This is a genomic window from Actinoplanes sp. NBRC 103695, from assembly GCF_030269485.1.
Lineage (GTDB): Bacteria > Actinomycetota > Actinomycetes > Mycobacteriales > Micromonosporaceae > Actinoplanes.
Genome location: NZ_BSTL01000033.1, coordinates 57,672 through 98,219, shown reverse-complemented (window position 1 = coordinate 98,219; position 40,548 = coordinate 57,672). Strand labels below are relative to the sequence as shown.

40 protein-coding genes and 4 pseudogenes (1 of these 44 cut by a window edge) are annotated in these 40,548 nt (G+C 70.6%); 18 read left to right on the top strand and 26 right to left on the bottom strand.

Annotated elements, in window-relative coordinates; translation table 11 throughout:
* Positions 1-121: 121 nt before the first annotated feature.
* The 4 genes from QSK31_RS40640 to QSK31_RS40625 form a co-directional block, all read right to left on the bottom strand.
* Complete coding sequence (locus QSK31_RS40640) at positions 122-670, bottom strand: hypothetical protein (RefSeq protein WP_285690152.1); 549 nt, start codon at positions 668-670, stop codon at positions 122-124.
* Between the two features lie 193 nt (positions 671-863).
* Positions 864-1,058, bottom strand: coding sequence for a hypothetical protein (locus tag QSK31_RS40635; protein WP_285690151.1), 195 nt, complete (start codon positions 1,056-1,058; stop codon positions 864-866).
* Positions 1,059-1,094: 36 nt separating this feature from the next.
* Positions 1,095-1,418 carry a hypothetical protein gene (locus QSK31_RS40630; RefSeq protein ID WP_285690150.1) on the bottom strand — a complete coding sequence of 108 codons (324 nt, stop codon included), beginning with the start codon at positions 1,416-1,418 and terminating at the stop codon, positions 1,095-1,097.
* Positions 1,419-1,514: 96 nt separating this feature from the next.
* The gene (locus QSK31_RS40625; RefSeq protein WP_285690148.1) at positions 1,515-2,123 is read right to left on the bottom strand and encodes a maleylpyruvate isomerase N-terminal domain-containing protein; all 609 of its coding nucleotides are present in this window, start codon (positions 2,121-2,123) and stop codon (positions 1,515-1,517) included.
* Positions 2,124-2,151: 28 nt separating this feature from the next.
* Between QSK31_RS40625 and QSK31_RS40620 the strand changes: the two genes are divergently transcribed.
* The 4 genes from QSK31_RS40620 to QSK31_RS40605 are packed head-to-tail and all read left to right on the top strand — an operon-like array spanning position 2,152 to position 4,964.
* Entirely contained in the window at positions 2,152-2,766 is a 615-nt protein-coding gene (locus QSK31_RS40620; RefSeq protein WP_285690147.1) for a hypothetical protein, read from the top strand.
* Between the two features lie 49 nt (positions 2,767-2,815).
* Positions 2,816-3,109, top strand: coding sequence for an MTH1187 family thiamine-binding protein (locus tag QSK31_RS40615; RefSeq protein WP_285690146.1), 294 nt, complete (start codon positions 2,816-2,818; stop codon positions 3,107-3,109).
* Complete coding sequence (locus tag QSK31_RS40610) at positions 3,109-3,783, top strand: haloacid dehalogenase-like hydrolase (protein WP_285690145.1); 675 nt, start codon at positions 3,109-3,111, stop codon at positions 3,781-3,783. The genes QSK31_RS40615 and QSK31_RS40610 overlap by 1 nt, the downstream gene beginning before the upstream one ends.
* Before the next feature lie 17 nt (positions 3,784-3,800).
* Entirely contained in the window at positions 3,801-4,964 is a 1,164-nt protein-coding gene (locus QSK31_RS40605; protein WP_285690144.1) for a tetratricopeptide repeat protein, read from the top strand.
* A 280-nt stretch (positions 4,965-5,244) separates the two neighbouring features.
* Here the strand turns inward: QSK31_RS40605 and QSK31_RS40600 are convergent, their stop codons facing one another.
* Together QSK31_RS40600 and recO are read right to left on the bottom strand one after the other, a co-directional pair.
* The gene (locus QSK31_RS40600; RefSeq protein ID WP_502873092.1) at positions 5,245-6,027 is read right to left on the bottom strand and encodes an isoprenyl transferase; all 783 of its coding nucleotides are present in this window, start codon (positions 6,025-6,027) and stop codon (positions 5,245-5,247) included.
* A complete protein-coding gene (gene recO / locus QSK31_RS40595) occupies positions 6,024-6,797 on the bottom strand; it encodes a DNA repair protein RecO (protein WP_502873091.1) in 774 nt (257 codons plus the stop codon). The genes QSK31_RS40600 and recO overlap by 4 nt, the downstream gene beginning before the upstream one ends.
* Positions 6,798-6,904: 107 nt before the next feature.
* Between recO and QSK31_RS40590 the strand changes: the two genes are divergently transcribed.
* Together QSK31_RS40590 and QSK31_RS40585 are read left to right on the top strand one after the other, a co-directional pair.
* Complete coding sequence (locus tag QSK31_RS40590; RefSeq protein WP_285690141.1) at positions 6,905-7,798, top strand: DUF4097 family beta strand repeat-containing protein; 894 nt, start codon at positions 6,905-6,907, stop codon at positions 7,796-7,798.
* A gap of 7 nt (positions 7,799-7,805) precedes the next feature.
* Positions 7,806-8,561 (top strand): thioesterase family protein, encoded by a 756-nt coding sequence (locus QSK31_RS40585; protein WP_285690140.1) that lies wholly within the window; start codon positions 7,806-7,808, stop codon positions 8,559-8,561.
* Here the strand turns inward: QSK31_RS40585 and QSK31_RS40580 are convergent.
* The 10 genes and pseudogenes from QSK31_RS40580 to QSK31_RS40535 form a co-directional block, all read right to left on the bottom strand.
* Positions 8,530-9,675, bottom strand: a complete 1,146-nt coding sequence (locus QSK31_RS40580; protein WP_285690138.1) for an acyltransferase family protein — start codon at positions 9,673-9,675, stop codon at positions 8,530-8,532. The genes QSK31_RS40585 and QSK31_RS40580 overlap by 32 nt on opposite strands.
* An 80-nt stretch (positions 9,676-9,755) precedes the next feature.
* Positions 9,756-10,640 carry a GTPase Era gene (gene era, locus QSK31_RS40575; protein ID WP_502873094.1) on the bottom strand — a complete coding sequence of 295 codons (885 nt, stop codon included), beginning with the start codon at positions 10,638-10,640 and terminating at the stop codon, positions 9,756-9,758.
* Between the two features lie 107 nt (positions 10,641-10,747).
* The gene (locus tag QSK31_RS40570; RefSeq protein WP_285690136.1) at positions 10,748-11,107 is read right to left on the bottom strand and encodes a cytidine deaminase-like protein; all 360 of its coding nucleotides are present in this window, start codon (positions 11,105-11,107) and stop codon (positions 10,748-10,750) included.
* Positions 11,100-12,434 (bottom strand): hemolysin family protein, encoded by a 1,335-nt coding sequence (locus QSK31_RS40565; protein ID WP_285690135.1) that lies wholly within the window; start codon positions 12,432-12,434, stop codon positions 11,100-11,102. Before QSK31_RS40565 ends, QSK31_RS40570 begins: the two co-directional genes overlap by 8 nt.
* A gap of 5 nt (positions 12,435-12,439) precedes the next feature.
* Positions 12,440-12,910 carry an rRNA maturation RNase YbeY gene (ybeY, locus tag QSK31_RS40560; protein WP_285690134.1) on the bottom strand — a complete coding sequence of 157 codons (471 nt, stop codon included), beginning with the start codon at positions 12,908-12,910 and terminating at the stop codon, positions 12,440-12,442.
* Between the two features lie 22 nt (positions 12,911-12,932).
* Positions 12,933-13,295: pseudogene (locus QSK31_RS40555) on the bottom strand (PhoH family protein); the annotation flags it as partial.
* Positions 13,296-13,568: 273 nt separating this feature from the next.
* A pseudogene (locus tag QSK31_RS40550) lies at positions 13,569-13,973 on the bottom strand (LAGLIDADG family homing endonuclease); the annotation flags it as partial.
* 363 nt (positions 13,974-14,336) lie between these two features.
* Positions 14,337-15,044, bottom strand: a pseudogene (locus QSK31_RS40545) (PhoH family protein); the annotation flags it as partial.
* Between the two features lie 96 nt (positions 15,045-15,140).
* Complete coding sequence (locus QSK31_RS40540; RefSeq protein ID WP_285690133.1) at positions 15,141-16,526, bottom strand: serine hydrolase domain-containing protein; 1,386 nt, start codon at positions 16,524-16,526, stop codon at positions 15,141-15,143.
* Positions 16,523-16,876 carry an HIT domain-containing protein gene (locus QSK31_RS40535; RefSeq protein ID WP_285690132.1) on the bottom strand — a complete coding sequence of 118 codons (354 nt, stop codon included), beginning with the start codon at positions 16,874-16,876 and terminating at the stop codon, positions 16,523-16,525. The genes QSK31_RS40540 and QSK31_RS40535 overlap by 4 nt, the downstream gene beginning before the upstream one ends.
* A gap of 23 nt (positions 16,877-16,899) precedes the next feature.
* On the opposite strand from QSK31_RS40535, the gene QSK31_RS40530 reads away from it, so the two are divergent.
* The 6 genes from QSK31_RS40530 to QSK31_RS40505 all read left to right on the top strand — a co-directional run bounded on the left by QSK31_RS40530 (position 16,900) and on the right by QSK31_RS40505 (position 22,797).
* Positions 16,900-17,658, top strand: a complete 759-nt coding sequence (locus tag QSK31_RS40530) for an SDR family NAD(P)-dependent oxidoreductase (RefSeq protein WP_285690131.1) — start codon at positions 16,900-16,902, stop codon at positions 17,656-17,658.
* 1,205 nt (positions 17,659-18,863) lie between these two features.
* The gene (locus QSK31_RS40525; RefSeq protein ID WP_285690130.1) at positions 18,864-21,236 is read left to right on the top strand and encodes a beta-glucosidase family protein; all 2,373 of its coding nucleotides are present in this window, start codon (positions 18,864-18,866) and stop codon (positions 21,234-21,236) included.
* A complete protein-coding gene (locus tag QSK31_RS40520) occupies positions 21,237-21,536 on the top strand; it encodes an ArsR/SmtB family transcription factor (protein WP_502873093.1) in 300 nt (99 codons plus the stop codon).
* Positions 21,536-21,922: a VOC family protein gene (locus QSK31_RS40515; protein WP_285690157.1), complete on the top strand. Its 387-nt coding sequence runs from the start codon at positions 21,536-21,538 to the stop codon at positions 21,920-21,922. The genes QSK31_RS40520 and QSK31_RS40515 overlap by 1 nt, the downstream gene beginning before the upstream one ends.
* A complete protein-coding gene (locus tag QSK31_RS40510; RefSeq protein ID WP_285690128.1) occupies positions 21,922-22,506 on the top strand; it encodes a hypothetical protein in 585 nt (194 codons plus the stop codon). Before QSK31_RS40515 ends, QSK31_RS40510 begins: the two co-directional genes overlap by 1 nt.
* A gap of 123 nt (positions 22,507-22,629) precedes the next feature.
* The gene (locus QSK31_RS40505) at positions 22,630-22,797 is read left to right on the top strand and encodes a hypothetical protein (protein WP_285690127.1); all 168 of its coding nucleotides are present in this window, start codon (positions 22,630-22,632) and stop codon (positions 22,795-22,797) included.
* Positions 22,798-22,981: 184 nt separating this feature from the next.
* On the opposite strand, the gene QSK31_RS40500 is transcribed toward QSK31_RS40505, so the two are convergent.
* From QSK31_RS40500 to hrcA, 3 genes are read right to left on the bottom strand one after another with little or no spacing between them, the layout of a single operon-like run.
* Positions 22,982-23,716, bottom strand: a complete 735-nt coding sequence (locus tag QSK31_RS40500) for a 16S rRNA (uracil(1498)-N(3))-methyltransferase (protein WP_285690125.1) — start codon at positions 23,714-23,716, stop codon at positions 22,982-22,984.
* Positions 23,716-24,855, bottom strand: a complete 1,140-nt coding sequence (gene dnaJ / locus QSK31_RS40495; protein ID WP_285690122.1) for a molecular chaperone DnaJ — start codon at positions 24,853-24,855, stop codon at positions 23,716-23,718. The genes QSK31_RS40500 and dnaJ overlap by 1 nt, the downstream gene beginning before the upstream one ends.
* Positions 24,856-24,889: 34 nt before the next feature.
* Entirely contained in the window at positions 24,890-25,912 is a 1,023-nt protein-coding gene (gene hrcA, locus QSK31_RS40490; RefSeq protein ID WP_285690120.1) for a heat-inducible transcriptional repressor HrcA, read from the bottom strand.
* Between the two features lie 178 nt (positions 25,913-26,090).
* Here hrcA and QSK31_RS40485 point away from each other — a divergent pair, with 178 nt between their 5' ends.
* Positions 26,091-26,810, top strand: a complete 720-nt coding sequence (locus QSK31_RS40485) for a DUF4870 domain-containing protein (protein WP_285690119.1) — start codon at positions 26,091-26,093, stop codon at positions 26,808-26,810.
* Here QSK31_RS40485 and hemW read toward each other — a convergent pair.
* Positions 26,803-27,996, bottom strand: a complete 1,194-nt coding sequence (hemW, locus tag QSK31_RS40480) for a radical SAM family heme chaperone HemW (RefSeq protein ID WP_285690117.1) — start codon at positions 27,994-27,996, stop codon at positions 26,803-26,805. The two genes, QSK31_RS40485 and hemW, sit on opposite strands and share 8 nt — an antisense overlap.
* A 36-nt stretch (positions 27,997-28,032) precedes the next feature.
* Here hemW and QSK31_RS40475 point away from each other — a divergent pair, with 36 nt between their 5' ends.
* The 3 genes from QSK31_RS40475 to QSK31_RS40465 all read left to right on the top strand — a co-directional run bounded on the left by QSK31_RS40475 (position 28,033) and on the right by QSK31_RS40465 (position 31,482).
* Positions 28,033-28,803, top strand: coding sequence for an enoyl-CoA hydratase family protein (locus QSK31_RS40475; protein ID WP_285690116.1), 771 nt, complete (start codon positions 28,033-28,035; stop codon positions 28,801-28,803).
* Between the two features lie 51 nt (positions 28,804-28,854).
* A complete protein-coding gene (locus tag QSK31_RS40470) occupies positions 28,855-29,730 on the top strand; it encodes a hypothetical protein (protein ID WP_502873090.1) in 876 nt (291 codons plus the stop codon).
* 114 nt (positions 29,731-29,844) lie between these two features.
* Positions 29,845-31,482, top strand: coding sequence for a PAS domain-containing protein (locus tag QSK31_RS40465; RefSeq protein ID WP_285690115.1), 1,638 nt, complete (start codon positions 29,845-29,847; stop codon positions 31,480-31,482).
* A 539-nt stretch (positions 31,483-32,021) separates the two neighbouring features.
* Here QSK31_RS40465 and QSK31_RS40460 read toward each other — a convergent pair.
* From QSK31_RS40460 to QSK31_RS40450, 3 genes are all read right to left on the bottom strand, one after another.
* A complete protein-coding gene (locus tag QSK31_RS40460; protein WP_285690113.1) occupies positions 32,022-32,306 on the bottom strand; it encodes a GlsB/YeaQ/YmgE family stress response membrane protein in 285 nt (94 codons plus the stop codon).
* 125 nt (positions 32,307-32,431) lie between these two features.
* The gene (gene lepA, locus QSK31_RS40455; protein ID WP_285690111.1) at positions 32,432-34,288 is read right to left on the bottom strand and encodes a translation elongation factor 4; all 1,857 of its coding nucleotides are present in this window, start codon (positions 34,286-34,288) and stop codon (positions 32,432-32,434) included.
* An 82-nt stretch (positions 34,289-34,370) separates the two neighbouring features.
* Complete coding sequence (locus QSK31_RS40450; protein ID WP_285690109.1) at positions 34,371-34,904, bottom strand: DUF4240 domain-containing protein; 534 nt, start codon at positions 34,902-34,904, stop codon at positions 34,371-34,373.
* Positions 34,905-34,958: 54 nt separating this feature from the next.
* Between QSK31_RS40450 and QSK31_RS40445 the strand changes: the two genes are divergently transcribed.
* Together QSK31_RS40445 and rpsT are read left to right on the top strand one after the other, a co-directional pair.
* Entirely contained in the window at positions 34,959-35,909 is a 951-nt protein-coding gene (locus QSK31_RS40445; protein ID WP_285690107.1) for a phosphotransferase, read from the top strand.
* A gap of 140 nt (positions 35,910-36,049) precedes the next feature.
* Entirely contained in the window at positions 36,050-36,316 is a 267-nt protein-coding gene (gene rpsT / locus QSK31_RS40440; RefSeq protein ID WP_285690105.1) for a 30S ribosomal protein S20, read from the top strand.
* A 2,073-nt stretch (positions 36,317-38,389) separates the two neighbouring features.
* On the opposite strand, the pseudogene QSK31_RS40435 reads toward rpsT, so the two are convergent.
* The 3 genes and pseudogenes from QSK31_RS40435 to QSK31_RS40425 all read right to left on the bottom strand — a co-directional run.
* Positions 38,390-38,644: pseudogene (locus QSK31_RS40435) on the bottom strand (hypothetical protein); the annotation flags it as partial.
* Entirely contained in the window at positions 38,641-39,621 is a 981-nt protein-coding gene (holA, locus tag QSK31_RS40430; RefSeq protein ID WP_285690103.1) for a DNA polymerase III subunit delta, read from the bottom strand. The gene holA and the pseudogene QSK31_RS40435, both read right to left, overlap by 4 nt.
* Before the next feature lie 282 nt (positions 39,622-39,903).
* Positions 39,904-40,548, bottom strand: the 3' end of a protein-coding gene (locus tag QSK31_RS40425) for a ComEC/Rec2 family competence protein (protein WP_285690101.1). Its footprint extends 1,617 nt past the window's final position; the window shows 645 of its 2,262 coding nt (coding positions 1,618-2,262); its start codon lies off the right edge, out of view — the gene reads right to left on this strand; the stop codon is at positions 39,904-39,906.

The following is a 40,548-nucleotide window of genomic DNA, read 5'->3' as shown; positions in this document are numbered from 1 at the left end:
ACCCTGCAAGTGCCTTCCGTGACAGGAAACTTGGACCCTCAGCAAGTCCTATTTTCCCTGATCAGAAGGCACTTCTTCGTTTCTGCCCAGTCCTTGGACACCCCTTAACGAAGGGTCGAGGCTAGATCGTGAAGATGACCGTGCCGTAGTCGAGGAACCCGACATTGACCTCGAGCTGCAGATCTTTCTGGTTGGGCACTCCGTAGCCCATCCACCAGGTCACCGACTTCCCCGGCAGAACCTTGTTGTCCGGGGCGTCCAATCCTTCCTGGAAGATCGATTCCCCTTCTTCTCCGCCGGCCGACACCGCCGCCGTGGTCAGAGCCGGGTCGAAGACCTCGTCGGTGTTGTTCTTGAAGGTCGCCTTGAATTTCAGGTGGACCGCCTTCTTCTCGCCACCGACGGCGAATTCGGCCCGCTTGAACTTCGCCGGCTTGCCGACGGTGAGCGTACTTCCGTCGCGGAATTTGACAGTCTGCCCGAATTTGTAGACGCCCTCGGGACCACCGGCCTTCGACGGCGCGTCCGCCGCCACGGCGGCATCGCCCTTGGCCGTCTCACCGGTGTCGGTGTTCCCGCTGCTGCAGGCGAGAACCATCGCCGCCGCGAGCAGCGCCCCAGAGATGATCACACCCTTGCGACGCCAACCGGAATTGATGATTTCGGCCATGATGAAAGCCTCCGATCGCTCCGCTGAATTCACATTGGACGCTCATTCAACGTCTCCGTGAAGTCGCCCGATATACGTCGGACGTGCCGCGCATTCGAGCGTTCAGCGGGCGATGCGGTCCGTTCGTCGGCGGAACGGCGTAAAGGGCCGACTTCATCCAGGTGGCGGCATCGTCAGCTCAGTGTTCGCATGATCAGTTCGGTGTTCGCATGCCGGGGACCTCGTCGAAACCGCCGAACGGCCGGAGCCTCAACGGGCGATCGCGCTGAGTGAGATAAAGGAGGTGCGGCTCGGCCTGGACGTCACCGTAGAAATCATCCGGCACGTCGAGTATCCAGTGATCCGGTTCGTCGTTGTCATCGGGCAGAGATGCGTATGGATCGGACACATCCGGCACCGTATCGCGAACGCGAAGGTTTGTATGTCACTCGGGGGATTGACCGGTGTCGTCGGCCCCGAGGAGCTCGTCCGGCTTGGCCGGGGCCGGCACCGGCATCGTGCCGAGACCGATCCGGTCGAACGCGTGCTGCATGTTGCCGCGTAGCTCGCCGGCCGCGTCCCGGCGACCCTGCGCGTAGGCCAGTTGCGCCGCGACCCCGCCCGCCGCGTCGGCCGTCTCGTATCCGCCCCAGACCTCTTCCCAGTCGTGGCCTCCGCCGGACGGGTCGATGCGGATCACCCAGAAGACACCGTCACGCTCGTGAACCGTCCAATACGTACCGTTCGCGGTGTAGTTACGGTAGGCCATGGGACGGACCGTAGTGGTGATCTCACCCCCGGCACATCCACCGAACGATGTGTGCACATTTATCCTGGCGGTGACCGTCCTCACAGGACGGTCGGATCAGCCGAAGGTGAGTCCGGGCGCCGCACCTCGCCCGCTGGCCAGACGCAGCAGGGCCAGCTTCGGCGACGTGTCCGGGAAGAGCAGCCGCACCAGGTGGTCGGTGGCGGCCGCGGTGATCCAGGGCGGCCGGCCGGCGGCATCGGCGATGTCCAGCCCGTGCAGGGCGAGTTCGACGACGCGGGTGGTGAGGAAGTCGGTCAGCAACATGGCGTCACCGTGCCGGGTACGGACGATCCGGCCGGCCGGCTGACCTGCACACCCCTCGATGGCCTCCCGGCACGCACCGGCCAGTTCCTCGGTCAGCGCGCCCGGCGAAGCCGAGGCCGCCCGGCCCCGCGCCGACTCGACACGTTCGGCGTCGGAGTCCGGGCCGAAGCGTTCGTCGGCCCGGTAGTAGCCGGCCGCCGTGGTGTCCGCCCGCGACGGCGTCTCCCCCGCCACCATCCCCGGCAGGCGCGACACCGTGGTGACGAGATGCCCGACGACATCGCGCACCAGCCACGGCGTGCAGCGGGTGGGCCGCTCCCAGGCGTCCGCCGGCAGGTCAGCGAGCGCGCGGACCAACGCGTCCGCCTCGCCCCGCACCACATCGAGAACAGTGAGCATGTTGTCATGATCCCATCACTATGGGTTCGTGCGTACTACCGCGACCAAGACGACGCCGCACCGTAAGCTCCGGATCATGCTCTGGTCGGTGGCCGGTTCCAGTTGTTCCGGCAAGACGACCGCGGCACGTGCCTGCGCCGAGCTTCCCGGCGTGGTGGTGCACGACTTCGACGAGATCGGCGTACCCGACGGCGCCGACCTGGTCTGGCGGCAACGCAGCCTGGAAACCTGGCTGCGACGGGCGCTGTCCTGTCAGGCCGACGGCGTCGACGTGATCCTGCTGAGCCAGTCCCCGATCGGCGAGGTCCTGGCCGCACCGAGCGCGCCCCTGTTGAACGGCCTGGCCGCCTGCCTGCTGGACGTGGCCGACGACGAACGCCTCCGCCGCCTCGACCGTCGCGACCCCGGCAAGTGGTCCCCCGGGCAGCGTCAGGCCTTCCTCAACTGGGCGGCGTGGCATCGCGGCCACGCCGCCGACCCCGGACACCACCCCGAGGTCCTGACCAGGGGCGCCTGGCCCGAGATGGTCTGGAGCCGCTGGCCACCGTCCTGGTCGGTGACGACGATCGACACCACGGGCCGTACCCCCGCCGAGTCCGCCGCCGCCCTCCGCACCTGGATCCAGAGCCACGATCGACACTGACGCCACCATCCGTACGCCGAAGAGGGTGTTGGTGGGGGAGCATGGGTGGATGTTGGTTGCGTTTTCTGTGACGCCTCTGGGCGTGGGCGAATCGGTCGGGGACGCCGTGGCTGAGGCGGTGCGGGTGGTGCGGGAGTCGGGGCTGCCCAACCGTACGGATGCGATGTTCACCACGATCGAAGGTGAGTGGGACGAGGTCATGGCCGTGGTCAAGCGGGCCGTCGACGTCGTGGCCGAGGTGGCGCCCCGGGTCAGTGTGGTGATCAAGGCGGACATCCGGCCGGGTGTCACCGGCGCGCTCGACGCCAAGGTCGCGCACATCGAGCGGAGGCTGGCCGAGTAGTGCGCACGCTCGTCATGTGGGACATCGACCGGACGCTCCTGCGCGGCGGCGGGGTGACGACCATGGCGTGGAAGGCCGCCTTCGTCGCGATCACGGGGCTGCGCTGGCGGGAGACGCCGAACTTCGGCGGGCGTACCGATCTGGACATCTGCGCCGAGGTGTTCCGGGTGCACGGGGTCACCGACTGCACGCCGGAGCTGTTCTTCGAGCACTACGTCCGCGAGGTGGATCTGGTCCGGCACCTCTTCGCCGAGCAGGGACACCTCATGCCGGGCGTACGGGAGGTGCTCGGCAAACTGGCCGCCGACCCGGCGGTCGTGCAGACGCTGGTCACCGGCAATCTCGCGCCGGTCGCCCGGGCCAAGGTGGACGCGTTCGGGCTGGGCGACGTCTTCGACGCGGAGGTGGGTGGCTACGGCGGCGACCACGCCGTGCGGGCCACCCTGGTGCGGCGCAGCCTGGAGCGGGCGCACGCCAAGTACGCCGAACCGTTCCGCGCCGTCGTCGTGGGCGACACCGTCCACGACGTGGCCGCCGCGCTCGCCAACGACGTGGCGGTGATCGGGGTGGCCACCGGCGACACGAGTGCCGAGGAACTGCGGGAGGCCGGCGCACACACCGTGCTGGCCGATATGTCCGACGTGGAGCGGGCGGTACACGCGATCACCGGCTGACCGGAGATAATCCGGCAATGCCGCTAGCCGCACCCGCCACCGATGACCTCGCGGAGATCGCCGAACTGATCGTCACCTGGTCGGGGGTGGTCCTGGGCGGGTTCGCTCTGCTCATGACGATCCTGACCGTGCTGTTCGTGGGCGCCGGCTTCTTCGGGATCCGGGAATTACGGTCGATCCGCAAGACCGGCGCGGACGCCCGGCGCGAGCTGGACGCGCAGAAGGCGCTCGCCCGCGACGTGATGTCCGACACCGACCGGGCGGTGCAAGCCGCCGAGGATCTGTCGTCGGAGGCGACGTCCCTGTTGGACCGTGCACGCACGGCGGTGGACATGACCGAGACCCAGACGGAGCAGGTACGTCAGCTCAGCGCTCGCCTGCAGGTCCAGATCCAGGACCTGGACCAGCGGATGAACACCATGGTCGAGGTGTCCTACCTGTTCAATCAGGGCGAGGAGGCCTACACCGAGGGCCAGTACGACAAGGCCGTCGAGTTCCTGCACCGGGCGCTGCAGCTGCAGCCGAGGAACGCCCGGGTCCGCTACCGGCTGGGCCGCGCGCTGACCAACCTGGGCCGCGAGGAGGAGGCGGAACGGGAGCTGTCCACCGCCATGGCCGACGGGCACGGCCCGGAACACGGCGAACGCGGGCTGGCGTGGCTCTTCCGCCACTCGGATCCGGCGCGCGCCGACGAGCACGCCGAGCGGGCCGTCTCGGCGGCGCCCCGCAACGCGGCGAACTGGAACTGTGTCGGCCTGCTGCGCCGCGACCAGGAGGATTTCGAGGGGGCGCGCAAGGCACACCAGAAGGCGCACGACCTGGAGCCGAACGCCATCACCACGCCGTTCTACCTGGCCCTGCTCGCCGCCCGGGCCGGCCAGCTGCCCCGCGCGTTGCAGTGGTCGGAGGAGGCGATCACGCTGCTGGACGGCGAGCGCCGCGCCCGGATCACGAACATCTGGGCGACCGTGATCCGGTGGAGCGACCTGGTCCTGCGGGACGAGCTGGACGACGCCGACCGGTACGCCACCGAGCTGGCCGAGACCTGCCCGTCACGCCGGCGCGCCCGGGAGGTCGGCGAGCACATGCGTTTCCTGCTGCAGGGTCTCGGCCACGCCGACCTCGAGGAGCGTTACCTGCAGGCCATCGACGCGAAATGGCGCCTCCGCAAGAGGCGCTAGGCAGCGCCGCCGAGCGCGGAGCGCGGAGCCGCCGAGCCGCCGAGCCGCCGAGCCGCGGAGCGCGGAGCCGCCGAGCCGCCGAGCCGCGGAGCGCGGAGCCGCCGAGCCGCGGAGCGCGGAGCCGCCGAGCCGCGGAGCGCGAAGCCGCCGAGCCGCGGAGCGCGAAGCCGCCGAGCCGCGGAGCGCGAAGCCGCCGAGCCGCCGAGCCGCGGAGGACCGGAGGACCGGAGGACCGGAGGACCAGAGGACCAGAGGACCAGAGGACCAGAGGACCGGACGTCTAGGCCGGCGCCACCGGGTTGGGGACGGCGCCGCCGAAGCGGCGGTCGCGGCTGGCGTAGAGCTCGCACGCGTACCAGAGGTGGCGGCGGTCGAAGTCGGGCCAGAGGGTGTCGAGGAAGACCAGCTCGGCGTACGCGGACTGCCAGAGCAGGAAGTTCGACGTCCGCTGCTCCCCCGACGGCCGCAGGAACAGGTCCACGTCGGGCACCTCGGGGTGGTACAGGTACTTCGCGATGGTCTTCTCGGTGATCTTGTCGGCCTTGAGCTTGCCGGCCACCACGTCGCGGGCGATCGCGGCGGTCGCGTCGGCGATCTCCGCTTGGCCGCCGTAGTTGACGCAGAACTGCAGGGTCAGCGTGGAATTGCCCCGGGACATCTGCTCGGCGGTCTGCAGCTCGTCGATGACGCTTTTCCACAACCGGCCGCGGCGGCCCGACCAGACCACCCGGACGCCGAGGTCGACGAGCTGGTCTCGGCGCCGCCGGATGACGTCGCGGTTGAAGCCCATCAGGAAGCGGACCTCGTCGGGCGACCGTTTCCAGTTCTCGGTCGAGAACGCGTACGCCGACAGGTAGGGGATGCCTAGCTCGATGGCGCCCTCGATGGCGTCGAACAGTGAGTGCTCGCCCTGCTCGTGCCCCTTGGTGCGAGACAGCCCCCGGTCCTTGGCCCAGCGGCCGTTGCCGTCCATGACCATCGCGACGTGCTTGGGCAGCACCTCACGCGGGATCTCCGGCGGCGTGGCGCCGGAGATGTGCGGGGTGGGCGGACGTGGGCTCACGGACTCTCCCGTCGATCGACCAGCGGCAACGAGCGCAGCGCACGCTCCATGTGCCATTGCAGGTGTGCGGCCACCAGCCCGCTGCACTCGCGGCGGATCGGCGACTCGGTGGCGTCGGCGACCTGCCAGTCGCCGGCGGTCAGGGCGGCCATCAGGCCGATCGTGGCGGGCGCCGGATGCGCGGCGCCGGGCGGCCGGCAGTCGGGGCAGACCGCGCCGCCGGCCGGCACGGAGAAGGCGCCGTGGCTGCCGGGTAGGCCGCACACCGCGCACTCGGTCAGGGCGGGCGCCCAGCCGGCGGTGGACATGGCCCGCAGCAGGTAGGCGTCGAGCACCAGCGGACCGGCGTGCTCGCGGGCGGCCAGGGCTTTGAGCGCGCCCAGGGTGAGCTGGAAGAGGCGCAGCGACGGCTCGCGCTCGATCGGGGTGAGCCGCTCGGCCGTCTCGGCGATCGCGCTGGCCGTCGTGTAGCGCGGGTAGTCGCTGAGGAACTCCTTGCCGTACAGCGCGACGGCCTCGACCTGGCTCACCGAGTGCAGCGTGCTGCCGACGCCCTCGGGCGAGCCGGCCAGCTGCAGGTCGATGTGGCCGAAGGGCTCCAGCCGGGCGCCGAACCGCGACATGGTGCGGCGGACCCCGCGGGCCACCGCCCGCAACCGGCCGTGATGGCGGGTGAGAAGGGTGATGATGCGGTCGCTCTCGCCGAGTTTCTGCACGCGCAGGACCACCGCGTCGTCGCGGTAGAGATGGCGTCGGTATCCGGCGGGCACGGAGAACATTGTGCCCGCCCGGTACGACAACCCTGATGTGACATCAGGGTCGGGTCAGTGATGAAACTGATGGCGCCCCCGTGCGGGCACGTCATAGCGTCGGGACCATGACCTCGAGCTTGTCCCGCCACCCCGGATTTCGCCGTGCAGGAGCCGCCGCTCTGGTCGCGGCGGCCGCCACGACCGTTCTCACCGGCTGTGGCGGGGTCGGCGCCAAACTGACCTTCAGCGACGTGGAGAAGGCCAAGGTCACCGACATCGTGATCACCGGTGGCAGCGGCGATGTGATGATCCGCACCGCGGCGATCACCGAAACCCGGATCAACCGCATCATCCACCGCAACTCGGACCCGGGCAGCTCGTACCGGGTCGAGGGGCCGATCCTGACCATCGACACCGACTGCGGCCCGAACTGCTCGGTCTCCTACGACATCACCGCGCCGCAGGGCGTCAAGGTGCGCGGCTCGCTCGGCTCCGGCGACATCGGGCTGACCGAGGTCGGCGCCGTCGACGTGTCGCTGACCTCGGGTCAGATAATGATCAACCAGGTGAAAGGTGATGTGACGGCCAAGGCGACCTCGGGTGACGTCATCCTGAACGAGATCACCGGCAGGGTCATCGCCACGGTGCAGTCCGGCGACGTCCGGGCGATGCGCCTCGGCGGCGGGCCGGTGGATGTGCGCGCCACGTCCGGCGACGTGGAGGTGGACGTCGTCAAGCCGATGTCGGTGACCGCGCAGACCACCAGCGGCGACGTCAGGGCCCACATCCCGGCCGGTCGTTACGACATCCGGACCACCGCGCGGTCCGGCGAGGTACGCCTGGACGGTCTCGGCCTCGATGACGACGCCACGTCGCCGAACAAACTGAACATCTCGGCCACCAGCGGCGACGTCGACGTCACCACCTCGCCGGGGGTACCCGAGCCGGGCGTGCACGAGGTGCCGCTGGAACCGGACGCGCCGGAGTCACCGGAACCGCTGCCGAGCCGCACGGCATGATCGGTGCATGACCGCGTTCTACCTCCCGCTCGGTGACGATCGTTACGAGCCGACCGAGTTCACCGAGAGCCCGTGGGATCCGAGGATGCAGCACGGCGGCCCGCCGGCCGCCCTGCTCGCGCACGCCATGGCGCCGGGCGGCGACCAGCGGCTGACCCGGATCTCGGTGGACTTCCTCGGCCCGATCCCCCGCCGCCCGCTGTCGGTCGAGGTCACCACGGTCAAGCCGGGCCGCCTGACCGCGCTGGTCGAGGCGCGGATGATCGTCGACGGCAAGGTCGCGGTGGTGGCCCGCGGCTGGCACATCGCGTCCGGCCCGACACCGCCGGTGGTCACGCCGGACGAGCCGGCGCCGGACATCCCGGCCGAGACGGACACCGGCATGCACTGGTTCGGGTACGGCAGGGCGACCGACTGGCGCAGCCTGAGCGGCGGCTTCGAGGCCTTCCAGGGGCACGCCGACGTCTGGACCCGGGTGGAGCAGCCGCTGATCGCCGGGGTGGAGCTGACCGGGGTGGCCCGGACCCTGATCGTCGCGGACGCGGCCAACGGGCTGTCGTCGAATTTCGACCTCAGGGACTGGCTGAGCATCCCGCCCGGCATGGCGACCACGTTCCTGCGCCCGCCGGAGGGCGAGTGGGTGCGGCTGGCCTGCCGTTCCGACGTCGCCGACGACGGGATCGGCCTGTGCACCGGCGACCTTTCCGACCGTCGCGGCCGGGCCGCCCAGGTCACCCAGCCGCTGCTCGTGCGGAAGCGCTGACCTCCTGAGGCCGATCCTCCTGCCGGTCGGCGGGGTGACCGCCCAGATGCGCGACGCGGCGGGAGTGTTGCCGGACCCGAGTGCGGAGTACGTGCGACGGACCCGCGCCGGCGTGGACATCAGGCCGGTCACCCTGGCCCTTGGGTACCACATTCGCCGGGACCAGCACCGCACGCCGCCCGGCGGCCAGATCCTCGACCCAGCCGACCGCCAGAGTCACGAGCGCCAGCAGCGACACCACCACGACCAGCCGCCACGCGTCGCCGGTCAGGCCGCGGATCGGCCAGCCCGCGTTCTCGCCGGCGTGGGTCATCGCCACGATGATCGGCACATGCCACAGGTAGATCGTCAGCGCCCGCGCGTTCAGGACCGTCACCGGACGCCAGGCCGGGATCGACGGCGAGATGCGCAGCAGCAGCAGGATGAGCGCCAGCGACCAGAAAGCGTTGCCCAGCGGGATGTCGTTCAGGTCGTACCCCCGGGGGCCTGGATGGGTGACCACCCACAGGGCCGCCGCCAGCGCGACCGCCCCTGCCACCCAGAGCAGCCGGCGGTCGCGCAGCTTGCCGTCGTGGTGGGCGAAGCCGATCAGCCAGGCGCCGCCGTAGAGCGCCATGTCGCGCAGCAGCGGCGACTGCGGGGTCACACCGGCCACGGTGGTCACGACCAGCGCGACGTACGGCGTGGCGATCGTGATCAGCGGGAATCGGCGGTAGATCGGCAGCAGAACCGGCGACAGCAGGACGAACCACAGGAAATCACGCAGGTACCACATCGCGCTGAGCGCCTCGAGCCACGGCCCACCGGCCGGCGGGTCCTGCAGCGGGAAGAACCACATCAGCAGTCGCCAGTCCCACGCCAGCCCGTCGATCATCATGGCCGGGACGGCGATCGCCGAGATCACCCAGAGCGACGGCAGTAACCGGCGCAGCCGGCGCTCCACCGCGAACGGGCCGGTCCGGTCGAGCGAGGCGGCCATCATCGAACCGCCGAGCGCGAACATCACCGACATCGCCGGGAACGCGATGGTGAGCGCGGGCAGCCCCGTCACGTGGTAGAGCACCACCCGGACCACCGCGACGGCACGGAGCAGATCCAGGTACCGATTGCGCATGACCAACAGGCTTACCCGGAAATCACGATCATCATCAAACCAGGGTGAGAAAACCCACAAATCCCATAAACGGAGTTTAATTAAAAGCCAAGTTTGCGCAGTTGCTTAGGGTCACGTTGCCACTCTTTCGCAACGCGCACGTGAAGATCCAGATACACCCGGCGGCCGATCAGAGTCTCGATCTCACCGCGCGCCCGGGTGCCGACATCCTTCAAACGAGCCCCACGCGTCCCGATGACGATGGATTTCTGACTGTCCCGTTCCACATAGACGTCAGCAAATATCCTGACCAGATTGCCCTCGTCCTGCATCTCCTCGACCAGCACCGCGATGGAATGCGGCAGCTCGTCCCGCACACCCTCCAGCGCCGCCTCGCGGATCAGCTCGGCGATCAGCACCTGTTCCGGCTCGTCGGTCAGCACATCGTCCGGATAGAGCTGCGGCGACTCCGGCAGATGCCGGACGATCACGTCGACCAGCGTCTCCACCTGGTGCCCCGACACCGCGCTCACCGGCACGATCTCGGCGAACTGGTACAGCTCGTTCACCTCGAGCAGATGCTTCGCCAGGGTCACCTGGTCGACCAGGTCGACCTTCGTCACCACGGCGATCACGGTGGCCTTCAGCTCCGCGATCTCCGCCGAGATGAACCGGTCGCCGCGCCCGATCGGCTCGTCCGCCGGCAGGCAGACACCGATCACGTCGACCTGGCTCCAGGCCTCCTTGACCAGGTCGTTCAGGCGCTCACCGAGCAGCGTCCGGGGCCGATGCAGACCCGGCGTGTCGACCAGCACGAGCTGCGAGCCGGGCCGGTGCAGAATGCCGCGAATGACGTGCCGCGTAGTTTGCGGCTTACTCGACGTGATGGCGATCTTCTGTCCGATAATCGCGTTCGTCAGGGTGGATTTGCCCGCATTCGGCCGCCCGACGAAACAGGCGAAACCGGCACGATAAACGTCATCCACGACTTCCTGCCGCGACACCGGATTGTGCCGGTGCTGCTTACCGGGCTGGTCCGCGGTGCCGCCCGACTTACGATGCCGCGGCTTGCGCGCCGGCTTCCCCGGAGACGTCACGCGGTGACCGAACCCAGCAGCGAGCCGTCCGGCGCGGCGACATGGATCGGAGCATCCGCCGACAGGTCACGCACCGCGGCGTGGCCGCCGCCGTCCAGCGTCGACGCCTCCGTCACCACGGCCGCCGCCTCCAGCTTCGTCGCGCCCGCCGCAGCGGCCGACGCCACCGCCAGCTGCAACGCGGTCACCGCCAGGCTGGGCAGAGCCACGCTCGCCGCGGCGTACGTGCGACCGTCCTGATCGCGTACCGCGGCACCCTCCACCGCACCCACCCGCGCGCGTGAGCTGCGCGCCAGGGTGACCAGCTTCTGGTCCTCCGCGGTCAATTCCGCGGCGGCGGGGAAAATCTCAGGCATCAGCGTGTTGCCTCTCCTCGGTCGGCGAGTTGTCGTCCTGGCCGGTCGGACCCGCCGGAACAACCCGGGCGACCAGCACCGAGTCGATCCGGTTACGCCGGCCGGTCGTACCCTCGGCCACCAGGTGCAGCCCGTTCATGTCCACCTCGGCGCCCGGGATCGGCACCCGGCCCAGCACCTGCGCCAGCAGGCCACCGACCGTCTCCACGTCGTCCGCGGGCAGCTCCACCCCGAAGATCTCACCGAGATCCTCGATCGGCAGCCGCGCGGTCACCCGCACCGAGCCGTCCTCCAGCGTCTCCACCGGCGGACGCTCCACGTCATATTCATCGGTGATCTCGCCGACGATCTCCTCGAGGATGTCCTCGATGGTGACCAGGCCGGCTGTGCCACCGTACTCGTCGACCACGATCACCAGGTGAGTGCGTGCCGCCTGCATCTCGGACAGCAGGTCGTCGACCGGTTTCGACTCCGGCACGAACGTCGCCGGGCGCATCAGCTCCGCCACCACGCTCGCCGACGCGGCCGGGTCGCCGTTCTGCGTACGCCGCACCACGTCCTTCAGATAAAGCACGCCCAGCACGTCGTCGACGCTCTCGCCGATCACCGGGATGCGCGAGAAACCCGAACGCAGGAACAGATAGAGCGCCTGCTGCAACGTCTTGGTGGTCTCGATCCACACCATCTCGGTCCGCGGCACCATCACCTCGCGGACGATCGTGTCACCCAGCGCGAACACCGAGTGGATCATCTCGCGCTCGCCGTGCTCGACCACGCCACGCTGCTCGGCCAGGTCGACCAGCTCCCGCAGCTCCACCTGGGTGCCGAACGGCCCCTCCGGGAAACCCTTGCCCGGCGTCACGGCGTTACCGATCAGGATCAGCAGGGACGCCAGCGGGTTGAGCACCCGGCCGATCCAGCGCACCAGCGGCGCCGCGGCCTTACCCACCGCGTACGCGTGCTGCCGGCCCAGCGTCCGAGGCGCGACCCCGACCACCACGAACGAGACCACCGTCATCGCGCCCGCGGTGACCAGCGCGGCCCGCCACCCGGCGCCGTACGTGTCCACACAGACCAGCGCGACCAGCGTCGTCGCGGTCAGCTCGCAGAGCAGCCGCAGCAGAAGCAGGAGATTGAGGTGCCGCACCACGTCGCCGGCCACCGCGGCCAGCGCCGCCGCGCCACGCTGACCCTCACGGGCCATCTCGCCCGCCCGGGCCGGGGACACCGTCGCCAGGGCGGCATCGGTCATCGAGGCGAGCCCGGCCAGGAAGACCAGGACAACCGCGTAGATCAGCAGTTGCAGGTCGGGTAGTCCGCCATCCATCGGTCTCAGCCGGTCTGCCGTGCGGACCGCCAGGACTGCAGCAGCCTGGCCTGCAACGCGAACATCTCGCGCTCCTCCTCGGGCTCGGCGTGGTCGTAGCCGAGCAGATGCAGCACCCCGTGCACGGTGAGCAGATGCAGCTCGTCGGCGGGTGTGTGCCCCGCGGCGGCCGCCTGCTTGGACGCCACCTCCGGGGACAACACGATGTCGCCGAGCAGCGCGGGCTCCCCGGCGCCGGCCTCACCGGGCCCGTGGTCGACGCTGCCCTCGTCCATCGGGAAGGCGAGCACGTCGGTCGGCCCGTCGCTGCCCATCCAGCGATGGTTGAGCTCGGTCATGTAGTCGATGTCGACAAGCAGGATCGACAGCTCGGCGAGCGGGTTGACACCCATCTCGTCCAGCGCGTGCCGGGCCACCGCCAGAATCGCGTCGGTGTCGACCTCGACTCCGGACTCGTTGGCGATCTCGATGGACATAGTGGTGCTTCTCATCCCTTGATTAACGTCGGCGCCCGGCACGGCCACCACCGGCGGCACGGCCCGGCACGGCGCGAACGGACTGTGCGCTTTCCTGTTCCTGCTCCACGTCGAAGCGCGCGTACGCGTCCACGATCTCGGCGACCAGCCTATGGCGCACCACATCGGAGCTGGACAGCTCGGCGAAGTGCACGTCCTCGACGTCGCGCAGAATCTGCCGGACGATCCGCAGCCCGCTGGTCGTGCCACCCGGCAGGTCCACCTGCGTGACGTCGCCGGTGACCACGATCTTGGCCCCGAACCCGAGCCGCGTCAGAAACATCTTCATCTGCTTGGGCGTCGTGTTCTGCGCCTCGTCCAGAATGATGAACGCGTCGTTGAGCGTGTTGTGGGTGACGATCAGATCGTCGGTCACGTAGAGCGAGTCCTGTGCCGCGACCTGGATGCAGACCGTCTCCTCCGCACCGACCGGCTCGATGTCGTGGACGAACCGCATCGGGCGTCCGCCGCCGGTGGCGTTGTAGAGAGCGCGCTTGCGCTCGAGCCGGAACGGCTCGATCCCGGCCGGCAGCCGGATGTCCATCACGAACGCGTCGTGACGCTGGTGCACCGCACGACCGCGAGCCGGACCTGGCTGCCGGCCCGGAGCAACACGACGGCGCACATATGCGACCCCGCCGAGCGACCGCACCAGGAACAGGACATCGTCGCGCAGGCGCTCGGAGGAGGTGCTGTATTGCACCCGGCAGCCGCGGTCCTGCTGGGAGACCGGTCCACCGTCGCTGTCGAACAGACCTTGCAGCAGCGCGAGGCGCACCGCCGCGCTGTTGACCTTGTAGATCTCCGGGACGAACGTCGTGCTCGCATCCGTCTCCGCCAGGTCCAGCTCATGCAGGACAGCAGTGATGGGATGTGTTGTGAGCACACCGCCGACCTCGTTCTTGCGAGTCACCGTGATGCCCGGCAGGGCCGCGTCCAGCGCCTCCGCCAACTCGGGATCGGCCGTGGTGAACGACGGCGTGGTCGCGGTGGTCAGGCAGCCGTCGCCGAGCAGGAGACCCATCGCGTACGGGTCCATCGGCACGTCCTGCCCGACGAACTCGACCGGCTCGACCAGCGGCAATTCATACCGGTGGACGTACCCCCGGCGGAGGTTGCCGATCATCTCCTGGGTCTCGAGCGTCCGCGCCGGGCGGCCGTGGCTCCGGTCGTCCGGCGTACGCACGGTCCAGAGATGCTCGCCACAGGCGACCGTCGAGGCTCCGTCCTGGGTGGTGACCCGGTAGACCTGCTTGCGGCCCTGCGGGTAGACGCCCAGCACCGGCGTCGGCAGCCCGTCCGAGCCGGTGACGAGGTCACCGACCGCCAGGTCGCCGATCGCCCGCCAGCCATCGGGCGTCAGCACCTTGGCCGTCAGCGGCTGCGCGCGGCCCCGCATGTAGGCCAACGGGGCGACCTCGATCGTGCCGTTCTGCATCAGGCGCGGGATCGACTCCGGGTCGAGCATGTCGTGCAGGGCGTCGTACAGAGGACGCAGGTAAGGGTCGATCTTCTCGTTCAGCGTGCCGGGCAGGAAGCCCAGCCGCTCGCCCGCCTCGACCGCCGGCCGGGTCAGGATGATGCGGCTGACCTGCTTGGCCTGCAACGCCTGGACGGCCTTGGCCATCGCCAGGTAGGTCTTGCCGGTGCCGGCGGGGCCGATGCCGAAGACGATGGTGTTCTCGTCGATCGAGTCGACGTATCGTTTCTGGCCCAGCGTCTTGGGCCGGATGGTGCGGCCGCGCCGGGAGAGGATGTTGAGCGTGAGCACCTCGGCCGGCCGCTCGGAGGTGTTCTGCTCCAGCATGGCGACGGTGCGCCGGACCGCGTCGACGGTCAGCGTCTCACCCTTCTCGATGAGCTCGATGAGCTCGGAGAAGAGGCGCTCCGCCGTCGCGTTGTCGGCCGGTGAGCCGGTCACGGTGATCTCGTTGCCGCGGACATGCACGTCACTGGCGAGTGTGCGCTCGATCAGGCGCAGGATCTCATCCTTGGCGCCCAGCAGGTTCACCATGATCTTCGGGTCGGCGACCGAGATCTTGGTCTGCACCCGAGCAGCGCCGGACGCGCTCGAAGTGTGGTCGGTGCTGGTCATAGGGGCGGCCCCGAGGACCTACGCCACCTGCTTTCTCCTCTTGCGCCGTAAGGACCGCCCCATCGTATCCGTTCCGCGCCCGCACCGCCGACACCATTAGGGGCGTTCGCCGTGGGTGGCCGGCACCCCGTCGAAGGCCTCCTGCTCGCGAGTGAGGCGATAGGTAGCCCAGTGCATCCGGAGGATGACTCCGCGTTCATCGCGGGTGATCCGGAGCAGCTCGCCGGCCTCCCGCCCGGAGACCGTCCGGAGCACGTCCGGCGTCCCGGGCAGCGGCTGGAACACGGCCGGCGGGCGGTCGTTCGGCGAGTCCGCCCCGCGGGCCTGCAGGGTGCCGTCGTGCCAGGAGAAGTCGTACGGGAAACCCTCGCCCCACCACCGGCCCAGCACCTGCCGGTACTCGTCAGGCGCCGGCTCGCCGATCGCCCACGGCGTGATCTCCGCCGGGTCCAGCTCGGCGGCCAGGCGCAGCAGGTCGTGCGGCAGGTCGGCGATCTCCATGGCGGTGCCGGACGACGCGAGCACCGCGCAGCCGAGGGCGCCGGGGTTGCCCTCGCCGCCGCGGCGGCCGTAGACCGCGGACAGGAAGCCGGGCATCGCTCCGTCGTGGCCGATGTGCACCACCCGCTTGCCGGCCGGTTGCAGGATCAGCCCGAGCCCGAAGCCGGCCGTCCAGAGCTGCTCGTCGATCGTGGTGAGCGGCCAGCGCATCTCGTCGAGGGTGGCCGCGGGCAGCACCTTGCCGTCCGGGTCGACGATCTCGGGGCTGACCAGGAAGGCGGCCCAGGTCGCCATGTCCGCGGCGGTGCTCCACAGCTGGGCGGCGGGCGCGGCGCCGGCCATGTCGGTGGGCGGTTCCGGGCGGGCGGCGTCGGAGTACGTGTCGACCAGGTAGCCGACCACCGCCTCCGGGCCCGGGTGGTAGCTGGTCGAGTACAACCCGAGCGGCGTCAGCACCCGGTCGGCGAGCACCTCGAACCAGCTCCCGCCGCGCATCCGGGCGACCACCTGGCCGAGCACGCCGAGGGCGAGGTTGGAGTAGTGGTAGCGGCGCGCGTTGGGCAGTACCCGCTCGGCCCGCTCGAGTTCGGCGAGCATCCGGTCGGGCGACGGCATCTCCAGCATGTCCCAGACGTCGCCGTGCGGCTCACGCTGGAAGCCGGCGGTGTGCGAGAGCAGCCGGCGGATCGTGGCGTCGCCGTGCGCCGGGAGGTCGAGGTGCTTGCCGACCGGGTCGTCCAGGTCGAGCAGCCCGTCGTTGCGAGCCTGCATCACGAGCACCGCGGTGAACGTCTTGGTGACCGAGCCGATCCGGAACCGGGAGTCGGCGTCCAGCGGCCGCTCCGGGTTGCCGGAGTCTCCGATCGTGCAGGTCCAGAGGCTGCGGTCGGCGCGATGCACGGCCACCGCCAGGGCCGGAACCCGGGCCGTCGACTGGATCTTGCGGGCCTCGCGCTCGTAGCGCTGCTCGGCCGCGCTCACGCGATGCTCAGCATGGGTCCGAGCGGCGAGCCGCCGACGACGTGCCCGTGGACGTGGAAGACCTCCTGGCCACCGAATCGCCCGGTGTTGAAGATCAGCCGGTACCCGTCGGCGCTCAGCCCCTCGGCCTCGGCCACCGCACCGGCCGCGGCCAGCACGTCGGCGGCGAGCGCGGGGTCGGCGGCGGCGAGCGCGGCCACGTCGGCGTGATGGGCTCTCGGGATCACCAGGATGTGCACGGGCGCCTTCGGGTCGATGTCCCGGAAGGCGAGCGTGGTCTCGGTCTCGTACACCACCGTGGCCGGGATCTCCCCCGCGACGATGCGGCAGAACAGGCAGTCGTTGTCCACCTGGATGATCCTAAGCTCCTCGAATGACATCAAGAGCGGTGTTGGTCACCGGTGCGTCGCGAGGTTTGGGCAGAGCGGTCGCGAAGCGGTTCGCGGCAGGCGGGGATCGGGTGGCGGTGCACCACCGCGACACGGCGGCGCTGGCCGCCCAGCTCGTCGAGGAGCTGCCGGGCGACGGGCACGTCGTGGTCCGGGCGGACATGGCGGACCCGCCGGCGGTCCGGGCGATGGTCGACGCCGCCGCGGACGGCCTCGGCGGGCTGGACGTGCTGGTCAACAACGCCGGGATCTACGGTTCGCCGCCGGCCGTGCCGGTGCTGGAGGCGGGTTACGAACAGTGGCGGGAGATGTGGAGGCACACCTTCGACGTGAACCTCTTCGGCGCGGCCAACGCCTGCTGGGCAGCGGTCCAGCACATGCGCGCCGGCGGCGGCCGCATCATCAACGTGTCGTCCCGGGGCGCCTTCCGGGGCGAGCCGGAGCAGCCCGCCTACGGCGCGTCGAAGGCCGCGATGAACGCGATGGCCCAGTCCTTGGCGGTGGCGCTGGCCCCCTTGGGCATCGCGGTGGCGTCGGTGGCGCCCGGTTTCATCGAGACCGACATGACCAACGAGCACCTCAAGGCCGAGCGGGGCGCCGCGATCCGGGCCCAGAGCCCCTACAACCGGGTGGCCCAGCCCGACGAGGTGGCCGCGGCCGTGCATTGGCTGGCCACCCCCGAGGCGGAGTGGGCGACCGGCGCGATCATCGACATGAACGGCGCCTCCTACCTGCGCACCTGACGGCCTATCCAAGATCAAATTCAAGGGCTTGATGTCGTAGCCGGGTGGGTGGTGCTGACCGCAACTCCCGTCGGGGCCGGGCCCACGGCTCCAAGGCCGCGGGGCGGCCAGAACAGAGCCGCGCACCCTTCATTCCGCGTGCGTGCCCACTCTCTGGGCGCTCCGCGCCCAACCCCGCCCGGGCGCTCAGGTTGATGGTCTGTTGAGCTCGCATGGCCGGGCTTTCTGGCGCATACCCCTATTTCCGCCATTTGCGCCAGGACACGGGTCGGGCCGGGTTGCCAGGTGGCCGGGGCGCCTGCTCGCGGTGGAAGCCGCCACTCCCGGTGGTAGCCGAGCGCGCGAGTGGTAGCCGAGCGCGCGAGTGGTAGCCGAGCGCAAGAGTGGTAGCCGGGCGCAAGAGTGGTAGACCAAAGCGCCATCTCAGGCGAACGGCCCACCACGACGATCTCGGCCTACCACTGCCACGGACGGTGGTAGGACCAAGCGCTATCCGGGCTAGATTTGCCGCTCTGACCTACCACCCTCGCGGGCCGTGGTAGCCCAGAGCGGTGTATCGAGCCGGATGCCGCCCGGTCACACCACTCCCGCCGGGCTCTACCATTGCGCGCCCGGCCAGCGCCGCGAGCGGCGGCAGCGACGGTGAGCAGGCACGCCGGCCGCCTGGCAACCCGGCCCGACCCCGCGCCCAGAGAAGACGGCGGCAACCACCGCGAGCAGGCACCCCGACCGCCTGGCAACCCGGCCCCACCCCACGCCCAGAAAAAACGGCGGCAACCACCGCGAACAGACACCCCGACCACCTGGCAACCCGGCCCCACCCCACGCCCAGAAAAAACGGCGGCAACCACCGCGAACAGACACCCCGACCGCGGGGGGAGAGACACGGCCCGGGTACCAAGTCGATCCCGATTCCGCTGCCTGCTCCCAGTCCGCGCGGATCTCACGGATGTCGGTCATCATCGCGCAGTAGCGGAGAGTGGGTGCCTCGCTGGATCGGCGCGTAGCGCCGGAGGGTGACCACGCACGCGGAATGAAGGGTGCGCGGCTCTGTTCTGGCCGCCCCGCGGCCTTGGAGCCGTGGGCCCGGCCCCGACGGGAGTTGCGGTCAGCACCACCCACCCAGCTACGACATCCTGAATTTGATCTTGATTTGATGAGTCTGATCAATAACACGACCCAGATCCACCTGACATGATCTGGCCGTGGATGAGTTGATCAGTGCGTTGTCCCTCGAGGAGAAGGTTTCGTTGCTCGGCGGGCAGGACTTCTGGTCACTGCCGGCCATTCCGCGGATCGGGCTGCGCTCGCTGGTGATGTCGGACGGGCCGGTCGGCGTGCGCGGGACGGGGTGGGCGCCCGAGGATCCGTCGGTGGCGTTGCCGAGTCCGACCGCGCTGGCCGCCACCTGGGATCCGGAGCTGGCCGCGCGGGCCGGGCGGCTGCTCGGGCAGGAGGCACGGCGCAAGGGCGTGCATCTGCTGCTCGCGCCCACCGTCAACCTGCACCGGACGCCGCTGAACGGGCGGCACTTCGAGTGCTTCTCCGAGGATCCGCTGCTCACGGGAGAGATCGCGGCGGCGTTCGTGGGCGGTGTGCAGGAGCAGGGCGTCGGCACCACGGTGAAGCATCTGGTGGGTAACGACTTCGAGACCGAGCGGATGACCGTGGACGTGCGGATCTCCGAGCGGGCGCTGCGCGAGGTGTACCTGCCGCCGTTCGAGCGGGTGGTGCGCGCCGGCGGCTGGGGCGTGATGAGCGCCTACAACGGCGTGAACGGGTCGCCGATGTCGTCGCACGGGGAGCTTCAGCAGCGCGTACTCAAGGACGAATGGGGTTTTGACGGGATCGTCGTGTCGGACTGGCGTGCGGCGCGGGACACCGTCGGCGCGGCGCTGGGCGGGCTGGACATCGCGATGCCCGCGATGCAGAACCCCTGGGGTGCGGCGCTGGTCGAGGCGGTGCGGGACGGGTCGGTCCCGGAGGCGGAGATCGATGACAAGGTACGCCGGGTGCTACGTCTCGCCGCCCGCGTCGGTGCGCTGGGTGACGTCCCGCCCGGGCTGCCCGAACTGGACGGGTCCGCGGTCGCGCACGAGGTCGCGGCACGCAGCTACGTGCTGGTGCGCAACGAGGACTTCACGCTGCCGCTGGAGCCGGCGGCGCTCACCCGGGTGGCGCTGATCGGGGCGCTGGCCATGGACGCCCGGGTGCTCGGCGGGGGCAGCGCCACGGTCACCCCGCCGCACGTGGTCTCGCCGCTGGAGGGGCTGGGGCGGGCCCTGCCGGGGGTGGACGTCGCCTACGCGACGGGCGCCGACCCGCGGCCCTTCCTGCCGCCGGCACGGGGTCCGGAGTGGACGGATCTGGGCGTCGACCTGGCCGGTAAGCACGCGTTCGGGGTGGCCGAGGCGGCGCTGCGCTGGATCGGGGACCTGCCGGGGCGGCTGCGGCCGGAGGACGTGGACCGGCTCACGATCAGGGGGACGTTCACGCCTGCCGTGGACGGGGAGCACACGTTCAGCGTGTCCGGGTTCGGCACCTTCCGGCTCACCGTGGGTGATCAGGTGCTGTATGACGGGTCGTTGCACGCCGACGGCACGGAGCGTGGTGAGCTGCTGCTGTCGCCTCGGGAGCATCGGGCCGGCGTGACGCTGGCGGCAGGCGTACCCGTGGAAGTGATTTTGGCGCAGACCATCACCGACGGGCTGGCGCACACCGTCTCGACCACCCTGGGCCACCGGCCGCCGGGGCCCGGGCCGGCCGAGATGATCGACGAGGCCGCGGTCCTGGCCGCCGAGTCGGACGTGGCGATCGTCGTGGTGGGCACCACCGAGCAGGTCGAGTCGGAGGGCTTCGACCGCACGTCGCTGGCCCTGCCCGGCACCCAGGACGAGCTGGTCAGCCGGGTGGCGGCGGCCAACCCGCGGACGATCGTGGTGGTGAACGCGGGCGCGCCGGTGCTGCTGCCGTGGGCGGACGAGGTGGCGGCGGTGGTGCTGACCTGGTTCCCGGGGCAGGAGGCGGGGGCGGCGCTGGCCGATGTGCTGCTCGGCGTCCTCGAGCCGGGTGGCCGCCTGCCGACGACGTGGCCGCGGCGCGAGCAGGACTGCCCGGTTCTCGACGTCACGGTCGACGACGGCGTGCTGTCCTACGACGAGGGCGTCTTCATCGGTTACCGGGCGTGGCAGCGGGCCGGGGTTCAGCCGCACTACGCGTTCGGGCATGGGCTCGGCTACACCACCTGGAGTTACTCCGAGTTGCGCATCGTCGACGACACCGCCGAGGTCACGCTGACCAACACCGGCGGGCGTGAGGGGCGCGAGGTGGTCCAGGTGTACGTGCGGCCGGCGGTGCCCGATCCGGAGCGGCCGGCGATGTGGCTGGCCGGCTTCGCGCCGGTGACCGCCCACCCGGGCGAGACGGTGACCGTGCGGGTGCCGTTGCCGTCGCGCACCTTCCAGACGTGGACGCCGGACGGCTGGCGGACGGTTGCGGGCGCCTACGAGATCGCCGCCGCGCATGCTCTCGACGATCCGCGCCTCACCCTTGACATGCAAGTGGCCACTTGCCTATAACTGGTGTCCGTGGACGCTGACCTCTTCCGGGCCATCGGCGACCCGACCAGGCGCATCATCTTGGACGAGCTGACCGAGAGGGACGGTCAGACACTGTTCGAGATCTGCGGCCGGCTGACCACGAAGCACGGCCTGGCGTCCTCACGCCAGGCCATCTCGCAGCATCTGGCCGTGCTCGAACAGGCGGGGCTGGTGCACACCCGGCGGCAGGGCCGGTACAAGTTCCACCACCTCGACACGCGCCCGTTGCGCTCGATCGTCGAGCGGTGGCCCATCGACCGAGAGGACCCCGACCCATGATCAAGATCAACATCACCAGCGTGTACGTCGACGACCAGGCCAAGGCACTCGCGTTCTACACCGACAAGCTGGGGTTCATCAAGAAGACCGACGTGCCGGCCGGCGAGTTCCGCTGGCTCACCGTGGCCTCCCCCGCCGAGCCGGACGGTGTCGAGCTGCTGCTGGAGCCGAGCGAGCACCCGGCGGCGGGCACGTTCAAGAACGCCCTGGTCGCCGACGGCATCCCGTTCACCCAGTTCGCCGTCGACGACGTGTACGCCGAGGTCGAGCGGCTCAAGGGGCTGGGCGTCACGTTCACCCAGGAGGCGACCGACATGGGCCCGGTGGTCACCGCCGTCCTCGACGACACCTGCGGCAACCTGATCCAGCTGGCGGCCATGAAGTAATGCTCTTCCGTCAGGACGCGCTGGACCGGATCCGGGACGGCCGGATCTCGGTGGTGTTCCGGCGCTGGGAGCGGGCACGGGTCCGGGCCGGCACCCGGCTGCGGACCATGATCGGCGTGGTCGAGGTCCTCGCGGTGGCGCCGGTCAAACGGATCTCGGCCGCCGACGCGCGGGCGGCCGGCTACCCCAGCGCCACGGCGGCCACGGCCGACCTGCCGGACAAGGCCGGGGACGTCTACCGGATCGAGGTCGCGTACGCCGGCGACGACCCGCGCGTGGCGCTGCGCGCGGCGGCCGACCTGCCGGACTTCCCGGCCCTGGTCGCACGGCTCGACCGGATGGACGCCACCGGCGTACGCGGGCCGTGGACACGCCGGGTGCTGGCGATGATCGCCGCGCGCCCGGCGGTCCGGGCCGGTGACCTGTGGGCCGGGCTCGGCTACCCGGACATGCTGACCTTCAAGCGGGACGTGCGCCGCCTCAAGGAGCTCGGCCTGACCGAGAGCCTGCCGGTCGGCTACCGGCTGTCCCCGCGCGGCGAGGCGGCCTGGGCTCGTCTCAATCCGCCCGGCGCAACACCGTGAAGGTCGCCACGTCGAGCGGGCTCGGGCCGGCCGGCGACGTGCACGCGCCGCTGACGCCGAGCCTCGACGTCGCGTGGCCGCAGCCGTTCCCCGACGAGGGCCCTGGAGACCAGCGTCGCCTCGGTGAACAGCAGCCTGCAACGCGCCCGGGCCACCCTGCGGACCGCCGGCCTGGTGTTCGAGGAACTGCGCGTGTTCGAGGTGGCGGACGGGTTGATCCGGCGGACCGTGACCTTCGTCGACCCGGCGCTGTTCGCCCTCTTCGGGCTGCCACCCGTCCTGCGCGGTTGAGCACGGCCCTGTTCGCGATCTTCGGGCTCTCGCCCGTCACGCGGAGTTGAGCTCGGCCCTGCGCGTAACCACGACGTCTCGCGCAAGGCGCGTGCACGGCGTGGAGTTTCGCCTGGTCGCGCGTGTGCCACGCCGGACCGGTGGTGCGGTTGGGGAAGGGCGTCGCGCGTACCCCTGAACGGTCTTACCAGCGACCCAGACGCGCCGAGAGCACGGCAATCGCGGCGACCCCCGCCGTGCTCGTGCGCAGGACCGCGTCGCCCAGCCTGACCGGCCGGGCGCCCGCCGCGACGAAGGCGTCGATCTCCGCGTCGGCGATGCCGCCCTCCGGGCCCACCACCAGCGCGATCTCGCCCGCCGACGGCAGATCGGCCGACGAGAGCGGCACCGTCGCGTCCTCGTGCAGCACGAACGCCGCCGCGGCGCCGGCGAGACGCGCGGCCACCTGCTTCGTGCTCAGATCGGGCGCGCCGGAGACCAGCGGAAGCCAGGACCGGCGGGACTGCTTGGCCGCCTCGCGCGCCGTCGAAGCCCACTTGGCCTGGGACTTCGCGCCGCGCTCGCCACGCCACTGGGTGACGCAGCGAGTCGCCGCCCACGGGATGATCTCGTCGACGCCGACCTCGGTCATCGCCTGCACGGCCAGCTCGCCGCGCTCGCCCTTGGGGATCCCCTGGACCACCGTCAGTGACGGGCTCGGCCGCGGGGCCGACGAGCGCTCGAGAAGCGCGAGGCGCACGCTGCCCTTCGCCACCTCGGTGACCGAGGCCACAACCGTGCCGCCGCGGCCGTCAGCGAGCACGACACGCTCACCCGGCCGGACCCGCTGGACGTCGGCGGCGTGATGACCCTCGGGCCCGTCGAGCGTGGCGGTGTCACCCGCCGGCAGCTCACCGACCAGGAAGAGCGGAGCCGACATCAGTGGCCGTTGAAGGCGTCCCGCATCCGGGAGAAGAAGCCGCCCTGCTTGCTGAGCTCGGCCACGTCCTCGCCGCGGGTCTTGGCGAAATCGCGGAGCATGCGTTCCTGCTCCGTGGTCAGCTTCGTCGGCGTCCGCACATCCAGGTGTACGAACAGGTCGCCGCGGCCCTGACCGCGCAGGTGCGGCACACCCTTACCGCGGATGCGCAGCGTGCTGGCCGGCTGGGTGCCCTGCTTGACCTCGATCGCTTCCTCGCTGTCCAGCGTCTTGATGGTCAGCCTGGTGCCCAGCGCCGCCGCGGTCATCGGCAACGTGACCCGGCAGTGCAGGTCGTCGCCCTTGCGGCTGTAGACGTCATGGGCGCGCTCGTGGATCTCCACGTAGAGGTCGCCGGCCGTGCCGCCACCGGGACCGACCTCGCCCTGCTGGGCGAGGCGGATCCGCATGCCGTCCTCGACACCGGCGGGGATCTTCACGGTCAGGCTGCGACGCGTACGGATACGGCCGTCGCCCGCGCACGTCGGGCAGGGCGACGGGATGACCGTGCCGTGACCCTGGCAGACCTGGCACGGGCGGGACGACACGACCTGCCCGAGGAAGGTGCGCTGCACGCTCTGCACCTCACCCCGGCCGGCGCACGTCTCACAGGTGGCCAGGTGGGTGCCGGGCGCGGTGCCGGCGCCGGAGCACTGGGTGCACAGCACCGCGGTGTCGACCGTTATCGGCGCCTCCACCCCGAACGCGGTCTCCACCAGGTCGAGCTCGAGGCGCAGGATCGCGTCGGCGCCCGGGCGGGTACGCGGGCGGGGACCACGAGACCCGCCTCCGGCCGCCTGGCCGAAGAACGCGTCCATGATGTCCTGGAAGCCCACGAAAGGACCGCCGGGACCGCCCGGACCGGCGCCACCGCCGCCACCGGGCGCCAAGGGGTCACCACCGAGGTCGACGATCTGCCGCTTCTGGTCGTCGGAGAGGACCTCGTACGCGGCGTTGATGTCCTTGAACTTCTCGTGCGCCTCCGGATCGGGATTCACATCCGGGTGGTACTGGCGAGCCAGCTTGCGGTAGGCGCGCTTGATCTCGTCGTCGGTGGCTTCCCGGCTGATGCCGAGAATTCCGTAGTAGTCCTTCGCCACGGGCTTTGGAGTCCTCAATGTTCGCGCAGATCCATCAGTTCTGGGCCAGCAAGTCGCCAAGGTACCTTGCCACTGCACGAACCGTGGCGATGTTGCCGGGGTAGTCCATGCGGGTCGGCCCGAGCACGCCGAGCCCGCCGACGATGGTCGCACCGGGGCCGTAGCTGGCGCTCACCACCGACGTCGACCGCAGGTTGTCGATCTCGTTCTCGTCGCCGATCCGCACGCGGGTGGTGCTGGGCTCCACCTCGCCGATCAGTTTGAGGAGGATGACCTCCTCCTCCAGAGCCTCCAGCACCGGCCGGAGCGACCCTTGGAAGTCGAGCACGCCGCCGCGGGTGAGGTTGGCCGTGCCGGCCAGCATCAGGCGCTCCTCGGAACGCTCGACGAGCGTCTCGAGCAGGACCGTCGCCAGGCACGCCATGGTGCCGCGGCGCTCCGGCGAGCAGTCGTCGACCAGCGCCTGCACCAGCGGCGGCGTGTCGGCGAGCCGCTGACCGGCGAGTTTCTCGTTGACCTTGCGCCGGAGCTCGGTGACGTCCGCCGGGGCGATCGGGCCGGGCATCTCGACCAGGCGCTGCTCGACCCGGCCGGTGTCGGCGATCATCACCAGCATGATGCGGGTGGTGGAGATCGGCACCAGCTCGAGGTGGCGCACCGAGGACCGGGCCAGGCTCGGGTATTGCACGACCGCCACCTGGCGGGTGAGCTGGGCGAGCAGCCGGACCGTGCGGTGCACCACGTCGTCCAGGTCGACCGGGTCGGCCAGGAAACGCTCGATGGCCCGGCGCTCGGCGGGGCTCAGTGGCTTGACCCGGGACAGCCGGTCGACGAAGAGGCGGTAACCGGCGTTGGTGGGCACCCGGCCGGCGCTGGTGTGCGGCTGCCGGATGTAGCCCTCCTCCTCGAGCACCGCCATGTCGTTGCGCACGGTGGCGGAGGAGACGCCGAGCTGGTGACGCTCGACCAGAGCCTTGCTGCCGACCGGCTCCTGCGTGGCGACGTAGTCCTCGACGATGGCGCGAAGGACCTCGAGTTTGCGGTCATCGAGACTCATCTGACCCCTCCCCCGCTCGTTGGCACTCCTGATCGGCGAGTGCCAGTCTACGTCGCCGCCCGCCGCGGCGCGATGATCGTGCCGGGGGCTGAATCCGGCCGACGCCGAATCTTGGTCCGTCAAGGTTGTCAGCATGTTGCTCTCGACCGTATTGAGCTGCGGTCCTACCGTGTCAGCCATGACTGAACCGCCTCGTCCGCCGGGTGACGGTAATCCGCACGACCCGACGGCGCCGTTGAACCCATATCCGGGTAATGATCCGACCTCCGGATCCGCCCCGCCGCCGCCCGCGTACGGTTCGCCGCAGCCGCCCACGTACGGCTCACCTCCGCCGACCCCTCCGACCTACGGCTCGCCGCCGCCGTCCTCCGGCGCTGGTGGTTACGGCCCGCCGCCCTCGTCGGGCGCCGGTGGTTACGGCCCGCCGCCGTCGTCCGGCGCCGGTGGCTACGGCCCGCCGCCCGGCTCGGGTGCGGGTGGTTACGGCCCGCCTCCCGGGTACGGCCAGCAGCAGCCCGGCTACGGCGCGCCCGGGTACGGCGCTCCGGGCGGCCCCGCTCCGGTCGGCTACGCCAACAACGACGAGAAGACCTGGGCGCTGATCGCCCACTTCGGTGGCATCGTCGTGGGCTTCCTCGCCCCGCTGGTGGCGATGCTGGCCAAGGGCAACGAGTCGCCGACGGTCCGCGCGCACGCGGTCGAGGCCCTGAACTTCCAGATCACCTGGGGCGTCGCCACGATCATCGCGTCGATCCTGGCCGGCTGCACGGCGGGCATCCTGTTCTTCCTGCCGCTGATCACCTGGGTCGTGATCGTCGTCTTCTCGATCATCGCGGGCATGAAGGCCAACGAGGGTCAGCTCTACCATTACCCGGCCACGGTCAGGCTGGTCAAGTAAGCAGATCGCGCACGACGGCGTCGGCCAGCAGCCTCCCGCGCAGGGTGAGCTCCAGCCGGCCGGCGCCGTAGGCGGAGGCCTCCAGCAGCCCCGTGGAGAGCATCCGGGCGGTGATCGCCGGGTCGAGCCCGGTCAGCGGCAGGCCGTCGCGCAGCCGCACGCGCAGCATCACGTCCTCGACGTGTTTGTCCTCGTCGGTGAGGACCTCCCGGCCGTGTCCGGGCGAGTCGCCGCCGGCGAGCCTCCGGGCGTACGCGGACGGGTGTTTGACGTTCCACCAGCGGACCCCGCCGACGTGGCTGTGGGCACCGGGACCGATCCCCCACCAGTCGCCGCCGGTCCAATAGAGCATGTTGTGGGCGCAGCGGGCCGCCGGGCCGGACGCCCAGTTGGACACCTCGTACCACTCCAGCCCCGCCGCCGTGAGCCGCTCGTCGGCGGCCAGGTAGCGGTCGGCGGCCACGTCGTCGTCGGGGAAGGGCAGGTCGCCGCGACGCATCCGGCCGGCCATCCGGGTGCCGTCCTCGACGATCAGGGCGTACGCGCTGACATGGTCGACGCCCGCCGCGACCACCGTGTCCAGCGAGGTGGCGAAGTCGGCCGCGGTCTCCCCCGGCGTCCCGTAGATCAGGTCCAGGTTGACGTGCTCGAACCCGGCCTCGCGCGCCTCCGTGGCGGCCTGCGGCGCGCGCCCGGCGGTGTGCCGGCGGTCGAGCACGGCCAGCACGTGCGGCGCGGCCGACTGCATGCCCAGCGAGATCCGGGTGAAGCCGGCCCGGCGCAGCGCCCGCAGCGAGTCCGGCGTGACCGACTCCGGGTTGGCCTCGGTGGTGATCTCCGCGCCCGGCGCGAGACCCCAGGTGGCGTCGATCGCGTCCAGCACCCGGGCCAGGTCGCCCGGGTCGAGCAGGGTCGGCGTGCCGCCGCCGACGAAGACCGTGTCCACCCGCTCGGGACTGATCACCTTGCCGGCCAGCCGCAGTTCGGCCAGCACCGCGTCGAGGTAGCCCTCCTGACCGGCCTCGTCCGCGGTGTAGGTGTTGAAGTCGCAGTAGCCGCAGCGGCTGGCGCAGAACGGCACGTGGACATAGACCCCGAATCCGTTTCGGCCGGCTCGGTCGGCGGCGTCGCCGGGCAGGGAGCCGTCGGCGGGCACGGGATCACCCTCGGGGAGCGGACCAGGCATCCGTCAAGTGTGCACCGCCGCCGATAGGGTCTTCGCATGGAGCTGGTCCACACCTCGACGGCCGCCGGGATCACCACGCTGACGCTGGACAGCCCGGCCAACCGCAACGCGCTGTCCAGCACGCTGATGACCCAGCTGCTCGACGGGCTCGCCACCGCGCTCACCGACGCGAGCGTCCGCGCCGTGGTGATCACCCACACCGGCTCGGTCTTCTGCGCCGGCGCCGACCTCAAGGAGACGCAGCAGGTCACCTCCGGCAACGGCAAGCTGCCCGCCGAGATGATGGCCGACCTGCTCGCCGCGATCTGGGAGTTCCCCAAGCCGGTCGTGGCCCGGGTGGGTGGTCCCGCCCGGGCGGGCGGGCTCGGCCTGATCGCCGCGGCGGACATCGCTGTGTGTACGCGGGACGCGACGTTCGCCTTCACCGAGGTGCGTCTCGGGGTGATCCCGGCGGTGATCAGCGCGACCGTGCTGCCCCGGCTGGCGCCTCGTGCCGCGGCCGAGCTCTACCTCACCGGCGACGTCTTCGACGGGGCCCGCGCGGCGGAGATCGGCCTGGTCACGGCCGCCGTTCCGGCCGACGAGCTGGACGCCGCGGTGGCTCGTTTCTGCGACTCGCTGGTCCGTGGCGGCCCGCTCGCGCTGGCCGGGACCAAACAGATTCTCCGGCGTACGCCCGGCGAGACGGTCCGTGCCGATCTCGCCGATCTGGCCGCCCGGTCCGCCGGATACTTCAAATCCGACGAGGGCCGCGAGGGCGTGGCGGCGTACCGGGAGAAGCGTCCCGCCTCGTGGATCCCGCAGTGACGCCTCGGACGTGCGGTCGTTGATTACGCTTGGCGTCCGACAGCGTGAGGGGTGAGGGTGAGCAAGAAGCCGATCGCAGTGCTCGGGGTGATCGGGATCGCCGCCGTCGCCGGCGTGATCGCGCTGGTCAACTCGATGGGCAGCTCGATCAGCTCCTTCACCCTGCCCAAGATCGGCCCCGCCTGCGTCGTCCGTGCCGACGGGGACGGCGGGGAGGTCGCCCTCGACACCGTGCAGATGGCCAACGCCGCGACCATCGCCGCGGTCGGCATCAACCGCAAGATGCCCGAGCGGGCCATCGTGGTCGCGCTGGCGACCGCCCTGCAGGAGTCCAAGCTGGAGAACATCGAGTACGGCGACCGCGACTCGCTCGGCCTCTTCCAGCAACGCCCCAGCAAGGGCTGGGGCAAGCCGGCGCAGCTCCTGGACCCGCGCTACTCGTCGCGCAAGTTCTACTCCTCGCTCAAGAAGGTCAAGGGCTGGGAGAAGATGCGGGTCACCGACGCCGCCCAGCGGGTGCAGCGCTCGGCGTACCCGGAGGCGTACCAGAAGTGGGCCGAGGAGGCCGAGGTGCTGGCCAAGGCCCTCACCGGCCGGGCGACCAGCGCGGTCGCCTGCACCCTCACCGGCGAGCCGACGATGCGCGGTGCGGCCGCGGCGCAGAAACTGACCGCCGGCCTCAAGCTGGACTGGGGAAAGGCCAAGGTCAAACCGATCTCCCCGGCGGCCGGGCTGACGCTCACGGTGTCGAACAACGACGCCGGCTGGCGGTACGCGCACTGGCTCGTCGCGCACGCCCGGGACACCGGTCTCGAACGGGTACGTTTCGCTGACCTCGAATGGTCTGCCCCCAGCGGCAAGTGGCAGCCGGTAACCGGCGACCGGAAAGTCGGGAACGCCCGCGTAGTGGCCGAAGTCTTCAGCTGACCGTCCGCGCAAGACATTCACGTTGCTCTCGGTGACGTCGGCCCGTTCCGCAGGCCATAGCGCTGCGTATACACCGCCGTGGACAGATAGCGACCACGCTGGTAGTAGTTAGTGGTGCTGAGCGCCCTCGAATGGATCTTGCTGGGAGCCGGCAGCGCCGCCGCCATCGTTTTCGGGATTCGCCGTCACCGGCCCGCCCGGATCGGCCCCTGGCTGTTGCTCGCCGGCTCCATCGTGATGCTCGCCATCGGCGACGCCGCCCTGGCGCTGGGCCACGGACCGGTCGCCGAGATCTGCTACTACGGGATGTTCGTGCTGGTCGCGGGCGGCCTGATCCAGTTCACCCGCAACGGCGCCGCCCTGGTCGACCGGGCCCGCCTGATCGATCTGCTCGCCTTCACCTGCTCCACGCTGCTGGTGGTGTGGGTGTTCGTGATCGGCGACACCGGCCGGTTCGGCCAGATCTCGGCCGCCGACGTGATCGGCGACGTCCTGCTGATCGCCGTGTCCCTGCGGCTGCTGATGGCCAGCGGCCGCAACGTCGCCGGGATCCTGCTGCTGATCGGCGCCGTCGGCATGCTCGGCTCGGACATCGCCTGGGGAATATCCGAGACGTGGCTGACCGAAACCGGCTACCGCGTGCTCTACCTGGCCTGGGGCGCCTCCGCGCTGCACCCGTCGATGACCCGGCTGACCGCGCCGATGCCGGTCCGCCCGTCGCCGTGGCGCGGGCACTGGGCGGCGCTGCTCTGCCTCTCCGTCGCCACGCCGCCGGTGGTGCTGCTGATCGAGGCGGTCGGCAACGAGGTCAAGGACGGCGTGGTCATCGCCGTGGCCTCCGCTCTCACGCTGACCCTGGCCATCACCCGCCTCGCCGACTCCGTCGCGCAGCACAGCCGGGCCCTGACCCGCGAGAGGGCCCTCCGGGAGGCCAGCGCCGCCCTGGTCGCGGCGGCCGACCCCGACGACGTGGACGAGGCGGTCCGTGCGGCGGTCCGCGGGCTGGTGCCGGCCGCCGCCCTGCACAAGGTGATCTTCGCGATGGACGACCGCCACCTCACCCTGGAGGCGAAACCACCGGCCGGCACCGACCCGCGCGGCCGCAGCTGGTGGGTGTCCGAGTCGGACAACGACGCGGCCACGCTGGTCTGTCCGCTGTGGCTGGAGCCGCTCGCCGTGGCCCGCCCGAACGGTGGCGCCCTGATCGTCGCCGGTCGCCGCGAGGACCTGATCGCCACCCAGGACTCGCTCGAGGTGCTGGCCGGGCAGGCCACCCTCGCCCTGGACCGGATCTCCCTGGTCGACGCGGTCGGCCGCCGGGACAGCGACCTCTACCTGCGGGCGGTGATCCGCAACACCGCGGACATCATGATGGTGATCGACGAGGACCAGCGCATCCGGTACGCGAGCCCCGCGCTCCGCGACCTGATCGGCGGCGGCGACCTCCCGCCGCTGGCGACGCTCTCCGAACTCGTCCATCCCGACGACCGCATCCAGGTCCGCCAGGCCCTCCAGGACGACGGCGACGGCGTGCTCTTCTGCAGCCTGCAGCGGTCCGACGACCGCCAGGTCCTGGTCGAGGCGACGTATCGCGACCTGCGCGACGACCGGCTGGTCCAGGGCTACGTGGTGACGATGCGCCACGTGCCGACGGGCCACCAGCCCGACGAGCGCCTCCCGCACACCGAGCACGTCGACGGGCTGCCCGCCTGGGTCAACCGCCGCAGCGCCCAGCACAAGTTCCGCTACTGACGCTGCGCACAAGTTCCGCCACTGACGCTGCGCACAAGTTCCGCCACTGACGCTGCGCACAAGTTCCGCCACTGACGCTGCCACCGCACGCCCCTGCGGGAGCTGCACGAGGGCTCGGTGCTGGTGCTGCCGAACGCCTGGGACGCCCAACAACCCCGTGCGCCCGTCATACCCGGGACCACCCGCCCGCGCGCGCCTCCCCCCGCCTAGCGTTTTGCCTGCCCCTCGCCTCACGAGGCGCGCCAACGACGTCTCGCGCCAGGCGCGTTCACGGCCTGAAGTCTTCGCTCGATCGCGCGTGCGCCACGGAGGTTCGGTGCTTGCGGTTGGGAACTGAGTCGCGCGTACCCTTCGACGGTTTTCCCCGCGCACCACCTCCCCGCGCGCACCACCTCCCCGCGCGCACCACCTCCCCGCGCGCACCACCTCCCCGCGCGCACCACCTCCCGCGCGCGAAAGCGCCGGGCCGCGGGGGAAGCGGTCCGGCGCTTTCTGATAAGACGTTGCGTGTCCTGCGAGCCCTTGTCGGGCTCGGGGGGTCAGCGGGTCAGGCGACGACGGCGCGAGCCGGCGCCGGCGACCAGGGCGACACCGATGGCCGCGAGCACGACCTGGAAGGCGAGCTCCGCCCAGTTGATGAAGCCACCCGAGTTGGTGTTGACGCCGAAGGCGCGGGCCAGCACGGTGCCCAGCAGCGCGGCGACGACACCGACCAGCATGGTCAGCCAGACCGGGATGTTCTGCTTGCCGGGCACGACCAGGCGACCGAGCGCGCCGATGACCAGGCCGATGATCAGAGCCATGATGATGCCGGTAACAGTCATTGGGGGATCCCTCCTCAGGGGTGGAACAAGGCGTTGCGTCCGTCGACCCGAGGAATTCCCGACCCATCCAGAACCCAAACCGCCCGATCGGAATCTCGTTCCGATCGGGCGGTTATGGCCTGAAATTATTTCTTGTTCGTCCCTTTTGCGTCACCGGAGTCCGAGGTGGACAAGGCAGCGATGAAGGCCTCCTGGGGCACTTCCACGCGCCCCACCATCTTCATCCGCTTCTTGCCTTCCTTCTGCTTCTCGAGCAGCTTCCGTTTCCGGCTGATGTCACCGCCGTAGCACTTCGCCAGCACGTCCTTGCGGATCGCGCGGATCGTCTCGCGGGCGATGATGCGGCTGCCGATCGCCGCCTGGATCGGCACCTCGAACTGCTGCCGCGGGATCAGCTTCTGCAGCTTCGCCGCGATCCCCGTGCCGTACCCGTAGGCCTTGTCCTTGTGCACGATCGCGCTGAACGCGTCCACCGGCTCGCCGTGCAGCAGGATGTCCACCTTCACCAGGTCGGCCACCTGCTCGCCGGACGGCTCGTAGTCCAGTGAGGCGTACCCCTTGGTCTTGCTCTTGAGCTGGTCGAAGAAGTCGAAGATGATCTCGGCCAGCGGCAGGGTGTAGCGCAGCTCGACCCGCTCGGTGGAGATGTACTCCATGCCGAGCAGCTGGCCGCGGCGGCCCTGGCACAGCTCCATGACCGCGCCGACGAACTCGTTGGGCACCAGGACCGTCGCGCGCACCACCGGCTCGTGGATCTCGGCGATCTTGCCCTCGGGGAACTCGCTCGGGTTGGTGACGACCGTCTCCTGCAGGTCCTCGGTGATCACCTGGTAGACCACGTTGGGCGCGGTGGAGATCAGGTCGAGGTTGAACTCGCGTTCCAGCCGCTCGCCGATGATCTCCAGGTGCAGCAGGCCGAGGAAGCCGCACCGGAAGCCGAAGCCCAGCGCCAGCGACGTCTCCGGCTCGTAGGTGAGCGCGGCGTCGTTGAGCTTGAGCTTGTCCAGGGCGTCGCGCAGCGCCGGGTAGTCGGAGCCGTCGATCGGGTAGAGGCCCGAGTAGACCATCGGTTTCGGGTCCTTGTAGCCGCCGAGCGCCTCCTTGGCCGGCCGCAGGTTGCCGGTCACGGTGTCACCGACGCGGGACTGGCGCACGTCCTTCACGCCGGTGATCAGGTAGCCGACCTCGCCGACGCCGAGGGCGCCCGCCTTTTCCATCTCGGGCGAGACGACGCCGATCTCCAGCAGCTCGTGCACCGCGCCGGTGGACATCATCTTGATCTTGTCGCGGGCCTCGATGCGGCCGTCGATGACCCGGACGTAGGTGACCACGCCGCGGTACACGTCGTACACCGAGTCGAAGATCATCGCCCGGGCCGGCGCGGTCGCGTCGCCCACCGGCGGGATGAAATTACGGACGATCTCGTCCAGGAGATGCTCGACGCCGACGCCGGTCTTGCCGGACACCCGCAGCACGTCCTCGGGCTCGCAGCCGATCAGCTTGGCGAGCTCCTCGCCGTACTTCTCGGGCTGGGCGGCGGGCAGGTCGATCTTGTTGAGCACCGGGATGATGCGCAGGTCGTTCTCCATCGCGAGGTACAGGTTCGCGAGGGTCTGCGCCTCGATGCCCTGCGCCGCGTCGACCAGCAGCACGGCACCCTCGCAGGCGGCCAGGCTCCGCGAGACCTCGTAGGTGAAGTCGACGTGCCCCGGGGTGTCGATCATGTTGAGCACGGCCGTATCGCCCTTTTTGTCGCCCTGACGGACGATCCACGGCATGCGTACGGCCTGGGATTTGATCGTGATGCCGCGCTCGCGCTCGATGTCCATCCGGTCGAGGTACTGCGCACGCATCTGACGCGGGTCGACCACCCCGGTGATCTGCAGCATGCGGTCGGCCAGCGTGGACTTGCCATGGTCGATGTGCGCGATGATGCAGAAGTTGCGGATGCGACCCGGGTCGGTCGCTCCGATTACGTTCACGGCGGGGTCGGGCAACGTACGTCCGTTCTCATAGGTCTCAGGGTCCGGCCGCTCCCATCGTCCCACGCCGGGCCGCATGGTTTTACTCCGGCGGCTCCAGGAACAGCGCGGACAGCCTCGGCAGCCGCTTGCCCATCTCCTCCTCGTCGTCGAAGTCCCACAGCTCGGCCGGGTCGGGGCGGGTCCTGGCGACCTCCGACGGAGGCAGCTCGTCACCGGTGGCCTGCCGGTAGGCCGACGCCGCGATGGACAGCACCTCCTCGGCCTCGAAGACCGCCCCGCTCGCCGCCGCGGACCGCACCGCGGGCATCTCGGCCAGCGCATCGGGCTCACGCACCGACCGCGCCACCACCTCCCGCCCGTGCGCGATCAGCCAGCCGCGGAACGAGTCGAAGCCATCCTCCGAGGCGCCGCCGTTGATCAGGTAGGCGGCCGCCCACAGGTCCTCGGTGCCGGACGCGGCCATCACCTTGTCGAGGTGGCGCCCCCACGCCACGATCTCCTGCGGGTCACGCTTGCTCAGCTCGTCGACGGCACGCTCGGCCACCACGGCGGGCGAGCCCGGCCGGTCGGCGGTCGAGCGGTCGATGACCGCCCAGAAGTCGTCGGTTCTCATGCCGAGATGGTGCCATTCGGGTACGACAAAACTTCGGACGGCAGGATGTGGGTCATGCGCCCGGTGTCGTTGCCCGAGATTCCGTACTCGGCGACGGCCGTACGCCCGGCATGGGGTGACCTGCCCGCTGCCGTCCGCTCCGCGGTGTCCCTCCGCCTCGGCGCGCCGGTCACGGCGGCGACCACCGCGACCAGCGGTTTCACGACGGCTTTCGCCGGTCTGCTCACGTCGGGGTCCGGCGAGCGCGTCTTCGTCAAGGCCGCACCCTTCGGCAACACCTCCTTCGCGTACGCCAGGGAGGCGCGCATCACAGCCGGACTTCCCATCGGGGTACGCGCCGCGCGCCCGCTCTGGACCCTGGAGGCGGACGGGTACTACGTGCTGTGCCTCACCGCGATCGACGGCCGCATCCCCGCGCATCCCTGGCGACCCGCCGAGCTCGACGCGACGCTGACGGCCTGGCGCTCGGCCGCCGAAGCGCTGGCCGCCCCGCCGGCGGCGTTGCTGGAAGCAGGTTTGCCGAGCCTGCCCGACCTGGTCCGCGACGAGCTGTCCTGGTTCAGCAACCAGGTCCCACCCCACCTCCCGGCATGGGCACAGTCACACCTGACCGAGCTCGCCGACCTGGAGCGCGGCCTTCCCGCCCTGGTAGCCGGCTCCGGGGTGGTCCACGGCGACCTCCGCATCGACAACGTCCTGATCGACCGGGACGCAGAGGCCTGGCTCTGCGACTGGACCTGGCCGTGCCTGGGCGCACCCTGGTTCGACACGGTGACGCTGCTGGTCAGCGCCTGGGCGACCGGGCTGAACACGGACGCCCTGCTGGATGCCTGGGACGCCCCACCCGCCGGCGTGGACGGCGCCCTGGCGGCGATGGGCGGCTACTGGCTGGCCCGGGCCGCGGGCTCGACCGGCACGGCAGCGGCGACGGCCCGCCAGCACCACCTGTACAGCGGCACTCAGGCCCTGGCGTGGCTCGCCGCCCGCCGGGGCTGGGCCGACTAGGGCCCGTTTTGGTGGGTCCGAGTGGGGCTGGTAATGTGGTCCTTCGCGTTGTGGTGACGCGCCGCTGCTTGCTGGTGTGGCCACGACTGAAGACATCATCCGCTCGGACTCTTCCGAACTAGTCAGGACAAGGCTGTCGCGTGGCGAACATCAAGTCCCAGATCAAGCGCAACCGGCAGAACGAGAAGGCCCGGCTGCGCAACAAGTCGGTCAAGTCGTCGCTGAAGACGGTCATCCGCAAGCTCAACGAGGCGAGCGAATCGGGCGACTCCGCGACGGCGACGACCCTGCTGCGCGACGCTTCGCGCCAGCTCGACAAGGCCGTGAGCAAGGGCGTCATCCACAAGAACCAGGCGGCGAACCGCAAGTCGGCCATCGCCAAGCGCGTCAGCGCTCTCTCGGCCTGATCTTGCACGGCCGCGCCTAGTCCGCGGCTGGCACTTCGGCTTACCGGGCATCGCCGGACCTCTTTTTGAGGTTCCGCCGCGGTGCCCGTTTGTCGTGCCCTCCCCCCGGCGTTCCCGCGCCACCCCGCCATGGCCGCGCCCGCACTGGCCGCGCCCGCCACGGCCGTGCCCGGGCCACCCTCCCTGGCTGCGCCCGCCCTGGCCTTCCCGCCCCGCTCTGGCCGCGCCCGCCCTTAAGGCGCCCGCCTTGGTCGGCTACGGGTCGCAGCGAGTGCGGTCCATGTCCGTACGCAAGAGTGGGTCAGTGCGGGCGGGAACGACCACCTAAGGTGAGGCCGTGGTGAAAGTCGGTCGGCTGCACCGTGAGGTTTCGATCACGGTGAGTGCGTCGACCGCCGAGGCGATGCTGACGATCGTGCGGGCGCGCCGGAGGCGGGTACGGCGAGCCGCAGGTACTTGGGTGTGGGGTGGCTCGCCTACCTGCTAAGGCGGGGACGGACGGGCGACTTCGCCGCCGGGGCCGACGAGTTGAAGCGCGCACTCACCCAACTCGTGCCACCAGCGCCCCGCAAGCGGTCACGCCGTTCCGCGCGCGGCTGAGCAGGAGCAGCCCAGGAGCCGACTCGCCTGCTGGGTCGTCTCACGGTTCGCCGCGCGATGTCGCCTCGGGAGCGGGCCGGCCACCGCGGGAGACAGTGACCGGCCCCAGGGGGAGGAAGGACTACCTTTGCTCGCGTTCCAACAGTGCGCGGGCACCGCGACGGTAGGACTGGACCGCAGCTCACAGCCGCCGGGAAAGCCAAGTTTGAAGTGGTTCTAAGGCGCGCTTCACTCGTAGCGGCGTGCGGCGGACTGCCGAGCCCGCTGCCGAACGGTCTCGGGGTCATCGGCCCAGACGTGTGCGGGCCCGTTCAGCGGACCGCCGTCCGCGGCCGTCGCGACGTGACCGCCACCGGACCACTCGCCGTCATCCGGAACTCCACCGGACCGCGCCCGCTCCACCGGCACCTCACCTGAGCCCCGTCGCTCCCCCGGCAACTCACCGAGACCGCGCCACTCCCCCCGGTCGCCATGAACACCCGGCGTCCGACCCAGACCGTCGCGCTCGTCCGGCAGGCCGCTGAGGCCGTCGCGCTCGGCCACCAGGCCGCTGAGACCGTCGCGCTCGCCCGGCAGGCCGCTCAGACCGTGCCGGTCACCCGTGAGCCGATCCTGGCCCTCGCACTCCCGGTGCCGCTGATTCTGGTCGTCGCGCTCGTGCGCTGCTTGACCGGTGCGTTCGCTCATCAGCCGACCCGAGACGTCAGGCTCACCCTGCGCCTGGCCGAACGCGTCGTCCTCGGCAGCCGCGCCACCCAGCCAGCCACCGTCACCCGGCGCGACCCACTGTCGGCCGCGTCCGCCAGCTTGTTCGACTGATCCCCCGGACCAGCCACGGTCGTCGAGCACCTCGTAGGGACGGCGCAGTTCGTCGTCCGCACCTGGCAACCGCGAGCGTCCGCCCGCCGCGCGACCGAAGCTGGCGGCCGAAATGCCGTATCGGTCAGCTTCGTCGAACAGCGAGCCGGACCAGCCGTCCCTGCCTGGCTCGGCACACGATCCGCCGGAGTAGACCCCGTCCCCGCGCCAGCCAAGATCCGGCGCGGCATCGCGACCACGATCAACGCCAGTGTCAAGGCCGAGGTCAGTCCCACGAGCAAGGTCAGCCCCGCGAGCAAGGCCAGCCCCGCGAGCAAGGCCAGCCCCGCGAGCAAGGCCAGCCCCGCGAGCAAAGTCAGCCCCGCGAGCAAGGTCAGCACCTTGGTCGAGGTCAGCGCGAGCAAAGTCAGCGCGACTGGCGAAATCAGCGCCACTGGCGAAGTCGGCGTGAGCCGAATCGGCGTCGTCGGTGAGGTCGGCGGCCATGCGAGCGCCGACCGCGCTGCTCAGGTCGACCGTGCGTGCGCGGGAGAGCGACAAGTCGTCCATCCCGAACTCGGACCGGCCCGGAGCGGGCGCCGACGCCGCCACCGCGGCGGGGCGCACCAGCGGGCGACGGCCGGCCGTCGCGCCGGAGGTCGTCGCCGTGGCTGTCGCGGGGCGGCTCAGCGCGCCGGCGATCATGTCGTTGAGCTTGACCATGCCGGCCACCGTCAGCGGCAGCACCAGGACGCCCCACCAGCTGACCAGTTCGGCCAGCGCGAGCAGGACGCCGAGGGCAACGGTGCCCTCGAGGAACACGAAGCACAGGAAGCCGCTCGGGGTGAGCTGGCGGAGGCCGAGCAGGCGTGCGTACAGCGGAAGGTCCTGCTCGGGGGCGGCGCGGCGCGACCTGATCATGCGGCTCATCGGCCGGACCCCCGGCGGGCCGCGGCGACCGCGAACACGGCCTGCTCCAGCGCCCAGCCGCGGTCCTCGGCGCCGCCCTTGACGGCCGCGTTGCAGTCGGCCGCGGCCTGCATGGCGTCGACCAGGCCCTCGGGGCTCCAGCCTCGGGCCCGCTCCTGGGCGCGCTGGATCTTCCACGCCGGCATGCCCAGGGTGCTGGCCATCTGGTACGGGTTGCCGCGCCCGGCCGAGGCCACCCGGGCGACCGTCCGCACGCCGTCGGCGATGGCGTCGGCGATCGGGACCGGGTCGACGCCGACGTGCAGCGCCCAGCGCAACGCCTCCAGCGCGCCGGGCACGTCGCCGACCATCGCCGCGTCGGCGACCGTGAAACCGCTCGCCTCGGCGCGGCCTCGGTAGTAGCGCGCGACGACGGCCGGCGTGATCTTGCCGTCGGTGTCGGCGAGGAGCTGCGAGCAGGCGGCCGCGATCTCCCGCAGGTCGGTGCCGACCGCCTGGATCAGCGCGGACGCCGACGCCTCGTCGCACTTGCCGCCGTGGCGCCGGAACTCGTCGCGCACGAACGCCACCCGCTCGCGGTCGCCCTTGAGCTTGGCCGCGGCCACGACGGTCGCGCCGGCCGACCTGAGCCCGTCGGCGAAGGCCTTGCCTTTCGCCCCACCCAGGTGGGTGACGATCAGGGTGACGTCGGGGTCCGGGTTTTTCGCGTACGCCAGAAGCGCGGTCACCAGGTCCTTGCGTGCGTCCTGACCACTGCGGACGACCAGCACCCGCCGCCCGCCGAACAGCGACGGGCTGAGCATCTCGGCGACCTCGCCGGCGGTGAGCTGCCCCGCCTCGTACTCCCGGACGTCGGCACCCGGCTCAGCCTCGCGGGCCGACGCGACGGCCGTCTCCACGGCGCGTGCGGCCAGCAGCTCCTCGTCACCTTGGACGAGCAGCAACGGGGCGGGGGGTGCGTCGGTCACGCTCGACATCGTCGCACGGGGGTGTGACAGTTCGACCGGCCACACCCCTGCCTGGTCACACTCGCCACGTGGTACAAATACGGACATATGCCCGCCAGGCGAGGGCCCGGTAACGGCAAATCCCCTCGATCAGGCTGAATGTCTCCGTGATGCCGCACGAACGGGTTCCATGACATCGAACCCGTTCGTGCGATCCGGAGTGATCCTGACGACTTAACCCGGCCGTGTCGCGGCGTCGATCCGGGCGCCCACGCCGGGCGATCACACCCGCGCCCCGGGTGGTCCCGATAATCAAATCCCCCTCGCCACGACGGACAGATCACGGCCGGTCGCTACCGCGGCCACGTCACCCGATTCATCCGTACGCAGGACACGCGCGCCGCCGCGGCGCAGCCGGTCGAGCAGTGGCCCGTTCGGGTGGCCGTAGTCGTTGTCGCGGCCGACACTCACCAGCGCCACCGCCGGATCGACCGCGTCCACAAAGGCCGGCTCCTGATACGCGCTGCCATGGTGCGCGACTTTCAAAATGTCCGCCTTGACATCCTTCTGAAGCAGCTCGTGTTGCTCCTCGGTCTCGGCGTCGCCGGGAAGCAGCACGGTCTTGCCATTCACCGCGGCCCGGATGACGAGCGAATTGTTGTTGGCGTCGGACGATGTGCCGCTCAAAAGCTCCGCCGGGCCGATGACGGTGAGCCGGATCCCGCCTGTCGCGTATGTCCATCCTGGACCGACATCGGTGATCCTTGCCAGCTCGGCGACGGCTCGCCGACCGGCCGGGGGCTCCGCGAAGTCCGGGGCGATCACGGCGCCGACCTCGCGGTGGCGGAAGACCCCGGCCACGCCGCCGATGTGATCCACGTGGAAGTGGCTGACCACGAACAGAACCACGTGATGGATCCCCAGCCGCCGGAGGCAACCGTCGACCGCCGTCGGTTC

Coding starts and splice junctions, on each gene's coding strand:
- QSK31_RS40625 (WP_285690148.1), bottom strand. CDS start 2,123: ATGCTCACTGTTCTCGATGTGGTGCGGGGCGAGGCGGACGCGTTGGTC.
- QSK31_RS40580 (WP_285690138.1), bottom strand. CDS start 9,675: ATGCGCAATCGGTACCTGGATCTGCTCCGTGCCGTCGCGGTGGTCCGG.
- QSK31_RS40475 (WP_285690116.1), top strand. CDS start 28,033: ATGGAGCTGGTCCACACCTCGACGGCCGCCGGGATCACCACGCTGACG.
- hemW (WP_285690117.1), bottom strand. CDS start 27,996: ATGCCTGGTCCGCTCCCCGAGGGTGATCCCGTGCCCGCCGACGGCTCC.
- QSK31_RS40530 (WP_285690131.1), top strand. CDS start 16,900: ATGACATCAAGAGCGGTGTTGGTCACCGGTGCGTCGCGAGGTTTGGGC.
- QSK31_RS40500 (WP_285690125.1), bottom strand. CDS start 23,716: ATGTCGGCTCCGCTCTTCCTGGTCGGTGAGCTGCCGGCGGGTGACACC.
- QSK31_RS40570 (WP_285690136.1), bottom strand. CDS start 11,107: ATGCCTGAGATTTTCCCCGCCGCCGCGGAATTGACCGCGGAGGACCAG.
- QSK31_RS40460 (WP_285690113.1), bottom strand. CDS start 32,306: ATGACTGTTACCGGCATCATCATGGCTCTGATCATCGGCCTGGTCATC.
- QSK31_RS40605 (WP_285690144.1), top strand. CDS start 3,801: ATGCCGCTAGCCGCACCCGCCACCGATGACCTCGCGGAGATCGCCGAA.
- QSK31_RS40445 (WP_285690107.1), top strand. CDS start 34,959: ATGCGCCCGGTGTCGTTGCCCGAGATTCCGTACTCGGCGACGGCCGTA.
- QSK31_RS40615 (WP_285690146.1), top strand. CDS start 2,816: ATGTTGGTTGCGTTTTCTGTGACGCCTCTGGGCGTGGGCGAATCGGTC.
- QSK31_RS40585 (WP_285690140.1), top strand. CDS start 7,806: ATGACCGCGTTCTACCTCCCGCTCGGTGACGATCGTTACGAGCCGACC.
- QSK31_RS40630 (WP_285690150.1), bottom strand. CDS start 1,418: ATGGCCTACCGTAACTACACCGCGAACGGTACGTATTGGACGGTTCAC.
- holA (WP_285690103.1), bottom strand. CDS start 39,621: ATGTCGAGCGTGACCGACGCACCCCCCGCCCCGTTGCTGCTCGTCCAA.
- QSK31_RS40590 (WP_285690141.1), top strand. CDS start 6,905: ATGACCTCGAGCTTGTCCCGCCACCCCGGATTTCGCCGTGCAGGAGCC.
- QSK31_RS40450 (WP_285690109.1), bottom strand. CDS start 34,904: ATGAGAACCGACGACTTCTGGGCGGTCATCGACCGCTCGACCGCCGAC.
- QSK31_RS40640 (WP_285690152.1), bottom strand. CDS start 670: ATGGCCGAAATCATCAATTCCGGTTGGCGTCGCAAGGGTGTGATCATC.
- QSK31_RS40565 (WP_285690135.1), bottom strand. CDS start 12,434: ATGGATGGCGGACTACCCGACCTGCAACTGCTGATCTACGCGGTTGTC.
- QSK31_RS40510 (WP_285690128.1), top strand. CDS start 21,922: ATGCTCTTCCGTCAGGACGCGCTGGACCGGATCCGGGACGGCCGGATC.
- ybeY (WP_285690134.1), bottom strand. CDS start 12,910: ATGTCCATCGAGATCGCCAACGAGTCCGGAGTCGAGGTCGACACCGAC.
- hrcA (WP_285690120.1), bottom strand. CDS start 25,912: ATGAGTCTCGATGACCGCAAACTCGAGGTCCTTCGCGCCATCGTCGAG.
- QSK31_RS40485 (WP_285690119.1), top strand. CDS start 26,091: ATGACTGAACCGCCTCGTCCGCCGGGTGACGGTAATCCGCACGACCCG.